The following is a 50,668-nucleotide window of genomic DNA, read 5'->3' on the forward strand; positions in this document are numbered from 1 at the left end:
AACCTGCTCGATGTGGGGCTGTTCCTCGACCAGTCGCGCAACCACCCGCAGGCACTGGTGTGCGGTTACCCCCAGTACGATGCCAGTGTGCCCAAGGGCAGGCTGTATGCCCGCTACCTCACCCACGTGTGGGTGTGGATCAACAGCTTGTCGCTGCAGATCCCCGACTCCATGTGCGGTTTTCGCGTGTATCCCCTGCCTGCCACCCTGGCGATGATCGACAGCGTCAAACTGGGCAAGCGCATGGACTTCGACCCTGAAATCCTGGTGCGCCTGGCCTGGCGCAACCAGCCGATGCGCTGGCTGCCCACCCGGGTGCACTACCCCCAGGACGGCCTGTCCCATTTCCGGCTGTTCCATGACAACGCGCTGATCTCGAAAATGCACGCCAAGCTGTTCTTCGGCATGCTGCTGCGGGCACCGGCAATACTCTGGCGCAGGTGGCGGGCATGAGCGAACCGTCGCAGCACTGGGCCGAACATCAGGAACGCGGCAGCTTCTGGCTGATGAAACTCACAGCCACCCTGGTGCGCCTGCTGGGCCGGCGCATGCTCAGCCCGTTGATCCACCTCATCGTCGCCTACTTCTTCCTGTTTGGCCGCCGCGCCCGGTGCAGCGCCTGGCAGTACCAGCAGCGGCTGCGCCAGTGGAGCGGCGGGCAGACCACCGCCCCCAGCCAATGGCAGGTGTTCCGCCAGTTCATGGCCTTCGCGGAGGCCCTGCTGGACAAGCTGGACGTGTGGAACGGCAAGCTGCGTATCGAAGACATCGAGATCCACGACCCGGCCCAACTGCGCCGGCAACTGCGCGGCAGCCGTGGGCAAATGCTGGTAGGGGCGCACCTGGGCAACCTTGAAGTGTGCCGCGCCCTGGCCGAAATCGGCGAGCAGGTCACCATGAACGTGCTGGTGCACACCCGCCATGCCGAGCGCTTCAACCGCCTGTTGGGTGAAGCGGGGGCTACCAACCTGAGGCTGATCCAGGTCAGCGAACTGGACCCAGCTGTCATGCTGCAATTGTCCGAACGGCTGGAGCGTGGCGAATGGCTGGCGATTGCCGGTGACCGTGTGCCCCTGCACGGCGGGCGCACGGTAGAAGTGGATTTCCTCGGCCACCGGGCAGCCTTTCCGCAAGGCCCGTGGCTGCTGGCGGGCATGCTCGAATGCCCGCTCAACCTGCTGTTCTGCCTCAAGCACCAGGGGCGCTACCACGTTACCCTCGAACCCTTTGCCGAGCGCCTGCAATGGCGACGCGGCCAGCGCGATCAGGTAATCGCCGAGTGGGCCACACGCTACGCCGACCGCCTGGGCCACTACTGCACCCAGGCGCCCCTGCAGTGGTTCAATTTCTACCCTTTCTGGAAGACCGATGACGATGCATCCGCATGAAGCTGTCACGTTCGGCGAAGCGCCGCTGGCAATCGAACAGGTGGTGGCCCTGGCAGAACGCCGTGCCCAGGTGCACCTGCAGGACGACGCCACCTACCGAGCGCGTATCGCCCGGGGTGCAAGGTTTCTCGACACCCTGCTCGACAAGGAAGGGGTGATCTACGGCGTCACCACCGGCTACGGTGATTCCTGCGTGGTGGCTGTACCGCTGGAACATGTGGAGGCGCTGCCACAGCACCTGTACACCTTCCACGGCTGCGGCCTCGGCAAGCTGCTGGATGCCCCTGCCACCCGCGCGGTGCTGGCCGCACGCCTGCGCTCGCTCAGCCATGGTGTTTCCGGCGTGCGCCTTGAGCTGCTGGAGCGCCTGCGCGACTTCCTCGCCCACGACATCCTGCCGCTGATCCCCGAAGAAGGCTCGGTGGGCGCCAGCGGTGACCTTACGCCGCTGTCTTATGTGGCCGCGACGCTGTCGGGCGAGCGCGATGTGATGTACCAGGGCATGCGCCGCAGCAGCGCCGACGTGCACCGGGAGCTGGGCTGGCAACCGCTGGTGCTCCGGCCCAAGGAAGCCCTGGCGCTGATGAACGGCACTGCGGTGATGACCGGGTTGGCGTGCCTGGCCTACAGCCGCGCCGACTACCTGCTGCAGTTGGCCACCCGCATCACCGCCCTGAACGTGATCGCCCTGCAGGGCAACCCGGAACACTTCGATGAACGGCTGTTCGCCGCCAAGCCGCACCCCGGCCAGGCGCAAGTCGCCGCCTGGCTGCGCCAGGACCTTGCCATCGACGCCCCGCTGCCGACCCTGCACCGCCTGCAGGACCGCTACTCGCTGCGCTGCGCGCCGCACGTGCTGGGGGTGCTGGCCGACAGCCTGGGCTGGCTGCGCGGTTTCATCGAAACCGAACTGAACAGTGCCAACGACAACCCGATCATCGACGGTGACGCTGAACGTGTGCTGCACGGCGGGCATTTCTACGGCGGGCATATCGCCTTTGCCATGGACAGCCTGAAAACCCTGGTGGCCAACGTCGCCGACCTGCTCGACCGGCAGCTCGCTCTGCTGGTGGACGTGCGCTACAACCATGGCCTGCCGAGCAACCTGTCCGGCGCGCCGGCCGACCGGGCGATGATCAACCACGGCTTCAAGGCCGTGCAGATTGGCACCAGCGCCTGGACCGCCGAAGCCCTCAAGCAGACCATGCCCGCCAGCGTGTTCTCGCGCTCCACCGAGTGCCACAACCAGGACAAGGTGAGCATGGGCACAATCGCTGCCCGCGATGCCCTGCGCGTGCTGGAACTGACCGAACAGGTGGCTGCCGCCGCGCTGCTGGCCGCCAACCAGGGTGTGTGGCTGCGCAGCCGCCATGCCGATGCACGCCCATTGCCGCCTGCGCTGGCGCACATGCACGAAGCGCTGCTGGGTGAGTTTGCCCCGGTGATCGAAGATAGGGCCCTGGAGCAAGACCTGCGCCACTGCCTGCAGCGGATCGGCCAGCGCCACTGGAGGCTGCATGCGTAGCGCCGGGGTATTTCACATCGACAGCGAGGTGGTCGTGCCATTCTTCGACGTCGACAGCATGCACGTGGTGTGGCATGGCCATTACGTGAAGTACCTGGAGGTGGCCCGCTGCGCCCTGCTCGACCGCCTCTCGCACAACTACGTGCAGATGCAGGCCAGCGGCTACGCATGGCCGGTGATCGACCTGCAGTTGCGCTACATGCGCGGCGCCACCTTCGGCCAGCGCCTGAGCGTGCGGGCCAGCCTGGTGGAGTGGGAAAACCGCCTGAAAATCCATTACCTGATCAGCGATGCCGAAACCGGTGAGCGCATGACCCGGGCCAGCACCGTGCAGGTCGCCGTGCACATCGCCAGTGGCGAAATGCAGCTGGCCTCGCCCCAGGTAATGCTCGATGCCGTCCAGCAGGTGCTTGCATGAACCCCATCGATAACCGCGCCCTCCGGCGTACTGCAGGCGTCGGCTTGCCGGCAATAGCCTGCAAAGCAGGGCCGCTCGTCCTGGCTTTGCTGCTGTGGCTTATCAGCCCCCTCACCTTCGCCTTCACCCTCGACGACCTGCAAAAGCAGCTCAGCGCCCCCGCCGTGGTCAAAGGCCCGTTCGTGCAGGAAAAGCACCTGCGTGCCCTGCCCCAGCCGCTGCTGAGCCAGGGGCAGTTCGTGCTGGCCCGCGACCACGGGCTGCTGTGGCTGCTGCAAACCCCGCTGCGCCAGGACTACCGCATCGATGCCCATGGCATCGCCCGGCGCGACCCGAGCGGCTGGCAGGCTTTGCCCAACCGTAGCGCCGGTGCCGAGCAGAACCGCCTGTTCTTCGCCGTGCTGCAAGGCGACAGCACCGGTCTGCAACGTGACTTCGAGCTGGCCCTCACCGGGGACGCCGCCCACTGGCAGTTGCAGCTCACCCCCCGTTCGCTGCTGCTCAAGCAGGTGTTCAAGCGCATCGACATCACCGGTGGGCGCTATGTACAACGCATCGAATTGAGCGAAACCCAGGGCGACAGCACGGTGCTGCGCATGCCCGAAAGCAGCGGCGCTGCTGACCTGAGCGACGCGGAGCGCAGCGACTTTGCCAACTGAACGCCTGCTGCCGCGCCTGTTCGTCTGCCTGCTGCTGGCCATGCTTGCCGTGGCCGGCTGGCAGTGGCACCGGGGCGCGCCGCTGTCCGCCGACCTGATGTCGCTGGTGCCTGGCGCCACCCAGGATCCACTGGTGCAGCGTGCCGAGCAGCGCATGCAGGAGCCGCTGAACCGCGAGCTGCTGGTACTGGTAGGGCACCCGCAACGCCAGCAGGCGCTGGCCCTGGCCGAGAAGCTGGCCGGGCAGTGGCAAGCCAGCGGCTTGTTCGAAAAGGTCCAGTGGAGCCTGCAGACCGACCTGCAGGCTGTGCGCACGCAGTTGTTGCAGGGCCGGCTGGCCATGCTGGCGCCCGCAGACCGGCAACAGCTGGAAGCGCAACCCGATGCGTTCGTGGCGCAACGGGTGCAAAGCCTGTTCGACCCGTTTGCCGGGTTCAGCCTGGTGCCCAACCAGGACGACTGGCTGGGGCTCACGGGGCGTGTCCAGAACAGCCAGCCCAAGCCCGCCAATGTCGAACTGGATACCGCCAGCGGCGCACTGATCGCCCAGGCTGATGACCACTATTGGGTGCTGCTGCGTGCCCGTACCCTGGGCAACGCATTCGACATGCAGCTGCCATTGCAGGTGGCCGACCTTCTGGCCAACGCCCGCCAGCAGGCCGAACCGCTCGGTGCCCAGCTGCTGGCGGCCAGCGGCCTGCTGCACGCTGCTGCCGGCCAGCAGCAGGCCAGCCGCGAAATCAGCTGGGTAGGCGGTGGCGCCACGCTGGGTATTCTGCTGCTGCTGTGGCTGGCCTTCCGTAACTGGCGGGCACTCCTGGCGTTCGTACCAGTGCTGGTGGGCATGCTGTTCGGCTCGGTGGTGTGCGTGGCCCTGTTCGGCCAGATGCACGTCATGACCCTGGTGCTCGGCTCCAGCCTGATCGGTGTGGCGGTGGACTACCCACTGCACTACCTGTCCAAGAGCTGGAGCCTGAAACCCTGGCAAAGCTGGCCGGCGGTGCGCCTAACCCTGCCGGGCATGAGCCTGAGCCTGGCGACCAGCTGCATTGGCTACCTGGCCCTGGCCTTCACACCCTTCCCGGCCCTGACCCAGATCGCCGCGTTTTCCGCCGCCGGCCTGCTGGGCGCCTACCTGAGCGCGGTGTGCCTGCTGCCCGCGTTGCTGGCGTCGGCGCAGCTCAGGCCGGCGCTATGGCCGCTGCGCATCACCCAGGCCCTCACACAGTGGCGTGAAGCGCTGCTGCGCAGGGTGCCCAGTGGTGCCTTGCTGGCCTTGGTGCTGCTGTTCTGCGCCGGCGGCCTCTGGCACCTGCAGACGCGCAACGACATTCGCCAGTGGGTCGGTACGCCGCCGCAACTGTTGCAGCAAGCCCAGGCCGTGGCACGCATCACCGGCTACCAACCTACCAGCCAGTTCTACCTGGTGCGCGCCGCCGACCAGCAACAACTGCTGGCGCGCACCCAGGCGCTGGGGGCCAAACTCACGGAACTGGTGGAACTGGGCAAGCTCAAGGGCTTCATGAGCCTCAGCCAGCTGGTTGCCAGCCCCGCCGAGCAACAGCAGGCGCGCAAGGCGCTGGAGGTGCTGCCCGAGCACTGGCAGCCGCTGGTGGCGCTTGGCGTACCCGAAGCGGCCTTGCAGGCCGAGATCCAGCAGTTGCAGGCATTACCTGTGCAGGCCATCGAACACGTGTTGGCAGGCCCCCTGGGCGAAGCATGGCGGCCCTTGTGGCTAGGCGCCGATGCACAGGGCGTAGCTGCCATCGTCAGCCTTCAGGGGTTGTCGGATGCAGCGTTGCTGCAGTTGCAGACCCAGGACCTGGACGGCGTGCAACTGGTAGACCGCTTGGGGGAACTCAACCAGCTGTTTGCGGCGACCCAGGTGAGCGCAGCGGAACTCAAGCTGCTGTCCTGCGTGCTGATCCTGGTGCTGCTGGTGATGCCCTTCGGCCTGCGTGGTTCGCTGCGCATCGTTGCACTGCCGCTGCTGGCCGCGCTGTGCAGCCTGGCGAGCCTGGGCTGGCTGGGCCAACCCCTGACGCTGTTCAGCCTGTTCGGGCTGTTGCTGGTGACTGCCATCAGCGTCGACTACGCCATCCTCATGCATGAGCGCATAGGCGGGGCGGCCGTGAGCCTGCTGGGTACCCTGCTGGCCGCGCTCACCACCTGGCTGTCGTTCGGGCTGCTGGCCCTGTCCAGCACCCCGGCGGTGAGCAACTTCGGCGCAGCGGTAAGCCTGGGCCTGGTCTTCAGCTTCCTGCTGGCGCCCTGGGCCGCCCCTCGCGACGGAGCGCCAACGCCACCATGACGATCATTCTGTTCTGGGGCCTGGCGTTGGCAGCATTTGCCCTCGCCAGCCAGCTGGGCAAACGACTGGGCCTGATCCCCATCGTCAGCCAGCTGCTGCTGGCCACCCTGGCGCTGCCTGCGGTGATGGGGCTGTGGATAACCCCGCACTGGCAGCTGGACGGCCCCGCACTGATCGCACCGGCCTGGGTCAAGACCCTGTACGGCGCCAGCTTTGCCCTGCTGCTCGGGCACATCCTCACCGATGTGCTGGCCCTGCGGCCAGACCGCCAGGCTGTGAAACTGGCGGTACCCAGCTTTCTGCTGCCGTTTGCCTGCGGTCTGGCCTGCGCAACAGGGCTGATGGGTTTGAGCGGCGTCGCTGCCTTGGCCTTGGGCCTGGTCTTCGCCATTACCGCAATTCCTGTGTTGTACCTGTACCTGCGGGCTATCGATTACCCCGCTGCCGCCAGCCGGCGGTTGCTGCAAGCGGCCATCCTGATCGACGTGGCCTGCTGGCTGCTGCTGGGCCTGGGCCAAGGCAGCCTGCACCCGGGCGCACTGGCGTTGCCGTTGCTGGCAGCCTTGCTGCCGCTGCCGCTTCACGCACTGGGCCAGCGCGCACCCAAGGTTTATGGGGCGCTGTTTCTGGTGCTGCTATTCGTTGCCGAGCACTACAAGCTCAATGCCCTGGTCTTCGGCATGGGCTACCTGGCCTGCCTTGCCTGGCGCAGGATACCGGCCACGCTGCCATTGCCCGATACCTGCAACCGGCGAGTGCAACACAGCCTCGCCGTGCCGTTGATACTGACCTACGGCGTGATACAGATCGATGCACACCACGCCCTCGACAGCCTGGACGGCTGGCAACTGTGCGCGCTGGTCGCGCTGCCGATCGCCAGCAAGCTGCTGGGTAACTGGCTTGGCCTGTGCTGGGCCGCCCCGTCATTCCCCGGGGCCAGCAGATGGCGCGAGAGCCTGCTGCTGAACATTCGCGGCCTCAGCGAAATCGTTTTCCTCAACCTGTTGCTGTCGCAGCAGCTGATCAGCCCTGCCGTGTATTTCGCGCTGATGCTGATGAGCCTGGTTGCCACCCTGATGCCGGCGCTGGCCGGCCTGCACCGTCTTCCACTCAACGCCCCATCCATGGCAAGGAGCCCGCATGCCAAACGCTGACCTACAACAACGCCAAGTGCTGGTGATCGGTGCCGGGCCTTCCGGCGCCATCGCATCGGCCCTGCTCAAGCGCCAGGGGCACGATGTGCTGGTCATCGAACGCCAGCGTTTTCCGCGTTTTTCAATCGGTGAAAGCCTGCTGTCCCACTGCCTGGATTTCGTCGAAGAGGCCGGCATGCTCGAGGCCCTGCAAGCCGCAGGCTTCCAGCACAAGAATGGCGCCGCCTTCGCCTGGGGCGACGAATACACGGCGTTCGACTTCGGCCAGACCTTCACCCAGGGTAAACCCAGCACCTTCCAGGTGCAGCGGGCCCGCTTCGACCAGTTGCTGGCCGACCAGGCCGAAGCCCAGGGCGTGGAGATACGCTACGAGCACGAGATCGTCAGCGCCGACATGAATGGCGAGCAGCCTCAGGTGCGGGTGCGCCGCCCGGACGGCAGCGAGTACACCGTGCAGGCCGGCTTCGTGCTGGACGCCAGCGGTTACGGCCGGGTACTGCCAAGAATGCTGGACCTCGAAGCACCGTCGGCCTTCCCGGTGCGCCGGGCCGTGTTCACGCACATCGAAGACCGTATCGACCACCCAGGCTTCGACCGCGACAAGATCCTCATCACCACCCACCCCGAGCACCGTGACATCTGGTTCTGGACCATCCCCTTCAGCGACGGCCGCACCTCACTGGGCGTGGTGGCGGCCGCAGAACACTATGCCAACGCCCCCGAGGACCTCGACGCCTGCCTCAAGCACTTCGTGGCACAGGCGCCGAGCCTGGCCAAGGTGCTGGCCAATGCAGTGTGGGATACCCCGGCGCGCACCATCGGGGGCTATTCGGCCAACGTCAAGGCGCTGCACGGCAAGGGCTATGCCCTGCTCGGCAACGCCGCCGAATTCCTCGACCCGGTGTTCTCCTCCGGCGTCACCATCGCCATGCGCTCGGCGAGCATGGCCGCCGGCCTGCTGCACCGCCAACTGCAAGGTGAAACGGTGAACTGGCAGACCGAGTTTGCCGAACCCCTTCAGCAGGGCGTCGACACCTTCCGTGTCTATGTCGAAGGCTGGTACGACGGCAGTTTCCAGGACGTGATCTACCACCCAGGCAGCTCGCCGGAAATCCGCGCCATGATCAGCTCCATCCTGGCTGGCTATGCCTGGGACACGCGCAACCCGTTCGTGGCCGAACCCCGGCGCCGCCTGCGCACCCTGGCCGAACTGTGCGCGAGGGCGCCGGCATGAGTGAGCGCCCGTTCCTGAGCGACACCTATGTCGAGGAAACGCGCATAGGCTTTCGTTTTCTCGCCAGTCACACCTGGCAGCACCACGTGCTGCGGGTGGCCATCGAAGACCTGCGCCGGCTGTTCGACGGTGCACCGCCCCAGGGCGCAGTGCTGCTGGATGCTGGCTGCGGGCAGGGCAGGTCGTTCAAGCACCTGCAGCGGGTATTTGCGCCCGCTCGCCTGCTGGGCACCGATGCCGACCCGCACAGCCTCGACCTGAGCGCAGCCGAAGCCCAGCGCCTGGGCATCGATGTGGAGCTGTGCGGCAGCGACTGTGCCAAGCTGCCCTACCCTGACGCCAGCATCGACCTGCTGTTCTGTCACCAGACCTTTCACCACCTGGTGGAACAGGAAAAAGCCCTGGCCGAGTTTTACCGAGTACTCAAGCCGGGTGGCTACCTGCTGTTCGCCGAGTCCACCGAGGCGTACATCGATACCTGGGTGATCCGCTGGTTCTTCCGCCACCCCATGCACGTGCAGAAGAGTGCCGAGGGCTACCTGCAGATGCTGCGCAGCCAGGGCTTCGAGTTTGGCCCTGCCAATGTCTCCTACCCCTACCTGTGGTGGAGCCGGGCCAAGGACTTCGGCCTGCTCGAGCGCCTGGGCCTGCGCAAGCCGCCACCGGTGGGCGAACGCGAGGAAACGCTGGTCAACGTGGTTGCGCGCAAGCCGCTGGAGCCCGCATGAAAGCCTTCCTGGCATGCGCGCTGTGCCTGCTGCTGAGCGCCTGCGCGGCGCGCCCGCCCCTGCCTGAGCGGCTGCCGGGGCTGACCCTGCCGCAGCAGTTGCATGTGCAGCGCGAACAGGCCGGCCAGCGCCAGGACTGGTTGCTGGTGATCCAGGACGAGCACCAGCGCTTGCGCTGGTCGCTGCTCGACCTGCTGGGCATCCCCCAGGCCCGGCAGCTGCTGGACGGCCAGCAATGGCAGGCCGATGGGCTGCTGCCGCCCAACCCGGCAGCCCGGGAGCTGTTCGCTGCCGTATTGTTCGCCCTTACCCCGCCCGCGCAGCTGGCCCAGCTTTATCCACAGGCCCGCGAGCAAGCGGGGCAGCGTTGGCTGGGTGACCGCTGGCACGTCACCTATCGGGGCGAGGATGCCTTCGACTTGAACCTCGGTGAAGGCCTGCGTTATGTAATCGACCCCCTGCCTCACGAGAACCGACCATGACCGCCTACCTCAATGCCCTAGGCCTGATCTGCGCCCTTGGCCAGGGCCAGGCCGAAGTGGCGGCCGGCCTGTTCGCCGGCGATTGTTCCGGCATGCAGCCCGCGTCAGGCTGGATCCCCGACCGCTGCCCGCCCGTGGGTGCGGTCGCCGCGGCATTGCCCGCAGTACCGCTGCCCGAGCAGCACAGCCGCAACAACCAGCTGCTGTACGCGGCCGCCCTGCAGATCGAGCCGGCCATCCGCCAGGCGATCGCCCAGTATGGTGGGCATCGTGTTGCCGTCATTCTCGGGACCAGTACGTCCGGCATTGCCGAAGGCAGTGCCGCCATCGGCCAGTTCATCAACAGCGGGCAGTTCCCTGCCGACTATCACTACGCACAGCAGGCACTGAGCGCGCCGGCCGACTTCCTCGCCGACTGGCTGCAACTCAGCGGCCCGGCCTACGTCATCTCCACGGCCTGCACCTCCAGTGCCCGCGCCTTGCTCAGCGCCCGGCGCCTGCTGCAGCTGGGCGTGTGCGACGCCGTGCTGTGCGGCGGCGTCGACAGCCTGTGCAGCCTCACCCTCAATGGCTTCAGCGCCCTGGAAGCGGTCAGTGAGCAGCGCTGCAACCCGTTCTCGGCCAACCGCGATGGCATCAACATTGGCGAGGCGGCGGCCCTGTTCCTGATGACGCGCCAGCGCAACGCGCAAGGCCGCACCCTGGCACTGCTGGGTGCCGGTGCCAGCTCGGACGCCCACCACATATCCGCGCCCGACCCGACCGGTGCCGGCGCCTTGCGGTGCATGGGCAAAGCACTGGACAATGCCGGCCTCGCGCCCGCGCAAATCGACTACCTGAACCTGCATGGCACCGCCACTGCGCACAATGACGCCATGGAAAGCCTGGCCGTGCATGCCCTGTTCGGTGCCACGGTGCCGTGTTCGTCGAGCAAGCCCATGACCGGCCACACGTTGGGTGCGGCCGGCGCGCTGGAAGCAGCGTTCTGCTGGCTGAGCCTGAGCGAGCACAACCCGTTGGGCCTGCTGCCACCGCATGTGTGGGACCAGCAGCGCGACCCTGCGCTACCGTGCCTGGCCCTGGTGGATGGCCGCCAGCGCCTGGGTACTGATGGCCCACGCCGTTTGATGAGCAACTCGTTCGCCTTCGGCGGCAATAATGTCAGCCTGATTCTCGGAGACACCGCATGAACCCCTGGCCACTGGCCGAGCTGCTGCCCCACGCCGGCGACATGATCCTGATCGACCAGATCGAGCGCTGCGATGAGGAGCAGATCTTCACCCGCACCACCGTGCAGCCTGGCGGCCTGTTCAACCGCGCCGACGGCAGCCTGCCGGCGTGGCTGGGCATCGAGCTGATGGCCCAGAGCGTCGCGGCCTATGCCGGCTGCCGCGCCCGGCGCAACGGCCAGGCAGTCGAACTGGGTTTCCTGCTGGGTGCGCGCAAATACGAATGCGATGTCGAGCACTTCCCCGCCGGCGCCGAACTGCACATCCACGCCCAGCGTTCGCTCGAAGACGACAACGGCATGGGCGTGTTCGAATGCCACCTGCGCGGCCCCGGCATCCATGCCAGTGCCCGCCTGAACGTGTACCGCCCGCCGCAAGCGGCCAGCTACCTGGCCGAAGCGGGCCCTGAGGAGTCCCCCCATGACTGACACCATTCTGGTCACCGGTTCGAGCCGCGGCATTGGCCGCGCCATCGCCCTGCGCCTGGCCCGGTCCGGTTACGACCTGGTCCTGCATTGCCGCAGTGGCCGTGCCGAGGCCGACGCCGTGGCCGAGAACGTGCGGGCCCTGGGCCAACAGGCACGGGTGCTGCAGTTCGACATTGCCGACCGTGCCGCCTGCCGCGCCGCCCTGGAGAGCGATGTGGAGCAGCATGGGGCGTATTACGGCGTGGTGTGCAACGCCGGGCTGACCCGCGATGGCGCCTTCCCGGCGCTTACCGACGAAGACTGGGACCAGGTGCTGCGTACCAACCTGGACGGTTTCTACAACGTTCTGCAGCCACTGACCATGCCAATGATCCGCCGTCGGGCACCCGGGCGCATCGTCTGCATCACCTCGGTGTCGGGGTTGATCGGTAACCGTGGCCAGGTCAACTACAGCGCCTCCAAGGCGGGGCTGATCGGCGCGGCAAAGGCGCTGGCGATCGAGCTGGGCAAACGCCGCATCACCGTCAATTGCGTGGCCCCTGGGCTGATCGACACGGCCATGCTCGACGAGCACGTGCCTGTGGACGAGCTGATGAAGATGATCCCTGCCGGGCGCATGGGCACCGCTGAAGAAGTGGCCGGTGCAGTCAACTTCCTGATGTCGGCGGAGGCTGCCTACATCACCCGCCAGGTGCTGGCCGTGAACGGGGGGTTGTGCTGATGCGCCGGGTTGTCGTCACCGGCATGGCCGGCATCACCTCGCTGGGCAGCGACTGGGCGACCATCGCCGGGCATTTCGCCAGCCAGCGCAGTGGCATCCGGCGCATGGTCGAATGGGACCGCTTCGAAGAAATGAACACGCGGCTGGCCGGCCCCGTCGATGATTTCAAGGTGCCCGCCCACTGGACCCGCAAGCAACTGCGCAGCATGGGCCGGGTATCACGCCTGGCGGTGGCCGCGGCCGAGCGGGCACTGGCCGATGCAGGCCTGCTGGATGACCCGAGCATCCGCGATGGGCGCATGGGGGTGGCCTGCGGCTCGTCCACCGGCAGCACGGACGAGATCAAGGCGTTCGGCAACATGCTGCTCAACTCGGTGGCCGACGGCCTCAATGCCAATTCCTACGTGCGCATGATGCCGCACACCACCGCCGCCAATATCAGCATCTTCTTCGGCCTCACCGGGCGCCTTATCCCCACCTCCAGTGCCTGCACCAGCGGCAGCCAGGGCATCGGCTACGCCTATGAGGCGATCAAGTACGGGCGCCTGCCGATGATGCTGGCCGGGGGCGCCGAAGAGCTGTGCCCCACCGAGGCGATGGTGTTCGATGCGCTGTACGCCACCAGCCTGATGAACGACACCCCGCACCTTAGCCCGCGCCCCTACGACTGCCGCCGTGATGGCCTGGTGATTGGCGAGGGCGGCGGCATGCTGGTGCTTGAAGAACTTGAGCACGCCCGCGCCCGCGGGGCCAGGATACACGCCGAAATCGTCGGCTTTGGCAGCAACGCCGACGGCCAGCACACCACCCGCCCCGAGCAGACGACCATGCGCCGCGCCATGGAGCTGGCGCTGGAGGATGCCGGCCTGGCACCCGCAGCAATCGGCTATGTGAATGGCCACGGTACCGCCACCGAGCAGGGCGACATCGCCGAGACCCTGGCGACCAGCAGCCTGTTCGGCACCCACATGCCCATCAGTTCGCAGAAGAGCTTTCTCGGCCACACGCTCGGGGCGTGCGGGGCACTGGAGTCGTGGTTCAGCATCGAAATGATGAACAGTGACCGCTACGTGCACACCTTGAACCTGGACGAAGTAGACCCGCGCTGTGGCGAACTGGACTACCTGCGTGGCGAGTTCCGCACCATGAACCACCAGTTCGTGATGAACAACAACTTTGCTTTCGGTGGGGTCAACACGTCGTTGATCTTCCGCCGCTGGCCGTAATCCCCAACCTGGAGAGTATGGAATGTCCCCTCTGATCCGCGCAGCGGCCCTGGGCCTTGTACTCACCGGCCTGGCCGGCTGTACGTCGAAGCCGGTGCTGAACCCGGCTGAACAGCTGGCCTCCGCGACACCCTACACCCAACAGCAGGTGCAACAGGCCATTCTGAAGGCCATTGCCGACCGCGGCTGGACGGCACGCTCGGTAAACCCGAGCGTGATCCAGGCCGACATCACCGTGCGCAACACCTTCTTCGCTGCCGTGGATATCCACTACAGCGCCAGCCAGTTCCGCATCGCCTATCGCGACAGCCGCGAACTGGGGTACAAGGACGGCAAGATCCACCGCAACTACAACCGCTGGGTCTACAACCTGGACCGCAGCATCGTGCGTGAGCTCAACACAGTGAGCAGCCAGAGCCTGTTGCAACAAAGCAGCGTTACCCCCTAACCACCGACCAAGGAAGAACCGATGCGCTTGAAGACCCTTACCGCCGCCACTGCCCTGCTGCTGGCTGCACTGCCAGGCCTGAGCCAGGCCCGTGATACCGCGCTGTTCCTGCCCTTCGACAAGGTAGTGCAGCAAATGCTTGCCGAGAAGAAGCTCGATGGCTCGGTCAAGTTCTACCTGGCGGGCGTACAGCCACGCGGCAAGGTCAAGGTGGTCAGCCCCAACGCCGTGACCAACAAGAAGACCAACGCCTTCAACAAGAGTGACGAAGTGGCCTGCGAATGGGCCCTGCAGTCGGCCCTGCTGACCATGCAGGACGCTGCGCGCAAGGCCAACGCCAATGCCGTGACCAACATCGTCAGCTACTACAAGCGCAACGAGCGCAAAGACCCGGCCACCTACGAGTGCCATGCCGGCGCGGTCATCGCCGGTGTTGCCATCAAGGGCGACCTGGCCCGCGTAGACTGATACCCAGGCGCAACCGGGGCAGGCTGGTGTCAGGCCTGAACCTGCCCGGTCAGCAGTTCGGCGAAGGCTGTGGCCATCGCCGACTGCTGGCACTGGCGCTGTACCAGCCACACGGCAGACGTGGCTTCGGTATCCAGTAACGTGCGGTACACCACGCCCTCGATGCGCATACGCTGGTAAGAAGCCGGCAGCACCGACACCCCAAGCCCCGCCGACACCAGCCCGATGATCGTCATCGCCTCCCCTGCCTCCTGGGCAAAGTGCGGGCTGAAGCCTGCCTGACGCGCCAGGCTGAGCAGCTGGGCATACAAACCACTGCCATAGCTGCGCGGGAAGAACACAAAAGGTTCCTGGGCCAGCGCTGCCAGATGCACGCCTTGCTCCGTGGCCTGAGCCAGCGCATGCGAGGCATTGATCACCGCCACCAGTGGCTCGCGGAACAGCTCCGTGGCAACCAACCCTTGGGGCAGCGGCATCGGCCGCATCAGGCCCACTTCGATGGACTCATCGAACACCCCTTCGGCGACTTCGCGGCTGCTCATTTCCTTGAGGTTCAGGTGCACTGCCGGAAAGCGCTGGCGGAAGGCATGGATCGCCTGGGGGATCTTCGACGTGAACGGCGCAGAGGACGTAAAGCCGATCTTCATCTCGCCCAGCTCCCCCAACTGGGCACGCCTGGCCACATCGGCCGCCTTCTCGACCTGGGCCAGTACCAGCCGGGCCTCCTCCAGAAACAGCCGCCCGGCCTCGCTGAGTTCCACCCGACGGTTGGTACGCTCGAACAACCTGGCGCCCAGCTCGTGCTCCAGCGCCTGGATCTGCTGGCTCAGGGGCGGCTGTGAAATGCCCAGCTGCTGGGCGGCGCGGCCAAAGTGCAATTCTTCGGCAACGGCAACGAAATAGCGCAGGTGACGCAGCTCCATGGGCAGGCTCCAACAGGTCGTGAAACGTCTTAAATAGGTCGAACAATATATTGGATCTAATCATTAGGCAGCTATATGCTTTTTCCATCGCGCCTGAGGTACCCACCAGTGAAAACCGCCGCTGTTCCCTTGCCTGCTGAACCTGAGACTGCCTCCATCAACGACCTGTGGATCGAGAAAGGCACGCCAGCCTTCATGAAAACCGTGCTGGCGCTGTTCAGTGGCGGCTTTGCCACCTTTGCCCTGCTGTACTGCGTGCAGCCGATGATGCCGCTGCTGTCGAAGGAATTTGCCATCAATGCCGCGCAGAGCAGCCTGGTGCTGTCGGTCGCAACCGGCATGCTGGCGTTCGGGTTGTTGATAACCGGCCCCGTCTCCGACCGTATTGGACGCAAGCCGGTGATGGTGTTCGCGCTGGTGTGCGCGGCGCTGTGCACCATCGCCAGCGCCGTGATGCCGAGCTGGGAGCTGGTGCTGGCCACCCGCGCACTGGTCGGGCTGTCCCTGAGCGGCCTGGCAGCGGTGGCAATGACCTACCTGAGCGAGGAGATTCACCCGCAGCACATCGGCCTGGCCATGGGCCTGTACATCGGCGGCAATGCCATTGGTGGCATGAGCGGCCGGCTGATTACCGGCGTGCTGATCGACTTCGTCAGCTGGCACACGGCGATGCTCACGGTGGGTGGCCTGGCATTGCTGGCGGCGGTGGTGTTCTGGAAAGTGCTGCCCGAGTCGCGCAACTTCCGCCCCCAGGCCATGAACCCGCGCAGCCTGCTGGACGGCTTCGTGGTGCATTTCAAGGATGCCGGGCTGCCTTGGCTGTTCCTCGAAGCGTTCCTGCTGATGGGCGCCTTCGTCACCCTGTTCAACTACATTGGCTATCGCCTGCTGGCGGAGCCTTACCACATGAACCAGGCGCTGGTGGGGCTGCTGTCGGTGGTGTACCTGTCGGGTATCTACAGCTCGGCGCAGGTGGGCGCACTGGCCGACAAGCTGGGCCGGCGCAAGGTGTTCTGGGCGAGTATCGTGGTCATGGCGGGGGGCATGCTGATAACCCTGGCCAGCCCATTGTTCATGGTGATCATGGGCATGCTGGTGTTCACCTTCGGCTTCTTCGGGGCACACTCGGTGGCCAGCAGCTGGATCGGCCGCCGCGCCTTGCGGGCCAAGGGGCAGGCGTCATCGCTGTATCTGTTCTGCTACTACGCGGGGTCGAGCGTGGCCGGGACGGCAGGCGGGGTGTTCTGGCACCAGTGGGGGTGGAACGGCATCGGGTTGTTCATCGGCAGCCTGCTGGCGGTAGCGCTGCTGGTGGCGTTGCACCTGAGCAAGCTACCGCCAAAGGCGGCGTAGGGGCTCGCGGGCATGCCCGCGAGCTGGCCTTTACTGATGGTACTGCGCTGACAGTTCGTGCACGGCGTTGATGAACACACCGGCATGCTCCGGGTCGACTTCCGGGGTAATGCCATGGCCCAGGTTGAACACGTGCCCACTGCCCTGGCCGTAGCTGGCCAGAATACGCGCCACTTCTTTGCGGATGGCTTCGGGCCGGGCGTACAGCACGGTCGGATCCATGTTGCCTTGCAGGGCCACCTGGTTACCCACACGGCGGCGGGCATCGCCGATATCGCAGGTCCAGTCCAGGCCCAGTGCATCGGCACCCGCTTCGGCAATGCTTTCGAGCCACAGGCCGCCGTTCTTGGTGAACAGGATGACCGGCACCTTGCGCCCTTCGTGCTCGCGAATCAGGCCACTGACGATCTTGCGCATGTAGGCCAGGGAAAACTCCTGGTACGCCGCAGCCGACAGGTTGCCACCCCAGGTGTCGAAGATCTGCACCGCCTGTGCGCCGGCCAGGATCTGGCCATTGAGGTACGTTGTGACCGACTGGGCCAGCTTGTCCAGCAACAGGTGCAGCGCCTGGGGGTTGTCGTAGGCCATGGCCTTGGTCTTGCGGAAGTCCTTGGACGAGCCGCCTTCGACCATGTACGTGGCCAGCGTCCACGGGCTGCCTGAGAAGCCGATCAGCGGTACCCGGCCATTGAGCTCGCGGCGGATGGTGCTGACGGCGTCCATCACGTAGCCCAAGTCTTTCTGGGCATCGGGCACGGGCAGTGCTTCGATGTCGGCCGGGGTGCTGACCACCTTTCTGAAACGCGGGCCTTCGCCGGTTTCGAAGTACAGGCCAAGGCCCATGGCATCAGGGATGGTGAGGATGTCCGAGAACAGGATCGCGGCGTCCAGCGGGTAGCGGTCCAGTGGCTGCAGGGTGACCTCGCAGGCGAACTGCGGGTTTTTGCACAGGCTCATGAAGTCACCGGCCTTGGCACGGCTGGCGCGATATTCCGGGAGGTAGCGGCCGGCCTGGCGCATCATCCACACCGGGGTGACGTCTACGGGTTGCTTGAGCAGTGCACGCAGGAAACGATCGTTCTTCAGGGCAGTCATGTCGGCATCCGGAAAAAAAGTGGGGGCATTTTCTCAGACGCCAGCACAAAAGGCACGGCTGAGACCATGCGTTTTGTCTATTGGATGCGTTGGGTCAAGCTGTGTCGCGTACAAAGCCGGCCCCTGCAGATAACGCGTACCTTGCAGGAGCCGGCAGCCGACCTCACACTTCCAGGAAGTCCAGGATGCCTTCGGCAGCGGTGCGCCCTTCGAAAATGGCGGTCACTACCAGGTCGGACCCGCGCACCATGTCGCCGCCGGCAAACACCTTCGGGTTGCTGGTCTGGTGCTTGAACTTGCCCTGCTCCGGCGCTACCACACGGCCCTGGCTGTCCAGTTGGATGCCGTGCTGCTCGAACCAGGGGGCGGGGCTTGGGCGGAAGCCGAAGGCGATGACCACCGCATCGGCCGGCAGGATCTCTTCAGAACCCGGGATTGGCTCCGGGCTGCGGCGGCCACGGGCGTCGGGCTCACCCAGGCGGGTTTCCACCACTTTCACGCCCTCGACCTTGTCCTCACCCACGATCGCAATGGGCTGGCGGTTGTACAGGAACTTCACGCCCTCTTCCTTGGCGTTCTTAACTTCCTTGCGCGAACCGGGCATGTTGGCTTCGTCACGGCGATAGGCACACGTCACGGCCTTGGCGCCCTGGCGAATGGAGGTGCGGTTGCAGTCCATGGCGGTGTCACCACCACCGAGCACCACCACCCGCTTGCCCTGCATGTCGACGAAATCTTCCGGCGACTTCTCGAAGCCCAGGTTGCGGTTGACGTTGGCGATCAGGAAGTCCAGGGCATCGTGCACCCCTGGCAGGTCCTCGCCGGGGAAGCCCCCCTTCATGTAGGTGTAGGTGCCCATGCCCATGAACACTGCATCGTACTCGGCCAGCAGTTGCTCAAGGGTTACATCCTTGCCCACCTCGGTGTTCAGGCGGAACTCGATGCCCATGCCGGTGAACACTTCACGGCGGTTGCTGAGCACGGTTTTTTCCAGCTTGAATTCGGGGATGCCGAAGGTCAGCAGGCCGCCGATTTCCGGGTTGCGATCGAACACCACCGGGGTTACCCCGGCGCGCACCAGTACATCGGCACAGCCCAAGCCCGCCGGGCCAGCACCGATGATGGCCACGCGCTTGCCGGTGGGCTTGACCTTGGACATGTCCGGGCGCCAGCCCATGGCGAAGGCGGTATCGGTGATGTACTTCTCCACCGAACCGATGGTCACCGCGCCAAAGCCGTCGTTCAGCGTGCAGGCACCTTCACACAGGCGGTCCTGTGGGCACACCCGCCCGCATACTTCCGGCAGGGTGTTGGTCTGGTGCGACAATTCCGCCGCCGCCAGGATGTTGCCTTCGGACACCAGCTTCAACCAGTTGGGGATGAAGTTGTGCACCGGGCACTTCCATTCGCAGTACGGGTTACCACAGCCCAGGCAGCGGTGCGCCTGTTCCACAGACTGCTGCGGCTTGAACGGTTCGTAGATTTCCACGAACTCCTTCTTGCGCTGGCGCAGCAGCTTTTTCTTCGGGTCCTTGCGGCCCACCTCGATGAACTGGAAGTCGTTATTCAGACGTTCAGCCATTTTTCAAAACCTCTTAACAGCAGCTGCAAGCGTTTAGCTGCAAGCCACAAGACGATCACGTAAGCCTGGCAAACCCCGTACTGCTTCTATCTGCAGCGTGGGGCTTGCCTGCTTGCAGCTGTATTACTGCGGGTTGGCACGGGTGCTGGACAGCAACTGCTTCAGGTTGGCGGCCTTGGGCTTGACCAGCCAGAAGCGCCGCACGTAGTCGTCCAGGTTCTCGGAAAGCTCGCGCCCCCACTCACTGTCGGTTTCATCCACATACTCGGCAAGGACCCGCGCCAGGTGGGTGCGGTAAGCCTCCATCGCTTCACCACTGATGCGCTGGATTTCCACCAGCTCGTGGTTGAGCTTGTCGACGAAGCTGTTGTCCATGTCGAGCACGTAGGCGAAGCCGCCCGTCATGCCAGAACCGAAGTTGTAACCGGTCTTGCCCAGCACGCAGACAAAGCCACCGGTCATGTATTCACAGCAGTGATCGCCGGTGCCCTCGACAACGGCATGGGCGCCGGAGTTACGTACAGCGAAGCGCTCGCCTGCAGTACCGGCAGCGAACAACTTGCCGCCAGTGGCACCGTACAGGCAGGTGTTGCCAACGATGGCGCTGTGCTGGGTTTTGAACGGGCTGCCCGCTGGCGGCACGATGGTCAACTTGCCACCCGTCATGCCCTTGCCCACATAGTCGTTGGCGTCGCCCTGCAGGTACAGGTTCAGGCCACCGGCGTTCCATACGCCGAAGCTCTGGCCGGCGGTACCGTTGAAGCGGAACGTGATCGGCGCGCTGGCCATGCCCTGGTTGCCATGCAGCCGGGCAATCTCGCCCGATACCCGCGCACCGATGGAGCGGTCGCAGTTGCAGATGTCCAGGCTGAATTCGCCGCCGGCCTGGTCGCGGATGGCCGGCATGGCCATCTCGACCATCTTCTCGGCCAGCTCGCCCTGGTCGAAGGGTGGGTTGCGGTCGACTTCACAGAACTGCGGCTTGTCTGCCGGGATGTGCGAGCTGCCCAGCAGCGGCGTCAGGTCGAGGTACTGCTGGCGCTCGGTGTCGCCCGGCAGCACATCTAGCAGGTCGGTGCGGCCGATCAGCTCACCCAGGCTTCGTACGCCCAGCTTGGCCAGCCACTCACGGGTCTCTTCAGCGACGAAGGTGAAGAAGTTGACCACCATGTCGACGGTGCCGATGTAATGGTCCTTGCGCAGCTTGTCGTTCTGGGTGGCCACGCCGGTGGCGCAGTTGTTCAGGTGGCAGATGCGCAGGTACTTGCAACCCAAGGCAATCATCGGGGCGGTGCCGAAGCCGAAGCTCTCGGCCCCCAGGATTGCCGCCTTGATCACGTCCAGGCCGGTCTTGAGGCCGCCGTCGGTCTGCACCCGCACCTTGCCGCGCAGGTCGTTGCCGCGCAGGGTCTGGTGGGTTTCGGCAAGGCCCAGCTCCCACGGGGCGCCAGCATACTTGATCGACGTCAGCGGCGAGGCGCCGGTGCCACCGTCATAACCGGAAATGGTAATGAGGTCGGCATAGGCCTTGGCCACGCCGGCAGCAATGGTGCCTACGCCTGCTTCAGCCACCAGCTTCACCGACACCAGCGCCTGCGGGTTGACCTGCTTGAGGTCATAGATCAGCTGGGCCAGGTCTTCGATGGAGTAGATATCGTGGTGCGGCGGTGGCGAGATCAGCGTCACCCCCGGCACCGCGTAACGCAGGCGGGCGATCAGGCCATTGACCTTGCCACCGGGCAACTGGCCACCCTCGCCGGGCTTGGCGCCCTGGGCAACCTTGATTTGCAGCACTTCGGCGTTGACCAGGTATTCGGGCGTAACGCCGAAACGGCCGGTCGCCACCTGCTTGATCTTGGAACTGCGGATGGTGCCGTAGCGTGATGGGTCTTCGCCGCCCTCACCGGAGTTGGAACGCGCACCCAGGCGGTTCATGGCTTCAGCCAGTGCTTCGTGGGCCTCAGGCGACAGTGCACCCAGCGAGATACCCGCCGAGTCGAAGCGCTTGAGGATGGCGTCCAGCGGTTCGACCTGGTCCAGCGCCAGTGGCTGCTCGGCCACCTTCACTTTCAACAGGTCGCGGATCATCGACACCGGGCGCTGGTCGACCAGCGAGGTGTATTCCTTGAACTTGGCGTAATCGCCCTGCTGCACGGCGGCTTGCAGGGTGTTGACCACGTCCGGGTTGTAGGCGTGGTACTCGCCGCCGTGGACGAACTTCAGCAAGCCGCCTTGCTGGATCGGCTTGCGCGCACTCCAGGCTTCGGCGGCCAGCAGTTTCTGGTCGCTTTCCAGGTCCTGGAAGCGCGCACCCTTGATGCGGCTGGAAACGCCCTTGAAGCTCAGGCCGACCACTTCTTCGGACAGGCCGATGGCTTCGAACAGCTGCGCACCCCGGTAGGAGGCGATGGTGGAGATCCCCATCTTCGACAGGATCTTCAGCAGGCCCTTGGAGATGCCCTTGCGGTAGTACTTGAACACTTCGTCCAGGTCACCCAGCACTTCGCCGGTGCGGATCAGGTCGGCCAGCACTTCGTAAGCCAGGTATGGGTACACCGCCGAGGCGCCGAAGCCCAGCAGCACTGCAAAGTGGTGGGGGTCACGGGCAGTGGCGGTTTCTACCAGGATGTTGCTGTCGCAACGCAGGCCCTTGTCGGTCAGGCGGTGGTGCACAGCGCCCACGGCCAGCGACGCATGCACCGGCAGCTTGCCGGGTGCGATGTGGCGGTCGCTCAGTACCAGCTGGGTCTTGCCAGCCCGCACGGCCTCTTCAGCCTGGTCGGCGATGTTGCGAATGGCCGCTTCCAGGCCGACGCTTTCTTCATAGTTCAGGTCGATCAGCTGGCGCTCGAAGCCTTCACGCTCCAGGCTCATCAGCGAGCGCCATTTGGCAGGCGAGACCACCGGCGAGCTGAGAATCACCCGCGAGGCATGCTCGGGGGATTCCTGGAAGATGTTGCGCTCGGCACCCAGGCAGATTTCCAGCGACATCACGATCGCTTCGCGCAGCGGGTCGATCGGCGGGTTGGTGACCTGGGCAAACTGCTGGCGGAAGAAGTCGTACGGCGAACGCACCCGTTGCGACAGCACCGCCATGGGGGTGTCATCCCCCATCGAACCGACCGCTTCCTGGCCCTGTTCACCCAGCGGGCGCAGTACCTGGTCGCGCTCCTCGAAGGTAACCTGGAACATCTTCATGAACTGCTTGAGCTGGTCAGCGTCGTAGCTGGCCACGCCCTGGTCGTCGGTCAGCGTCGCCTGGATACGCGTGGCATGCTGACGCAGCCAGCGCTTGTAGGGGTGACGGGACTTGAGGCGGTCATCGATGGCGTCGGTGTCGAGAATCTGACCGGTTTCGGTGTCCACGGCCAAGATCTGGCCCGGGCCCACACGGCCTTTTGCCAGCACTTCATCCGGCTGATAGCCCCATACGCCGATTTCAGAGGCGATGGTGATGTAGCCGTTGGTGGTGGTGACCCAACGCGCCGGGCGCAGGCCGTTGCGGTCGAGCAGGCACACCGCGTGGCGGCCTTCGGTCATGACGATACCGGCCGGGCCATCCCACGGCTCCATGTGCATGGAATTGTATTCGTAGAAGGCGCGCAGGTCGGCGTCCATGGTCTCGACGTTCTGCCAGGCTGGCGGTACCAGCATGCGCACGCCACGGAACAGGTCGATACCGCCGGTCACCATCAGTTCGAGCATGTTGTCCATGCTGGACGAGTCGGAGCCCACGCGGTTGACCAGCGGGCCGAGCTCATCGAGGTCGGGGATCTGGTCATTGGCGAACTTGGTACGGCGTGCCATCGCCCAGTTGCGGTTACCGGTGATGGTGTTGATTTCACCGTTGTGGGCAAGGAAGCGGAACGGCTGCGCCAGCGGCCACTTGGGCAAGGTGTTGGTGGAGAAGCGCTGGTGGAACACGCAAATGGCGGTCTGCAGGCGCTCATCACCGAGGTCCGGGTAGAAGGCCGCCAGATCGCGCGGCATCATCAGGCCCTTGTAGATGATGGTCTTGTGCGAAAAGCTGCAGATGTAGTGGTCGGCGTCGTGGGCGTTGGCCACCGACGAACGGCGACGTGCGCTGAACAGCTTGATGGCGAATTCCTGGTCACTCAGGCCTTCGCCGCCGATGAACACCTGCTCGATCTGCGGCAGACGCTCCAGGGCCAGGCGGCCGAGCACGCTGGTATCGATCGGCACCTTGCGCCAGCCGACCAGGTTGAGGCCAGCCGCGACGATTTCGCGGTCCATGTTGGCGCGGGCGGCTTCGGCTTTGACCGGGTCCTGGTTGAAGAACACCATGCCCACGGCGTACTGCCTTGGCAGCTCGGCGGCAAAATGCTCCTGGGCCACGGCGCGCAGGAACTGGTCGGGCTTCTGCATCAGCAGACCACAACCGTCACCGGTCTTGCCGTCGGCGTTGATACCGCCACGGTGGGTCATGCACGTGAGCGCCTGCATGGCGGTTTGCAGAAGGTGGTGGCTGGGTTCGCCCGTCATATGGGCGATCAGGCCAAAACCACAGTTGTCCTTGAATTCTTCGGGATGGTACAGACCTGTTTTCATAGACACTTTCTCACCAGGTTCACCCCTCAACGGAGGCAAATCTCTTTTTTAACAACCACTTACCATCCACGCCGATCAAATGCCAGCTTTTTGCGGTGGCCATGGAAAACCATTGTTGCACAGCGACAGTCGCGCCCACAAATTTTCATGTCTCACCATTGAAAATTTATGTCGCAATTTTGAATGTTTTTGCGCCAACTGCCGTGGTAGCGACGTGACTTGAGTCTGAAGCGTTTCAGCCATGACTGCAACGTAGGCTTGTGGCCGGCAGTCCGGGACAGAAAAGCCTGCCGCGCTTGGGCGCAGCAGGCTAGTCGAACGCTAGAATTCGCTTGGCTACTGGGCGGCGGGGTGATGCCGCCCGGAAGGTATCAGCGGGCCGAGGCCAGCTCTTGTTGGACGCTGGCGACGGTACGTGGCCAAGGTTTACCAGCCTGGACCTTCGCTGGCAAGTTCTTGATGGCCGCAACGGCCGCATCACGGTTGGCAAAGCTGCCATAAGTGACCACGTAGAGCGGCTTGCCCTGCAAGGTTTTCTTGAAGTAGCGGTACTCGCCACCCTGCGCCTTGACGAAGGCCTGGGCAGACGCCTCGGAGCTGGTGCCCAGGATTTGCACCACGTAGTTACCCGGCTTCTGCCCGGTGTACCAGCCACCATTGCCACTGCCCCCGGCAGCCGGCTTCTCGACCGCCTTGGGCGCTGGCTTGGCAACAGCAACCTGGGTAGGTGCAGGCTCGGCCTTGGCCTGTGCAGCAGGCTTGGCCTGCTGGGTGGCGGCTGGCTTGGGCGCCGCCGCCTGCTGCACGGGCTGGGCGGGCGTTGGCGCAGGGCCTGCTGCCACGCCCTGGGGCGGCGCGATGGTGGTCACGGTAGGCGGTGGGTTGCCTGGCTGCAGTGCGGTTTCACCGGCAGGGCTGCCCTCTTCACCCTCACCCATGCCAGCGGCCTGGGCCAGGGGTTCGCGCATCACCGGTTGCGACTGCCCTACCAGCGGCAATGGCGTGGGCTGCGAGGAGCCCGAGAATTCGATGGCCGCACCCTTGCCATCGCCCAGCGGCAGCTGCGCCTGGGCCGCTGGCGCTTCGGCTGGGGCCTTGTCGCCCTTTCTGGGCATCAACACGGCAGCCGCGACGGCGACAACGACCACAGCAGACAGCGCGAGCACATGTTTCTTCGGCATTTTGAACCCCATGGATGGTCGCTTGACCGTCGAACGGCTGGCGATCATGGCTTCGATCAACGTGTCACGGGCGACCTGGTTGATGTTGCCAGGCCAACCGTCGGAATTTTCATGGATGTCGGCAATCTGTTCACGGCTGAACACCTCGATGCCCCGGCCAGCACCGTCCAGGCGCTGCTCCAGGTATTCGCGGGTTTCCTCTTCGCTATAGGGGGCAAGCTCGATGATGTGGAAACGTTCTTCCTCGATCTCGAGTTCGTCCAGCCCTGCAATCAGCGACGGCTCACCGAACAGGAACACATGCGGGCGGCCTTCCGGCACGCCTGCTGCCAACTCCAGCAACGCTTGGAGTGCCGACTCGCCAAGTTGTTCCGCATCGTCCACCAGCAGGTACACCTCCTGGCCGGTCAGTGCCAGCTGCACGACCTTGGACAGGATGGCCTGCACTTCGGGCTGGGCAACGCCCAGGTCCTGGGCGATGTGCGCCAGCACGCTGGCGGCATCGCCGGCACTGCGGGCAGACACCACGACGCTTTGCACCGACTGCTTGTTGGTGCTGGCCACCAAGGCCTGGCGCAGCAGTGTCTTGCCGCTGCCCAACGGCCCGCTGACCACCAGCATCAGCTGGCTGTAACGGGCCAGATGGTGCAGCTGGCCCAACACCGGCTTGCGCTGGGCAGGGAAGAATTTGAAACCGGGCACACGGGGTGCGAACGGGTCGTGGCTCAACTGGTAATGGTCGAGAAAGGCCTCATCGGCATGCAAACTGGTCATTGCGCTGTCACAACCTCAAAGCTGGGCCACGATCGCGCGGTAATCCGCGGACAAGGTGGCCTGAAGAATCTCTTTAGGATAGTCGTCGGTGACGACGGCCTCGCCCATCTGGCGCAGCAGCACCAGACGCAGACGGCCGTCCAGCACCTTCTTGTCGACCGCCATGTGCTCCATGAAATGCGCCGGGGTCATTTCCTGTGGTGGCACCACCGGCAAACCTGCATCGCGCAGCAGGCGGATGCCGCGATCACGTTCGGCCTGGGCGATCCAGCCAAGGCGCATGGACATTTCCAGGGCCATTACCGTACCCGCCGAAACCGCTTCACCATGCAGCCACACACCGTAGCCCATGTGGGTCTCGATGGCATGCCCGAAGGTGTGGCCCAGGTTCAGGGTGGCGCGCACGCCTGACTCGCGCTCATCCGCCCCCACCACCGCAGCCTTGGCTGCACAGGAGCGGCTGATGGCCTGGGTGAGCGCTGCCGAGTCAAGGCCGCGCAGCGCCTGCATATTGTCTTCGAGCCATTCCAGGAAGGGCTTGTCGCAGATCAGGCCGTACTTGATCACTTCGGCCAGGCCGGCGGACAGCTCGCGTGCCGGCAGGGTGCTCAGGCTGGTGGTATCGATCAGCACCGCATTGGGCTGGTAGAACGCGCCGACCATGTTTTTGCCCAGCGGGTGGTTGATGCCAGTCTTGCCGCCAACCGAGGAATCCACCTGGGACAGCAGGGTGGTGGGGACCTGGATGAAATCAACGCCGCGCTGGTAGCACGCAGCGGCAAAGCCGGCCATGTCGCCGATCACGCCGCCGCCCAGGGCGATCACGGTGGTGCGGCGGTCGTGCCGTGCCGTCAGCAGGCCGTCGAAGATCAGTTGCAGGGTTTGCCAGTTCTTGTGCGCCTCGCCATCGGGCAGCACCACTGGCAGCACAGCGTAGGCACCCAGGGTACGGGTGAGGCGTTCGAGGTACAGAGGGGCAACCGTCTCGTTGGAGACAATGGCCACCTGCCGCCCGGCGATGTGCGGCGCCAGCAGCTCGGGCTGGTCCAGCAGGCCTTCGCCAATGTAGATCGGGTAGCTACGCTCGCCCAGGTCGACCTTCAGTGTCTGCATGTATCCCCACAATGATCTTGGGCGCGGCGCCGTTCGGGCAAGCCACGCGGTAACGTTTGACCTCGCTCGACGCAGGAGGCCGAGAATAGTCCCGGGTTAACGGGGGGGCAACTGCTGCAGGCGTTCGAGAATGTCGATTACCACCATGCGCGGCGGCCGTTCGTCGGTTTCCACCACAAGGTCCGCGATCTCCCGGTAGAGCGGGTCACGGGTTTCGAGCAAGGTGCGCAGGGTGGCTTCGGGGTTCGCGGTGCGCAGCAGGGGGCGGTTGCGGTCGCGGGCGGTGCGCCCGACCTGCTGCTCGACCGAGGCGTGCAGGTAGATGACCCGCCCGCCCTGGTGCAGGGCAAGGCGGTTGGCTTCACGCATCACCGCGCCGCCACCGGTGGCAACCACCACGCCGTCGAGTTCGCACAGCTCGGCGAGCATGGCCTGCTCGCGGTCACGGAAGCCCGGCTCCCCTTCCTTGTCGAAGATCCACGGGATGTTGGCGCCGCATCGCAGTTCGATTTCCTTGTCGGAATCCTTGAACAGCAGGCGCAGCTCTTTGGCCAATAGGCGCCCGATGGTGCTTTTGCCAGCACCCATGGGCCCCACAAGTATCAAATTTCGCACAGAATCAACGACTCACAGCAATCGCCTGGTCACTCATGATACGCGGAGTCAGGAAGACCAGCAGCTCGGATTTTTTCTCTTGTAATACATCGCGTCGAAACAGCCGCCCAACATACGGCAGATCGCCCAAAAATGGCACCTTGTCGACCATATTGTTTTGCGAGGTGGAGTACACACCGCCGATCACGATGGTGTCCCCATCTGCCACGCGCACCTTGGCATTGACCTCGTTTTTACGAATGGGCGGAATGTCGTTCAAGGCATTGACGTAATCCGGCTCGTCCTTGGTCACCTTCACCGTCATGATGACCTGGTTGTCCGGGGTGATCTGCGGGGTCACTTCCAGCGACAGGGACGCCTCGCGAAACGCAACCGAGGTGGCGCCGCTTTTGCTGGATTGCTGGTAGGGCACCTCGGTGCCCTTGAGGATGCGGGCAGTTTCCTTGTCGGCGGTAACCACCTTGGGCTGCGAAATGATCTCGCCCTTGCCGCTCTTCTCCATGGCGCTTAGTTCGAGGTCAAGCAACACCCCGCCGCGCAGCAGGCCCAGCCCCAGGCTGCTGCCGGCCCGTTCCACGCCAAGGTCGACGAACAACTCCTTGCCCAGCCGCGGTGCCTCGCTGTACAGGCGCCCGCCCCACCGCACCCCCAGGCCTTTCTCATAACCGACATTGGCCTCGACGATGCGTGCTTCGATGGCCACCTGACGCACCGGCACATCCAGCTGGGCCACCAACGCTCGCACCTCGGCCAGGCGATCAGCGGGTTGATGCACCACCAGCGTGTTGGTGCGGGCATCGACACTCAGGCTGCCTCGGCCACTGAGAATGCCGTCGTCGGCCAGGCTGGCCAGCAGCAAATCCGCCAGGTCGGCGGCCTTGGCATGATGCACAGGCAACAGTTCGCGCTGCATGGGTTGCCATTGCGCCTCCAGCCCGAGGCCGCCGGGCGCCCCCTGCGGTGCCGAGCTGATTTCCGACAAGGGCGCGACCAGCAGCACATTGCCATCTTTGCGTCGCCCCAGCCCCTTGCTGCGCAGCACCAGGTCCAGCGCCTGATCCCAGGGCACATCCTGCAGCCGCAAGGTGACATTGCCCTGCACCGCATCGCTGGCCACCAGATTGATACCGGCGTAATCAGCCAGCACCTGCAAAACGGCCCGCACTTCCACATCCTGAAAGTTCAGCGACAAGGCCTCACCCTGATAGGTCGACGCTGCCGCTTGGAGCGGCAGCAGTAACGTCAGCAGCCATTTGCTCAATGTTTTCATCCTGAACCGGGGCCTCCTTGCCCGTAAGTCGCTGCAGAGAAAGGAAGGCAGTGCGCGGGTGCCACACCCCCGTCATGAAAAGCCGTTCTTGCACTTCGACCTGGCCTGGGGTGACCTGCACCACCACGCCATTGTCGCGCCCCACCCGGTCACCTGTGCGCAGGCGATACAGGGTGCCGGCAACCACGACCAACGCCTCGTGCGCATCGCCGCGTGACAGGTGGCCAACCATCTGCACCTGTTTCAGCGGCACGCCGGTCAGCCTGTTCCCTCGCCAGGGCGCGAGCCTGGGTGCAAAGGGATCAGCGCTAGGCCCTGCGGCCATTTGCCTGACAGGCAAGCGCGCCAGAAACTCTGCCGAGGGCGGCGGCGCTTTTGTCTGGTAGGTGTCTACGTGCAATCGCAGGCGCACGAGCGCTGGCTGGCCATCGACACCTGCAATCGCCAGGTCACCGCTGCGAAATACCGCCGGCTGCGCAAACCACTCGTTCAGCCACACACGCACAGCCCTGTAGGGCCCTGTGACCTGCAACTCCAGCGGTACCCGTTGCAACCCCGCCTGCTGCTCGGCATCACGCACCTGCAACTGCTCGATCAACACGCCGTGGCTACCCGCCGAGGCTGACAGCCGCTCCAGCAGGTCACTCATCCCCTGCCCTGCATCGAGGTACCACAGCGCCTCCTGGATATGCCGTTCGGCAGTTGCCACCTTCGCCTTCAAAGCCTTCAGCTTCGCCAGTTGCTGCACCGCCGCAGTGTTTTGCGCCTCTAATTCAGCAGACCGGGCATGCTCACCCCTTTGCTGCTGCATCGCCGTGGGCAGGCGAACCAGGCAGCCAAGGGTGAACAAGCCAGATGCCAGCAACCATGGCGCCAGCCGCCTGAACCATGGCGTACGGCCGATGATGGCCAGGCTGCCCAATAACGCCGTGGTGTTCATGACCAGAATGCCGTCACTCGAGCCGTCAGCACGAACTCGTCTGCGCCTGGCAGGCTCTTGATGGACTTGAGCTCAAGGCCGGCCAGCACGCCTGAACGCTGCAGGTCACGCATGAACTGGGCAATCACCGCACCGGAGGGTGCCACGCCGGCCAAGCGCAGGTGCCCAGCCTGCATGTGCAGGCCCAGCAGTTGCATCTCGCCGGGCAACGCACCCTCCAGGTCGGCAAACAAGCCTGCCAGCACATCAGGGTGACCGCGCAGGCCTTCCAGTTCAGCCAACCTGGCCGCCAGCACAGCATACTGGTCACGCAGCTCAGCCAAGGCCTGGGCCTGCTGGTGCCGTGACGAGATTGCAGCCTCGCGCTGCAGGTTGTTTAGCCGTTGCTGCTCCCCGCGCTGGCGGGCCAGTTGGTCCACGACCATGACCGCACACAGGGCCAGCACGGCACTTGCCAGAAGCTGGCCATAAAAACGCCGCGACGCTGCTTGGCGCTGCCGCTCGCGCCAAGGCAGCAAGTTGAGCCGGATCACCTGTACACCCCCCCAATGGCCAGTGCGCCAGCCAGGAGCATGGCGCCATTGAACGGAACGAGGCCGGCCAACCCGGGCACTGGGCTGCAGTGTACGTCGAGCCTGGCTTGCAGCTCAGCCAGCCAGGCTTGGTGGTAAGGCTCGGCGCTGACGACCCACAGGTGAGCGGGCAGGCACTCGTCGCTCAGCTTCCGCTGAATGCTCTCGGGCGTAGGGCCTGCATCCAGCAACAGTTCACGCCGCAGGCAGCCGCCACCAGGCTTGAGGCGGTGCAAAGTGGCATCGTGCGGGCTCAGTCGCAGCAGGGCCACGTCCTGATCACTGGCCGCGGGCACGAGCCGCCGCAGGGCGAGCGTGTCCACTTCAACAGCCTCCAGCTGCAGCCCCGCTTCCGCCACCAGCGCCTCGAGCGAGGCCAGGGTGCTCTGCCTGCAGGCGGCCACCATCACTTGCGCTAAACCTGGTTGCGCCGCACAAGCGTGGAGCACCTGGAAGTCCAGTGCCAGGTCATCGAGCGGAAAAGGGAACAGCCGCTCGGCATCGGCCAGCAACTGCGCCTCCATCTGCCCCTCATCCAACCCCAGGGGGAGTTGGCAATACTTGCAGATGACCTGATCGGCTGGCAGCGCCATGGCCACCTTGCGCAACCCGCTGCGCCTGCGCATACGCTGCAGGGCAGCCACCACCGAGGCCGGCTGCGCCATCCAGTGGGTGCCTGCTGGCGGGTCGAACAGTTCCTCCGCCCAACTCACCACGTGGTAATGCCGCTTGCGCCGCCGTAACTGCAGGGCTCGAACGCTCCCCGCGGTAATTTCCAACCCTGAAAATGAACCGGCATCCTTGCCAAAGCGTCCTATCATCGCGGCGTTCCCGTTGCCTGCCGCCCCTTCGGTTTGCGACCGGATGCGCGCTGGCCAGAACGACGACCAGCCACCTGGGCGGTAACCCGGAGAGGGGAAAAATGCTTATAATGCCCGGCGTTTTGGTCCGCCGGACCCGCGTGCAATTCACTCACAAACTGGACACCGAAAAGCCTTGATACGTCTGCTTAAGTTCTTCTGGTGGTCTTCCGTCGCAGTCATCTGCGCGCTCGTACTCGGTGTGAGCGGTGCGTTTCTGTATCTTAGTCCCAACCTGCCTTCGGTCGATTCGCTCAGAAGCATCCAGTTGCAGATCCCCCTCAAGGTGTACAGCAGCGACGGCAAGCTGATCGCCGAGTTTGGTGAAATGCGCCGCTCGCCCATCCGTTTCGCGGAAATTCCACCACAGTTCATTCAGGCGCTTCTGTCAGCCGAGGACGACAACTTCCTCAATCACTACGGCGTAGACCCGAGCAGCCTGATGCGCGCCGCCACCCAGCTGGTCAAGACCGGCCATATCCAGACCGGCGGCAGCACCATCACCATGCAGGTGGCGAAGAACTTCTTCCTCACCAGCGAGCGCAGCTTCTCGCGCAAGACCAACGAGATCCTGCTGGCCCTGCAGATCGAGCGCGAACTGACCAAAGACGAGATCCTCGAGCTGTACGTCAACAAGATCTACCTGGGTAACCGTGCCTACGGCATCGATGCCGCCGCACAGGTGTACTACGGCAAGTCGATCCGCGACGTAAGCCTTGCGCAGATGGCGATGATCGCCGGCCTGCCGAAGGCACCCTCGCGCTTCAACCCTTTGGCCAACCCGGTGCGCGCCAAAGAGCGTCGCGACTGGATTCTCGGCCGGATGTACAAGCTGGGCAAAATCGACGAAGCGAGCTACCAGGCCGCCCTGGCCGAGCCGCTCAACGCCAGCTACCACGTGCCCACGCCCGAAGTGAATGCCCCTTACATCGCCGAAATGGCCCGTGCCGAAATGGTCGGCCGCTACGGCAGCGACGCCTACACCGAAGGGTTCCGCGTTACCACCACGGTGCCCAGCGACACCCAGGACATGGCCAACCAGGCCATCCTCAAGGGCCTGACCGACTACGACGAACGCCACGGCTACCGTGGCCCGGAGGCACGCTTCCCGGGCCGCACACAGGCTGCCTGGCTGCAAGAACTGGCCAAGCAGCGCACGCTGGGTGGCCTGGAGCCGGCCATCGTCACCCAGGTAGATAAAACCGGCCTGAAGGTGCTCACCCGCAGTGGCAAGGAGCAGTCCGTCGCCTGGGACACCATGAAGTGGGCTCGCCCGTTCATCAATACCAATGCCCAAGGCCGCGCGCCCCAGTCGCCGGCAGATGTGGCCCAAGTGGGCGACCTGGTGCGGCTGCAGCGCCTGAACGATGGGGCACTCAAGTTCAGCCAGGTGCCAGGGGCGCAGAGCGCACTGGTTACGCTGGACCCGACCAGCGGTGCGATCCGTGCGCTGGTGGGGGGGTTCTCGTTCGAACAAAGCAACTACAACCGTGCCATGCAGGCCAAGCGCCAGCCAGGCTCAAGCTTCAAGCCCTTCATCTACAGCGCCGCGCTGGACAGCGGCTACACCGCTTCAAGCCTGGTGAACGATGCCCCGATCGTGTTCGTCGACGAGTCGGTGGACAAAGTGTGGCGGCCGAAGAACGACACCAACACCTTCCTTGGCCCCATCCGCATGCGCGAAGCCTTGTACAAGTCGCGTAACCTGGTATCGATCCGCCTGCTGCAGGCCATGGGTGTCGACCGCACCATCGATTATATCGCCAAGTTCGGCTTCAACAAGCAGGACCTGCCACGCAACCTGTCGCTGGCGCTGGGCACTGCAACGCTCACCCCCATGGAAATCGCCACCGGCTGGAGCACGTTCGCCAACGGCGGCTACAAGATCACCCCCTACCTGATCGACCGCATCGAGAGCCGCAGCGGCGAGACGCTGTTCACCGCCAACCCGGCCCGCGTACCCCAAGGTGCCCAGGACCAGGCTGGCCTGGCCGCCCCCGAGCAGCCGATCACCACGCAGATGCCGGGTGAAGGCGCTACGGCGCCGGAGCAGGCTGCGCAGGTGCCAGCCGTGGCAGAAAAGATCATTGATGGCCGCACCACCTACATCCTCACCAGCATGCTGCAGGACGTGATCAAGCGCGGCACCGGGCGCCGCGCGCTGGCCCTCGGCCGCACCGACCTGGCCGGCAAGACCGGTACCACCAACGAATCCAAGGATGCCTGGTTCTCTGGCTATAACGCCGATTACGTGACCACGGTCTGGGTAGGCTTCGACCAGCCCGAAACCCTGGGCCGCCGGGAATACGGCGGCACTGCTGCCCTGCCGATCTGGATGGGCTTCATGGGCGCGGCCCTCAAGGGCATGCCGGAACACCCCCCCGCTGAGCCCGAAGGCATCCTCAGCCTGCGCGTGGACCCGGTCAGTGGCCGCGCTGCCACGCCAAGCACGCCGAATGCCTACTTCGAGCTGTTCAAGGCCGAGGACTCGCCACCGTCCAACGACGAGCTGGGCAATGGTGTGGCGCCTGGCAGCCCACTGCCAGCAGACGAAGCCGCGCCGATGGATCTGTTCTGAGGCAGGGTGGCTGATCAAGGTATTGCCCGGGCGCGTAGATCGAGCGCCGCCCAGGCGCCAAAAGATACCGTCCAACAAAAAGCCCCGGCTCACACGAGCCGGGGCTTTTAATGTCGCGACAGCGGCAATCAGCCGTTGAACACGTCATCCACGCTGGTCAGCGGGTAGTGCTTCGGATACGGCAGGGTGGCTACGCCGGACTCGATGGCTGCCTTGGCCACGGCGTCAGACACGACGGTGATCAGGCGAGCGTCCAGTGGCTTCGGAATGATGTACTCACGGCCGAATTCCAGGCCTTCCACGCCGTAGGCTTCACAGACTTCCTTGGGCACCGGCTGCTTGGCCAGGTCTTTCAGGGCGATGGCTGCGGCGATCTTCATTTCTTCGTTGATGCGCTTGGCACGTACGTCCAGGGCGCCGCGGAAGATGAACGGGAAGCCCAGTACGTTGTTGACCTGGTTCGGGTAGTCGGAGCGACCGGTGGCCATGATCACGTCGTTGCGGGTGGCGTGAGCCAGTTCCGGGGCGATTTCCGGGTCCGGGTTGGAGCAGGCGAACACGATCGGGTTGGCAGCCATCGACTTCAGGCCTTCTGCACTGAGCAGGTTCGGGCCGGACAGGCCAACGAACACGTCGGCGCCGTCGAGGGCATCGGCCAAGGTGCGCTTGTCGGTGGCGTGGGCGAACTGCGCCTTGTACTGGTTCAGGTCGTCACGGCCAGCGTGGATCACGCCGTTACGGTCGATCATGTAGATGTTCTCGACCTTGCCACCCATGCTCACCAGCAGCTTCATGCAGGAGATGGCGGCAGCACCGGCACCCAGGCACACGATCTTGGCGTCTTCGAGCTTCTTGCCGGCGATTTCCAGGGCGTTGATCATGCCAGCAGCCGTCACGATGGCGGTGCCGTGCTGGTCGTCGTGGAAGACCGGGATATCGCACTGCTCGATCAGGGTGCGCTCGATTTCAAAGCACTCGGGGGCCTTGATGTCTTCGAGGTTGATGCCACCGAAGGTGATCGAGATGCGGCGTACGGTGTCGATGAACGCTTGCGGGCTTTCCGACTCGACTTCGATGTCGAACACGTCGATGCCGGCGAAACGCTTGAACAGAACACCCTTGCCTTCCATGACCGGCTTGGAGGCCAGCGGGCCGAGGTCACCCAGACCGAGGATGGCAGTACCGTCGGAAATCACCGCAACCAGGTTGCCTTTACCGGTGTACTTGTAGGCCAGCTCTGCATCACGGCCAATTTCACGCACAGGCTCTGCTACACCTGGGCTGTAGGCCAGGGCGAGGTCACGGGCGGTGGCGGTGGGCTTGGAGAGTTCCACGCTCAGTTTCCCCGGACGAGGCTTGGCGTGGTATTCGAGAGCGGCGGTTTTCAGGTCTGACATGGTGGGCATTCCGCTATTGGCTGTTCTGACGGACCGCCGAGGATACGCAAAGAGCCGGGGAGTCACAAGACTGGTCGGTCACTAGTGTCAAGGCCTTTAGCCTAAGACTTTACGCTATAACCCACGGGGCATACGCCTTACAGTGTGTACAATCCAATAGCGAAATGTCTACATCTTTTGACCCCCAACCCGCTCCAACATGCTCGGATCGGTCAACTGCATGAACCAGCGACGGTGCCCGGGCCTGCCCGAGCTTTTACGGGCGCGGTCCCTCACCCAGCCGCGCGCCTCGACTCGCTGCCCTTTCAGGTTATCGAAGAAGCTGGCGGGCACAGTGCGTTGCAGACGAGCGGGCACCTGCAGCGTGACTGCGTCGTCCAGGTTCAGCCAGATACCGCCCCGGTGGCGCTGTACAGCCTTGATACGCCCACTCACAACCGCGAACCCGGGCTGCCTGAGTGCGCGTGCAGACACCACTGGTGACGTTTTCCAAAGGCCGGCACCCGCCTTGCGTGCAACCTGTTCAGCGCGCTGCTGGCAGGCGTTGAGGCGCACATTGGGGGCGAACGCAATGCGATAGCCCAGGCCCTCGCTGAGCAATTGTGCTTCCAGATTGTTGCCGGTACGGCTGTACAGATGCGCCAAAGTGCGGCCGTATCTGTCTTTTTTTTCCACGCCTGGTACCAGGCCGAGCCGCCCGTCACTGGCCTTGACCAAGGCCTGCAGGCGACGCCGGGCGGCCTCGGCATAAGGCTCGCTGGCCTGGCCCTTGCGGCCGATTTCCGGGGCATTGATGCCGATCATGCGCACACTGCGGCCGTCGACCAGGCGCACGGTATCGCCATCCACCACGTACCGCACCGCGACCTGCTGCGGGCGCTGGGGCAGCGGGCAGAATGCCTGTGCCGGGAGGTGCCAAGACAGGGCCATAAAAAAAGCGCCCACAAGGGGCGCCTTTTTCAGCAGCACTGCGAAACCCGAAGGGTTCGCCTTGCGCATGATTACTTCTTGGTACCGAACATGCCGAAGCGGTCGGCGAACTTCTGTACGCGGCCACCGGTGTCCAGGACTTTCTGCTTGCCAGTGTAGAACGGGTGGCACAGCGAGCACACGTCGATCGCCAGCGGCTTGGCCAGGGTCGAACGGGTCTCGAATTTGGCGCCGCAGCTGCAGGTGACTGCAACTACTTCGTAGTTTGGATGAATATCTGCTTTCATGGTCACTTCCTCGAGCTGCGTGCCGCCACCCAACACCAATTGTTGAATACCGCACGTAATTAGGCGGCGAATAATACCAGAGCGTTGCGCCAGTGCAAGTTGTCGCGTGTACCGACCGTCGTCTGCTAGGCTCGCCAGTTCTTGAAACGCCCTCCGAGACTTTCCGCGTGCCCGACGTCATCCTGCGCCTTGCCCTGCCCTCCCCGCTGCGTCGGCTGTTCGACTACAAGGCACCGGCCAGCATCGCACGCCAGGCCTTGAGCCCAGGCATGCGCATACGCGTGCCGTTCGGTCGCCGGGAAATGATCGGCGTGCTAGTAGACGTCTGCGCCGAGAGCGAGGTGCCCGCCGACAAGCTCAAGCCTGCCAGCGCCCTGCTCGACCCGGTATCGCCGATACCGCCATCGCTGTTCAAGCTGTGCCTGTGGACGGCGCACTATTACCAGCACAGCCTGGGCGACACCCTGAGCTGGGCGCTCCCTACCCTGTTGCGCCAAGGCGAGCCGGCAGAGATGCGCCAGGAGCGCTTCTGGCATGTAGCCCCCGGCGCACGCCTGGAAGACCCGCGCATTGCCCGCGCGCCGCGCCAGCGTGACGCACTCAAGACCTTGGCCCAGCACCCCCACGGCGTGCCCCACAGCCTGCTGAGCAAGCTCAACCTGAACAAGGACAGCCTTGACCTGCTGCTGGCCAAGGACCTGGTGCAGCTGGAGGTTCGCCGCCACCTGCCCCAGGAACGCCGCGAGCATTGGCTGGCCCAGTCGGAACTGCCGCTCAACGACGAACAACGCGATGCCTTCGATGCCGTACTGGAAGGCTTTGGCCACTTTGGCGCGTTTCTGCTGGCAGGCGTGACCGGCAGCGGCAAGACCGAGGTGTACCTGCAACTGATCCGCGAAACCCTGGAGGCCGGCAAGCAGGCCTTGGTGCTGATCCCCGAAATCAACCTCGGCCCGCAGACCTTGGCGCGTTTCGAACAACGCTTCAACGCCCGCATTGCGTTGCTGCACTCGGCGGTGAGCGACCGCGAGCGCCTCGACGCCTGGCTGGCTGCACGCGACGGCGAGGCAGATATCATTATCGGCACCCGTTCGGCGCTGTTCACACCCATGAAAAACCCTGGGCTGATCATCATCGACGAGGAGCACGACGGCTCCTATAAACAGCAGGAAGGCCTGCGCTACCACGCCCGCGACCTTGCTCTGGTTCGCGCCCACCAGGACAACGTGCCCATTGTGCTCGGCTCGGCCACGCCTTCGCTGGAAACCCTGCACAATGCCCTGACCGGGCGCTATCGCCTGCTGCGCATGAACCAGCGTGCCGGTGGTGCCCGCCCGCCGCGCATGCTGCGCCTGGATGTGAAGAGCCTGCCGCTGGACAGCGGTATCAGCGGCCCGTTGCAGCAGGCCATTCGCCAGACACTGGAAGCCGGCCAGCAGGTACTGGTGTTTCTCAACCGCCGCGGGTTCGCGCCCACCTTGCTGTGCCACGACTGCGGGTGGTTGTCCGAGTGCCCGCGTTGCGATGCGCGCATGACGGTGCACCAGCGCTCCGGGGTGCTGCGCTGCCACCACTGCGGCTATGACGAGCGTCTGCCGCACCACTGCCCACAGTGCAACCACGTGGACCTGCGCCCGGTGGGGGCCGGTACGGAGCGTGCCGAAGAGCGCCTGAAGGTATTGTTCCCGGACTACCCGGTGCTGCGGGTAGACCGCGACAGTACATCGCGCAAGGACGCGATGCAGCAGCTGTTCAACACCATCCAGCGCGGCCAGCCGAGCATCCTGGTCGGTACCCAGATGCTGGCCAAGGGGCACCACTTTCCCCGGGTGACCCTGGTGGCCATCCTCGATGCCGACGGCGGGTTGTTCTCTGGCGATTTCCGCGCCAGCGAGCGCATGGCCCAGTTGATCGTGCAGGTGGCCGGGCGCGCAGGGCGTGCGGAGGACCCTGGCAAGGTGATCATCCAGACGCACCTGGCAGACCACCCGCTGCTGGTACAACTGACCGAACAGGGCTACTTCGCCTTCGCCGAGCAGGCGCTGGACGAGCGCCGCGCCGCCGGGCTGCCCCCCTTTTCCCACCTGGCGTTGCTGCGGGCCGAGGCGCACAAGCCCGGCCAGGCCGAAGCGTTTCTCGATGAGGCGTGCGCAGCCGCCGAGCGCCTGGTGGCAGAGCAGGGCCTGCCGGGCATCGAACTGCTCGGCCCGGTGCCCGCCCCCATGGAACGCCGCGCCGGGCGCTTCCGTGCACAGTTGCTGCTACAGGCCGCCACCCGTGCGCCCCTGCACCGGCTGATCAGCGCCTGGTTGCTGGTGCTGGAGCAGATGCCGAGCGGCCGCCAGGTACGCTGGTCCCTGGACGTCGACCCCCTCGACCTGTACTGAGCGTCAAGCTGCAAGCTGTAAGCTGCAAGAAAGAGCAGTGCGCGTGTGGCATGGCTTCTTCTTACAGCTTGTAGCTTGTGGCTTGTAGCTTGTGGCTTGTGGCTTGTGGCTTGTGGCTCAAAGCAAACCACGAGCTACAAGCTGCAAGAAAAAGCAGCGCCGACGCGATATTGCTTTTTCTTGCAGCTTGCAGCTTGCCGCTTGCAGCTCAAAGGTTGGCAACCTGCTCCCAGCCACGGATAATGCCCAGTTTTTCCACCTGCGCATCCAGGCGCTCACCGCGCTTGCGGTCGAAAAGAGATTTCCATGAAAGACACCATTCGCCAGCTGATCCAGCAAGCCCTCACCCAACTCGTCAACGACGGTGTGCTGCCTGACGGCCTGTCGCCGGCGATTCAGGTGGAAAACGCCCGGGACAAGACCCACGGTGACTTCGCCAGCAACATCGCCATGATGCTGGCCAAGCCTGCCGGCATGAAGCCGCGCGACCTGGCCGAGAAGCTGATCGATGCCCTGCCGGCCAGTGCCGACATCACCAAGGTCGAAATCGCCGGCCCGGGCTTTCTGAATTTCTTCCAGAACACCGCAGCCCTGGCCAGCCGCCTGGATGCCGCCCTGGGCGATGCCCGCCTGGGCGCACGCAAGGCCGGCCCTGCGCAGAAAGTGGTCGTCGACCTATCGGCGCCGAACCTCGCCAAGGAAATGCACGTCGGCCACCTGCGCTCCACCATCATTGGTGACAGCGTGGCGCGTGTGCTGGAGTTTCTCGGCGACCAGGTGATCCGCCAGAACCACGTGGGCGACTGGGGCACCCAGTTCGGCATGCTGCTGGCGTACCTTGAAGAAAACCCGATCACCAGCGACGAGCTGTCGGACCTGGAGAACTTCTACCGCGCCGCCAAAAAGCGCTTCGACGAATCCGAGGCCTTCGCTACCCGCGCCCGGGGCCTGGTGGTGAAGCTGCAGGCGGGTGACCCGGAGTGCATGGCCCTGTGGACGCGCTTCAAGGACATCTCCCTGTCGCACTGCCAGAAAACCTACGAGCTGCTGAACGTCAAGCTGACCATGGCCGACGTCATGGGCGAGAGTGCCTACAACGACGACCTGGCCAATGTCGTCCGCGAGCTGAAGGCCAAAGGCCTGCTGGTCGAGGACCAGGGCGCCCAGTGCGTGTTCCTCGAAGCATTCAAGAACAGTGAAGGCGAGCCACTGCCAGTGATCGTGCAGAAGGCCGATGGCGGTTACCTGTACGCCACCACCGACCTGGCTGCCGTGCGCTACCGCAGCAACGTGCTGAAGGCTGACCGCGCTCTGTACTTTGTCGACCAGCGCCAGGCCCTGCACTTCAACCAGGTGTTCGAGGTAGCGCGTCGTGCCGGCTTCGTCGGCCACCCGATGCAAATGGAGCACATGGGCTTCGGCACCATGAACGGCGCCGACGGCCGCCCGTTCAAGACCCGCGACGGTGGCACCGTCAAGCTGATCGACCTGCTGACCGAAGCCAAGGACCGCGCCTACGCGCTGGTGAAGGAAAAGAACCCGACCCTGGCCGACGACGACCTGCGCCACATCGGCGAAGTGGTGGGCATTGGTGCGGTGAAGTACGCGGACCTGTCCAAGCACCGCACCAGCGACTACAGCTTCAACTTCGAACAGATGCTCAACTTCGAAGGCAACACTGCGCCGTACCTGCTGTACGCCTATACCCGCGTGGCCGGCGTGTTCCGCAAGCTGGGCAAGGGCTTCGAGGAAGTCGAAGGCAGCATCGTGCTAGAAGCCGCCCATGAGCAGGACCTGGCCGCACGCCTGGCGCAGTTCGGGGAAATCCTCAACAACGTGGCCGAGAAAGGCACGCCGCACGTGCTGTGCAGCTACCTGTACGACCTGGCCGGCCTGTTCTCCAGCTTCTACGAGAACTGCCCGATTCTGGCCGCCGAAACCCCGCAGCAGCAGCAAAGCCGCCTGCGCCTGGCAGCCCTGACCGGCCGCACCCTCAAACAAGGTCTGGAACTGCTCGGCCTGGAAACCCTGGAGCGCATGTAAGTTGGCTGCCAAGAAGAAACCTGCCCCCAAGCGCGGCGCCAGCCGCCAGACAGCGCCGGCCAAAAAACCTATCCCAGGTTGGGTATGGCTGGCGGTCGGCCTTACCGTGGGCGCGTTCATCGTGTTTCTGATGAAGCTCGAACCCGGCGGTGCGGATATCAAGCGCACCAAGCCCGAGCAGCAGAAAACCGAGAAAGCGGCCGAAGCCGGCAAGTCGACCCAGGCCCCCACCGTGCAGCAGCCGGTGAAGCCGAAGTATGACTTCTATACCCTGCTGCCCGAATCGGAAGTGATCGTGCCGCCCGAAGCGGTGCCGGAGAAGACGCCACCCGTACCGGCCCAGCCGGTCACCCCGGTGACACCGGCCGAAGCCGCGAAGATCGACACCGCCCGTGCCCAGGCTGCACTGCTTGGGCAAACGCCGCCACCGGCCCCGCCCGTAATCAAGCCGGCAGCGACCACGCAGTTCTTCCTGCAGGCGGGTTCATTCCGCAAGCAGGCTGATGCCGACAAGGTGCGCGCGCAGATCATTCTGCTGGGCCAAGCGGTGAAGGTTGAGTCGGGCACGGTCAAGGAAGAAACCTGGTACCGGGTACTGGTCGGTCCCTTCAGCAACCGCGAACAACTGACCGTCGCGCAGAAGCAACTGGCCGGCGCGGGCTTCAGCAACCTGCTGCTGCAACAGCGCCAAACCCGACAGTAAGCAGCCTTTCAGGCCCAGGTGGGAGCTACCTTGCACAGGTGCTCCCACCTGGGCCGCGCCTCAACCCCGCCCCGCATTGCGCTCGGACACCTGGGTGTTCAGGGTCCAGAAGTCGTACAGCACACCCAACAGGAACAGGCCACCGGTCAGGAAGTAGATGATCGCGGTGACCCATTTGCCCTGGTAAAGGCGGTGCAGGCCAAACACGCCGAGGAAGGTCAGCAGGATCCAGGCGATGTTGTAATCGATACGCCCGGACTCGAAACGCAGGTCCGCCTCACGGTCCATGGACGGAATCAGGAACAGGTCGATCAGCCAACCGATGCCGAACAAGCCGAAGGTGAAGAACCAGAGGGTGCCGGTGATGGGTTTGCCGTAGTAGAAGCGATGGGACCCGGTAAAGCCCAGGATCCACAGCAGGTAGCCGATCACCTTGCTGTGGGTGTCGTGCAGGGGTGCGCCCTGTTGATAACTGTTCATGCATAAACCTCGTGCGCTGCGGATGAAATTTTTCTAAAAAAAGTTGTGACTTTTTTCGCCCGGGCCGACATACGGTACGTGAAGAATCGACCAACGGATCAAAGATTGATCAAAAAGCTGTTATAAAGTTGCGCGCCCAACACACAACTATTCATAAGAGCTTCATCTATGCCGCCTTTGATCAAGACATGGCTGACCCTCTGCCTATTATTGCCCCTGGCCGCCCACGCCACCAACCGTGAGCAACGTCTTCCCAACGGTTTCACCGGCTATACCACCAATGCCGCAGTGAAGCGTGCCCCTGTCAAACAGGCCACCCTGCATGCTCGCCCTGGCAATGCAGCCCGCAGCAAACACGGCAGGCCCGCTGTCGCCATGTCTGCCAAGCAGAGCAGCGACGTGCTCAGCCGGGCCGTCAACGTGCTGGGTACACCTTATGTTTGGGGCGGCAGCAACCCTAAAAAAGGTTTCGATTGCAGCGGGCTGGTGCAATACGCCTTCAACGACGTTGCCGACGTCAACCTGCCGCGCACCTCCAGCGCCATGGCCCAGGGCCACGGCACCAAGGTGGCCAAGGGTGACCTGAAGCCGGGCGACCTGATTTTCTTCAACATCAAGAGCCGCCGGGTGAACCACGTTGCGATCTACCTGGGCAACGACCGCTTCATCCATGCGCCTCGCCGGGGCAAGCGGGTTAGCATCGACAACCTGAGCAAGCCTTACTGGCAAAAGCATTACGTTGTTGCCAAGCGCGTACTGCCCAAAGAGCAGCAACAGTTGAACCTGGCCAAGCGCTGAAACCACGGCACGTGCGTGCTGCCTGCCTGGGGTGATCCCTACGCAACGGGCAGCACGGGCTTCACCCCGCCTCGACTAATCCGCCTCAACCACCCCCCTGTCCCGCAGCCTGCGCATTGCCCCCTCCATCGTCTGCATCCCATCTGCCGCACCGGCTTGCATCACCGAATGCAATTGCGCCATGCGCCCCTCGCGGATCAGGTTGCGCACAGCCGGGGTGGCCACCAGCACTTCCCGTGCAGCCACCCTGCCCCCGCCTGCCCGCCTGACCAGCCGCTGCACCACCACTACCTGCAACGATTGCGCGAGCATGGCGCGTACGAGGGGTTTTTCTTCGGCAGCAAACACCTCCACCAACCTGTCGATACTGTTCACTGCCGAGCGCGTGTGCACCGTGGCCAGTACCAGGTGACCGGTCTCGGCCGCACGCAACGCCAGGCGGATGGTGGTCAGGTCGCGCAACTCGCCGATCATGATCACGTCCGGGTCCTGGCGCAGGGCACTGCGCAAACCTTGGGCGAAGCCGGTGCAGTGCCGGCCAACTTCACGCTGGTTCACCAGGCTGCGCTGGCTGCTGTGGATAACTTCCACCGGGTCTTCGAGGGTGATGATGTGCAAGGCCCGTTCGCGGTTCAACTGATCCACCAGCGTGGCCAGGGTGCTGGATTTGCCGCAGCCGGTAGGGCCGCCGACCAGCACCAGGCCATCGTCGCAGCCTGCGATGGTGTTGAAAATGCCTGCCAGGTCGAGCTCGTCCACCCCGGCAATACGCCCGGGTATAAGGCGGAACGTGAGTGCAAGGCCGTTCAATTGCCTGAACAGGTTCAACCGGAAACGCCCCAGCGACGGTAGTGCCAATGCCATGTCCAGTTCATCGCCGTGTTGCCACTGGTGCAGCTGGGCCTCGCTCAGCATGCAGGCCATACCCTCAGCCAGCTCGGGCCCCTGCAAGGCGGGGCCCGGCAAGCGCTGCAATAGGCCGTCCTTGCGCAGCATGGGTACCTGGCCCGCAGCCAGATGCACGTCGCACGCCCCCGCTGCCACGGCCCTGCCCAGCAGGTCAGTCACGTCCATGAGACTCCCCTTCGGCGTTCAACCAGGTAAAATGCGGCAACCTCTCAGCTGCCGGCATCGATCAATGTCCACCCTAGCAGACAACCTTTCCACGATTTGCGCCCGCATCACCAAGGGTGCCCAGGCTGCCGGGCGCGACCCCGCCAGCGTGCATCTGCTGGCCGTGAGCAAAACCAAGCCGGCCAGCGCGATCCGCGAGGTTCACGCTGCAGGTGTGCGCGACTTTGGGGAAAACTACCTACAAGAGGCGCTGACAAAGCAGCAGCAACTGGGCGACCTGCCCTTGATCTGGCACTTCATCGGCCCCACTCAGTCGAACAAGACCAAAGCCATCGCCGAGCACTTCGACTGGGTACATTCCGTGGATCGCCTGAAAATTGGCCAACGCCTGTCGGAGCAACGCCCCGCCGGGCTGGCGCCACTCAATATCTGTCTGCAGGTGAACGTGAGTGGCGAAGACAGCAAGGCCGGCTGTGCCCCCACCGACCTGCCAGCGTTGGCCGAAGCGATTGCGGCACTGCCCAACTTGAAGCTACGCGGACTGATGGCAATCCCCGAGCCCACCGAAGACCGCACCGCCCAAGAGGCCGCCTTTGCAAGGTTGCGCCAGTTGCAGGAAGGCCTGGGGCTTGGTCTGGACACCTTGTCCATGGGCATGAGCCACGACCTGGAAGCCGCCATTGCCCAGGGAGCGACCTGGGTGCGCATTGGCACCGCCCTGTTCGGTGCACGCGATTACGGCAACGCCTGATTCCATGCTTTACTCACTCTTCCCCACAAGGACCTGACATGAGCCAGACACGTATTGCCTTTATTGGCGCCGGCAACATGGCCGCCAGCCTGATCGGTGGTCTGCGTGCCCAGGGCCTGGAGGCTTCGCAGATCCGCGCCAGCGACCCTGGCGCCGACACCCGCACCCGCATCCAGGCCGATCACGGCATCGAAACCTTCGAAGACAACGCCCAGGCCATCGCTGACGCCGACGTGATCGTGCTGGCGGTCAAGCCACAAGTGATGAAAGCCGTGTGCCAGGCCCTGCAACCCCACCTGCAGGGCGACCAGCTGATCGTGTCCATTGCTGCAGGCATTACCTGCGCAAGCCTGCAAAGCTGGCTCGGTGCCCGGCCGGTGGTGCGCTGCATGCCCAACACCCCGGCCCTGCTGCGCCAGGGCGTCAGCGGCCTGTATGCCACCCACGAGGTCTCTGCCGAACAGCGTCAGCAGGCCGAACAACTGCTGTCGGCAGTGGGTACCGCGCTGTGGCTTGAACAGGAGCAGCAACTGGACGCAGTGACGGCTGTTTCCGGCAGTGGCCCGGCGTACTTCTTCCTGCTGATCGAGGCCATGACGGCCGCAGGCGAGAAACTCGGCCTGCCCCGTGAAACCGCTTCTCAGCTGACCCTGCACACCGCGCTGGGTGCCGCCCGCATGGCGGTGGCCAGCGAGGTGGATGCAGCCGAGCTGCGCCGTCGCGTCACCTCGCCCGCGGGCACCACCGAAGCCGCCATCACGTCGTTCCAGGCCAGCGGTTTCGAAGCCATCGTCGAGCAGGCACTGCAGGCCGCCGCCAAGCGTTCCGCAGAGCTGGCCGAACAACTGGGCCAATAAGGAGTTTTAGATGAATGCACTGTCCGGCGCCGCGATCTTCGTGGTGCAAACCCTGGTCAGCCTGTATCTGGTGATCGTGCTGCTGCGTTTCGTGCTGCAACTGGTAAAGGCCAATTTCTACAACCCGTTGTCCCAGTTCACCGTGCGCGCCACCCAGCCACTGCTCAAACCCATTCGCCGGGTCATCCCCAGCATTGCCGGGCTGGATACCTCGTCGCTGCTACTGGCGGTGGTCATCCAGGCGCTGCTGATGGGCTTTGTGCTGATGGTCACCTACGGCACCTTCGGTGACGTGGTGCACCTGTTGATGTGGGCCATCATCGGCATCACCTCGCTGTTCCTGAAAATCTTCTGGGTAGCGATGATCGTGATGGTGATCGTGTCGTGGGTGGCCCCCAACTCGAACAACCCGGCGGCAGAGCTTGCCTACCAGATCAGCGAGCCGGTACTGGCGCCCTTCCGCCGCATCGTGCCCAACCTGGGCGGCATGGATATTTCGCCGATCTTCGCCTTCCTGGCGATCCAGGTGATCCAGTCGTTCGTCATGCCACCGCTGGCCGCCTATGCCGGCATGCCGCAAGAGCTGTGGCGCATGATCTGACCCGGCCCACCCCCGGCAGCAAGCCTTTGCTTGCCGCTGGGGGTAGCGCTCTTTAGACTTACGCCTCCGTCAAGCGTGAGCAGGGTCGATGTCCACTGTCTTTCCCGAAGATTCCGTCGGTCTGGTAGTACCGCAAACCGCCAGGTTCGATGAACCGCTGGCCCTGGCCTGCGGCCGCTCCCTGATCAGCTACGAGCTGGTCTACGAAACCTACGGCACCCTGAACGCCAGCGCGAGCAACGCTGTGCTCATCTGCCATGCCTTGTCCGGCCATCATCACGCTGCCGGCTACCATGACGCCAGCGACCGCAAGCCGGGTTGGTGGGACAGCTGCATCGGCCCAGGCAAGCCAATCGACACCAATCGCTTCTTCGTGGTCAGCCTGAACAACCTGGGCGGCTGCAACGGCAGCACCGGGCCCAGCAGCCTCAACCCCACCACCGGCAAGCCCTACGGTGCCGATTTCCCGGTGCTCACGGTGGAAGACTGGGTGCACAGCCAGGTGCGCCTGGCCCAGCGCCTGGGCATCGAGCAGTGGGCCGCAGTGGTCGGTGGCAGCCTGGGCGGCATGCAGGCACTGCAGTGGACCATCACCTACCCCGAGCGCGTGCGCCACTGCGTCGACATCGCATCGGCGCCCAAGCTGTCGGCGCAGAACATTGCCTTCAACGAAGTGGCGCGCCAGGCGATTCTGACCGACCCCGAGTTCCATGGCGGTTCGTTTCAGGACCAGGGGGTGATCCCCAAACGCGGCCTGATGCTGGCGCGCATGGTCGGCCATATCACCTACCTGTCCGACGACTCGATGGGTGAGAAATTCGGCCGTGAGCTGAAAAGCGACAAACTCAACTACGACTTCCACAGTGTCGAGTTCCAGGTAGAAAGCTACCTGCGCTATCAGGGCGAAGAGTTTTCCGGTCGCTTCGATGCCAATACCTACCTGCTGATGACCAAGGCGCTGGATTATTTCGACCCGGCAGCCACCCACGGCGGCGACCTGGCGGCAACCCTGGCCGACGTCAAGGCCAACTATTGCATCATGTCGTTCACCACCGACTGGCGTTTTTCCCCCGCCCGCTCGCGGGAAATCGTCGACGCGCTGATGGCCGCCCGCAAGAACGTCTGCTACCTGGAAATCGACTCGCCCTATGGGCACGATGCTTTCCTGATCCCCACACCTCGCTACATGCAGGGTTTCTCGAACTACATGAACCGCATTGCCATCTGAGGACAGCATGAGAGCCGATCTGGAAATCATCCACGACTGGATCCCCGCCGGTAGCCGGGTCCTCGACCTGGGCTGCGGTAGCGGCGAACTGCTGGCTTCGCTGCGCGATCGCAAGCAGGTCACCGGTTACGGCCTGGAAATCGACGCCGATAATATCGCTGCGTGCGTCGCCAAGGGCGTGAATGTCATCGAGCAAGACCTGGACAAAGGCCTGGGCAACTTCGCCAGCAACAGTTTCGACGTGGTGATCATGACCCAGGCCCTGCAGGCCGTGGAATACCCTGACCGTATCCTGGACGAGATGCTGCGCGTGGGCCGCCAGTGCATCATCACCTTCCCCAACTTCGGCCATTGGCGCTGCCGCTGGTACCTGGCGACCAAAGGCCGCATGCCGGTGTCGGACTTCATGCCGTATACCTGGTACAACACGCCGAACATCCACTTCTGCACCTTCGCCGACTTCGAAGAGCTGGTGCACGAGCGCAAGGCCAAGGTGCTGGACCGCCTGGCTGTCGATAACCTGCACCGCAATGGGTGGGGTGGCCGGCTTTGGCCTAATCTTCTGGGTGAAATCGGCATCTACCGGGTCAGCAGCCCCGGCCTGCAGGAACACCAGCTCGCAGTCTGATTTTTCGGAGGGATCGCACCATGCGTCGCCTTGCACTGTTTCTCGTCAGTTTGTGTCTGGCCTTGCCGGCGGTGGCCGCCGATACTGCCCGCGCCGATCGCAAAGAGGTATTCGGCAACGTGACGGTGCACTACAGCGCCTTCACCTCGAGCATGCTCACACCCCAGGTAGCTGCGGCCACGGGCCTGGTACGCAGCAAGAACCTGGGGGTACTCACCCTGACTGCGCTCAAGGCCGGCAAACCGGCAACGGCAGTGGTCAGCGGTACGGTCAAGGACCTCACCGGGCGCAGCAGCCCCCTGTCGTTCAGGCAGGTTACCGACCAGGGCACGGTGTCGTACGTAGCCCAGTTCAAGATCGAACAGCCCGAAACCGTCACGTTCGACCTGAATGTCGAAACCGGCGGCATCGGCAACTCCTTCAGTTTCAACCAGGAAGTGTTCCCAGGCGAATGATGAATTTCCAGCAACTGGTATTGGCCAGCCACAACGCCGGCAAACTCAAGGAACTGCAAGCCATGCTCGGCCAGAGCGTGCAACTGCGGTCCATTGGCGAGTTCAGCCAGGTCGAACCGGAAGAAACCGGCCTGTCGTTCGTTGAAAACGCCATCCTCAAGGCCCGCAATGCAGCGCGCATCTCCGGCTTGCCGGCGCTGGCCGATGACTCGGGCCTGGCCGTGGACTTCCTGGGCGGGGCTCCGGGGATTTATTCGGCGCGTTATGCCAATGGCCAGGGTGACGCGGCGAACAACGCCAAGCTGCTCGAAGCGCTGAAAGACGTGCCTGAGGCCGAGCGCGGCGCCCAGTTCGTCTGCGTGCTGGCGCTGGTGCGCCACGCAGACGACCCACTGCCGATCCTGTGCGAAGGGTTGTGGCACGGCCGTATTCTGTTCCAGGCCAGCGGTGACCATGGTTTTGGCTACGATCCGCTGTTCTGGGTGCCCGAACGTGACTGCTCCAGCGCCGACCTGGCGCCCGCAGACAAGAACCAGCTCAGCCACCGCGCACGCGCCATGGCCCTGTTGCGTCAACGTCTGGGCCTGGCATGATCCCACCGCAGTTTTCCCCCGCTGCGGCAGGCTTCCAGCAACTGCCGCCGCTGTCGCTGTACATCCACATCCCCTGGTGCGTGCGCAAATGCCCGTACTGCGACTTCAATTCCCACGCGGCCGGGCCTGAGCTGCCGGAGGATGCCTATGTCGCGGCACTGCTCACCGACCTTGACCAGGAGCTGGCCGCCGTACAGGGCCGCCCCATCAGCTCGATCTTCTTCGGGGGCGGCACGCCCAGCCTGTTCAGCGCCGCCGCGTTGGGCCGGCTGCTGCGCGGTGTGGAGCAACGCATCGCGTTTGCACCGGACATCGAAATAACCCTGGAGGCCAACCCGGGTACGTTCGAACAGGACAAGTTCAAGGCCTACCGGCAAACGGGCATCAACCGTCTGTCCATCGGCGTGCAGAGCTTCCAGCCCGGCAAACTGGAGGCGCTGGGGCGTATCCACAACGGCGACGAAGCGGTACGCGCAGCAGGTATGGCACGCGCCGCCGGCTTCGACAACTTCAATATGGACCTGATGCACGGCCTCCCCGACCAGTCGCTGGATGATGCGCTCGGCGACCTGCGCCAGGCCATCGACCTGGGCCCGACGCACCTGTCGTGGTACCAGCTGACGGTGGAACCGAACACCGTGTTCTGGAACCAGCCGCCCGAGCTGCCCGAGGACGATATCCTCTGGGATATTCAGGAAGCCGGCCAGCACCTCATGGCCGCCAACGGCTTTGCCCAGTACGAAGTGTCCGCCTATGCCCAACCTGGCCGCGCTGCCCGGCATAACCTGAACTACTGGCGTTTTGGCGACTTCATCGGCATCGGCGCCGGCGCCCATGGCAAGCTCACCTTTGTCGATGGCCGCATTCTGCGCACCTGGAAGACGCGCCTGCCCAAGGACTACTTGAACCTGGCCAAACCGTTCAAGGCGGGGGAAAAGCTGCTGCCGGCCGCAGAACTGCCGTTCGAGTTCCTGATGAACGCCCTGCGGCTCACTGATGGCGTTGAAGCCCGGCTGTTCACCGAACGCACCGGCCTGCCCCTTGCGCAACTGGCCGAGGCCCGCCGCAGTGCCGAACAAAAGGGCCTTTTGCAGGTCGAACCGGATCGGCTGGCCGCAACGCCCCGGGGGCAGTTGTTCCTCAATGACCTGCTGCAGTATTTCTTGACCTAAGGATGACCCATGGATCTGGTACTTGATCTGCTCGCGACGGTTTCCCGCTGGAGCCGCAGCAACCTGTCAGAAATTTCGCTCGCCTTGGTGGGCTGCCTGCTGGTGCTGTTCGGCACCGACATCAAGACCTGGGTGGAGCAACGCCTGGGCAGCCTGGCAGGCGCCCTGCGGGTACCCCTGATGGCCTTGCTGGTGATGATCGGCAGCGGCGCGGCACTGATCTATGCCACGCCGTGGGTGCTGAAAGGGTTGGGCCAGTTCAACAACTATGCGCTGGCGCCGGTGTTGCTGGTGGTGCTGGTGCTGATTGGGGTGGTGGCTGATCGGCGCGGGTGATTGATCAGTCAGGCGCGGTCTGCAGTTGGTCGGCACGCGAAGCTGATGCTCACGCAAGTGCACATAATCTTGTGATTCAGCACCAACCCGTGGGAGCAACTGTC

47 protein-coding genes (1 of these 47 running past the window's edge) are annotated in these 50,668 nt (G+C 64.3%); 31 read left to right on the forward strand and 16 right to left on the reverse strand.

The window, feature by feature from the left end:
* The 16 genes in view from PPA02S_RS15795 to PPA02S_RS15870 are tightly spaced (at most 22 nt apart) and all read left to right on the forward strand, a layout consistent with a single transcriptional unit that may run on beyond the window.
* Nucleotides 1–453, forward strand: the 3' portion of a protein-coding gene (locus PPA02S_RS15795; protein ID WP_028632005.1) for a glycosyltransferase family 2 protein. Its footprint begins 282 nt before the window's first position; the window shows 453 of its 735 coding nt (coding positions 283–735); its start codon lies off the left edge, out of view; it ends in the stop codon at nucleotides 451–453.
* A complete protein-coding gene (locus tag PPA02S_RS15800; protein ID WP_028632006.1) occupies nucleotides 450–1,388 on the forward strand; it encodes a lysophospholipid acyltransferase family protein in 939 nt (312 codons plus the stop codon). Before PPA02S_RS15795 ends, PPA02S_RS15800 begins: the two co-directional genes overlap by 4 nt.
* Nucleotides 1,369–2,913 carry an HAL/PAL/TAL family ammonia-lyase gene (locus PPA02S_RS15805; protein ID WP_028632007.1) on the forward strand — a complete coding sequence of 515 codons (1,545 nt, stop codon included), beginning with the start codon at nucleotides 1,369–1,371 and terminating at the stop codon, nucleotides 2,911–2,913. The genes PPA02S_RS15800 and PPA02S_RS15805 overlap by 20 nt, the downstream gene beginning before the upstream one ends.
* On the forward strand, nucleotides 2,906–3,331 hold the full coding sequence (locus tag PPA02S_RS15810) for an acyl-CoA thioesterase (protein ID WP_028632008.1): 426 nt from the start codon (nucleotides 2,906–2,908) through the stop codon (nucleotides 3,329–3,331). The genes PPA02S_RS15805 and PPA02S_RS15810 overlap by 8 nt, the downstream gene beginning before the upstream one ends.
* Complete coding sequence (locus PPA02S_RS15815) at nucleotides 3,328–3,990, forward strand: outer membrane lipoprotein carrier protein LolA (RefSeq protein WP_080667805.1); 663 nt, start codon at nucleotides 3,328–3,330, stop codon at nucleotides 3,988–3,990. Before PPA02S_RS15810 ends, PPA02S_RS15815 begins: the two co-directional genes overlap by 4 nt.
* Nucleotides 3,980–6,301, forward strand: coding sequence for an MMPL family transporter (locus tag PPA02S_RS15820; RefSeq protein WP_028632010.1), 2,322 nt, complete (start codon nucleotides 3,980–3,982; stop codon nucleotides 6,299–6,301). The genes PPA02S_RS15815 and PPA02S_RS15820 overlap by 11 nt, the downstream gene beginning before the upstream one ends.
* On the forward strand, nucleotides 6,298–7,455 hold the full coding sequence (locus PPA02S_RS15825) for a cation:proton antiporter (protein ID WP_028632011.1): 1,158 nt from the start codon (nucleotides 6,298–6,300) through the stop codon (nucleotides 7,453–7,455). The genes PPA02S_RS15820 and PPA02S_RS15825 overlap by 4 nt, the downstream gene beginning before the upstream one ends.
* Nucleotides 7,442–8,689, forward strand: coding sequence for an NAD(P)/FAD-dependent oxidoreductase (locus tag PPA02S_RS15830; RefSeq protein WP_028632012.1), 1,248 nt, complete (start codon nucleotides 7,442–7,444; stop codon nucleotides 8,687–8,689). The genes PPA02S_RS15825 and PPA02S_RS15830 overlap by 14 nt, the downstream gene beginning before the upstream one ends.
* Nucleotides 8,686–9,417: a class I SAM-dependent methyltransferase gene (locus PPA02S_RS15835; protein ID WP_028632013.1), complete on the forward strand. Its 732-nt coding sequence runs from the start codon at nucleotides 8,686–8,688 to the stop codon at nucleotides 9,415–9,417. The genes PPA02S_RS15830 and PPA02S_RS15835 overlap by 4 nt, the downstream gene beginning before the upstream one ends.
* On the forward strand, nucleotides 9,414–9,899 hold the full coding sequence (locus PPA02S_RS15840) for a hypothetical protein (RefSeq protein WP_028632014.1): 486 nt from the start codon (nucleotides 9,414–9,416) through the stop codon (nucleotides 9,897–9,899). Before PPA02S_RS15835 ends, PPA02S_RS15840 begins: the two co-directional genes overlap by 4 nt.
* Nucleotides 9,896–11,089, forward strand: coding sequence for a beta-ketoacyl-[acyl-carrier-protein] synthase family protein (locus PPA02S_RS15845; protein ID WP_028632015.1), 1,194 nt, complete (start codon nucleotides 9,896–9,898; stop codon nucleotides 11,087–11,089). Before PPA02S_RS15840 ends, PPA02S_RS15845 begins: the two co-directional genes overlap by 4 nt.
* On the forward strand, nucleotides 11,086–11,556 hold the full coding sequence (locus tag PPA02S_RS15850) for a hotdog family protein (RefSeq protein ID WP_028632016.1): 471 nt from the start codon (nucleotides 11,086–11,088) through the stop codon (nucleotides 11,554–11,556). The genes PPA02S_RS15845 and PPA02S_RS15850 overlap by 4 nt, the downstream gene beginning before the upstream one ends.
* The gene (fabG, locus tag PPA02S_RS15855) at nucleotides 11,549–12,277 is read left to right on the forward strand and encodes a 3-oxoacyl-ACP reductase FabG (RefSeq protein ID WP_028632017.1); all 729 of its coding nucleotides are present in this window, start codon (nucleotides 11,549–11,551) and stop codon (nucleotides 12,275–12,277) included. The genes PPA02S_RS15850 and fabG overlap by 8 nt, the downstream gene beginning before the upstream one ends.
* A complete protein-coding gene (locus PPA02S_RS15860; RefSeq protein ID WP_028632018.1) occupies nucleotides 12,277–13,503 on the forward strand; it encodes a beta-ketoacyl-ACP synthase in 1,227 nt (408 codons plus the stop codon). The genes fabG and PPA02S_RS15860 overlap by 1 nt, the downstream gene beginning before the upstream one ends.
* Nucleotides 13,504–13,525: 22 nt before the next feature.
* Nucleotides 13,526–13,951, forward strand: a complete 426-nt coding sequence (locus tag PPA02S_RS15865; RefSeq protein ID WP_028632019.1) for a hypothetical protein — start codon at nucleotides 13,526–13,528, stop codon at nucleotides 13,949–13,951.
* Between the two features lie 21 nt (nucleotides 13,952–13,972).
* Nucleotides 13,973–14,419, forward strand: a complete 447-nt coding sequence (locus PPA02S_RS15870; RefSeq protein WP_028632020.1) for a hypothetical protein — start codon at nucleotides 13,973–13,975, stop codon at nucleotides 14,417–14,419.
* A 29-nt stretch (nucleotides 14,420–14,448) separates the two neighbouring features.
* Here PPA02S_RS15870 and PPA02S_RS15875 read toward each other — a convergent pair whose 3' ends face one another.
* Nucleotides 14,449–15,342 carry a LysR family transcriptional regulator gene (locus tag PPA02S_RS15875; RefSeq protein WP_028632021.1) on the reverse strand — a complete coding sequence of 298 codons (894 nt, stop codon included), beginning with the start codon at nucleotides 15,340–15,342 and terminating at the stop codon, nucleotides 14,449–14,451.
* A 108-nt stretch (nucleotides 15,343–15,450) separates the two neighbouring features.
* Here PPA02S_RS15875 and PPA02S_RS15880 point away from each other — a divergent pair, with 108 nt between their 5' ends.
* Nucleotides 15,451–16,695 (forward strand): MFS transporter, encoded by a 1,245-nt coding sequence (locus PPA02S_RS15880; protein WP_028632022.1) that lies wholly within the window; start codon nucleotides 15,451–15,453, stop codon nucleotides 16,693–16,695.
* A gap of 30 nt (nucleotides 16,696–16,725) precedes the next feature.
* Here the strand turns inward: PPA02S_RS15880 and hemE are convergent, their stop codons facing one another.
* The 10 genes from hemE to pilM all read right to left on the reverse strand — a co-directional run bounded on the left by hemE (nucleotide 16,726) and on the right by pilM (nucleotide 31,227).
* Complete coding sequence (gene hemE, locus PPA02S_RS15885; protein ID WP_028632023.1) at nucleotides 16,726–17,790, reverse strand: uroporphyrinogen decarboxylase; 1,065 nt, start codon at nucleotides 17,788–17,790, stop codon at nucleotides 16,726–16,728.
* Nucleotides 17,791–17,953: 163 nt separating this feature from the next.
* Nucleotides 17,954–19,372: an FAD-dependent oxidoreductase gene (locus PPA02S_RS15890; RefSeq protein WP_028632024.1), complete on the reverse strand. Its 1,419-nt coding sequence runs from the start codon at nucleotides 19,370–19,372 to the stop codon at nucleotides 17,954–17,956.
* A gap of 123 nt (nucleotides 19,373–19,495) precedes the next feature.
* Nucleotides 19,496–23,941 (reverse strand): glutamate synthase large subunit, encoded by a 4,446-nt coding sequence (gltB, locus tag PPA02S_RS15895; protein ID WP_028632025.1) that lies wholly within the window; start codon nucleotides 23,939–23,941, stop codon nucleotides 19,496–19,498.
* A 371-nt stretch (nucleotides 23,942–24,312) separates the two neighbouring features.
* On the reverse strand, nucleotides 24,313–25,896 hold the full coding sequence (locus PPA02S_RS15900; protein ID WP_028632026.1) for an SPOR domain-containing protein: 1,584 nt from the start codon (nucleotides 25,894–25,896) through the stop codon (nucleotides 24,313–24,315).
* 15 nt (nucleotides 25,897–25,911) lie between these two features.
* Complete coding sequence (gene aroB / locus PPA02S_RS15905) at nucleotides 25,912–27,009, reverse strand: 3-dehydroquinate synthase (protein WP_028632027.1); 1,098 nt, start codon at nucleotides 27,007–27,009, stop codon at nucleotides 25,912–25,914.
* A gap of 96 nt (nucleotides 27,010–27,105) precedes the next feature.
* Nucleotides 27,106–27,624, reverse strand: coding sequence for a shikimate kinase AroK (gene aroK, locus PPA02S_RS15910; RefSeq protein WP_028632028.1), 519 nt, complete (start codon nucleotides 27,622–27,624; stop codon nucleotides 27,106–27,108).
* Nucleotides 27,625–27,628: 4 nt separating this feature from the next.
* Entirely contained in the window at nucleotides 27,629–28,894 is a 1,266-nt protein-coding gene (locus PPA02S_RS15915; RefSeq protein WP_042141829.1) for a type IV pilus secretin PilQ, read from the reverse strand.
* Nucleotides 28,821–29,834: a pilus assembly protein PilP gene (locus PPA02S_RS15920; protein ID WP_028632030.1), complete on the reverse strand. Its 1,014-nt coding sequence runs from the start codon at nucleotides 29,832–29,834 to the stop codon at nucleotides 28,821–28,823. Before PPA02S_RS15920 ends, PPA02S_RS15915 begins: the two co-directional genes overlap by 74 nt.
* A complete protein-coding gene (locus tag PPA02S_RS15925) occupies nucleotides 29,831–30,367 on the reverse strand; it encodes a PilN domain-containing protein (protein ID WP_028632031.1) in 537 nt (178 codons plus the stop codon). The genes PPA02S_RS15920 and PPA02S_RS15925 overlap by 4 nt, the downstream gene beginning before the upstream one ends.
* Nucleotides 30,364–31,227: a type IV pilus biogenesis protein PilM gene (pilM, locus tag PPA02S_RS15930; protein ID WP_028632032.1), complete on the reverse strand. Its 864-nt coding sequence runs from the start codon at nucleotides 31,225–31,227 to the stop codon at nucleotides 30,364–30,366. The genes PPA02S_RS15925 and pilM overlap by 4 nt, the downstream gene beginning before the upstream one ends.
* Nucleotides 31,228–31,402: 175 nt before the next feature.
* Here pilM and PPA02S_RS15935 point away from each other — a divergent pair, with 175 nt between their 5' ends.
* Nucleotides 31,403–33,844, forward strand: a complete 2,442-nt coding sequence (locus PPA02S_RS15935) for a penicillin-binding protein 1A (protein WP_028632033.1) — start codon at nucleotides 31,403–31,405, stop codon at nucleotides 33,842–33,844.
* Between the two features lie 128 nt (nucleotides 33,845–33,972).
* Here PPA02S_RS15935 and PPA02S_RS15940 read toward each other — a convergent pair whose 3' ends face one another.
* The 3 genes from PPA02S_RS15940 to rpmE all read right to left on the reverse strand — a co-directional run bounded on the left by PPA02S_RS15940 (nucleotide 33,973) and on the right by rpmE (nucleotide 36,458).
* On the reverse strand, nucleotides 33,973–35,241 hold the full coding sequence (locus tag PPA02S_RS15940; protein ID WP_028632034.1) for a malic enzyme-like NAD(P)-binding protein: 1,269 nt from the start codon (nucleotides 35,239–35,241) through the stop codon (nucleotides 33,973–33,975).
* 168 nt (nucleotides 35,242–35,409) lie between these two features.
* Nucleotides 35,410–36,240 (reverse strand): thermonuclease family protein, encoded by an 831-nt coding sequence (locus PPA02S_RS15945; protein WP_028632035.1) that lies wholly within the window; start codon nucleotides 36,238–36,240, stop codon nucleotides 35,410–35,412.
* Nucleotides 36,241–36,242: 2 nt separating this feature from the next.
* Entirely contained in the window at nucleotides 36,243–36,458 is a 216-nt protein-coding gene (gene rpmE, locus PPA02S_RS15950) for a 50S ribosomal protein L31 (RefSeq protein WP_028632036.1), read from the reverse strand.
* A 167-nt stretch (nucleotides 36,459–36,625) separates the two neighbouring features.
* Here rpmE and PPA02S_RS15955 point away from each other — a divergent pair, with 167 nt between their 5' ends.
* The 3 genes from PPA02S_RS15955 (at nucleotide 36,626) to PPA02S_RS15965 (ending at nucleotide 41,591) form a co-directional block, all read left to right on the forward strand.
* Entirely contained in the window at nucleotides 36,626–38,845 is a 2,220-nt protein-coding gene (locus PPA02S_RS15955) for a primosomal protein N' (RefSeq protein ID WP_028632037.1), read from the forward strand.
* A 306-nt stretch (nucleotides 38,846–39,151) separates the two neighbouring features.
* Complete coding sequence (gene argS, locus PPA02S_RS15960) at nucleotides 39,152–40,888, forward strand: arginine--tRNA ligase (protein WP_028632038.1); 1,737 nt, start codon at nucleotides 39,152–39,154, stop codon at nucleotides 40,886–40,888.
* A gap of 1 nt (nucleotide 40,889) precedes the next feature.
* On the forward strand, nucleotides 40,890–41,591 hold the full coding sequence (locus tag PPA02S_RS15965; RefSeq protein WP_028632039.1) for an SPOR domain-containing protein: 702 nt from the start codon (nucleotides 40,890–40,892) through the stop codon (nucleotides 41,589–41,591).
* Between the two features lie 60 nt (nucleotides 41,592–41,651).
* Here the strand turns inward: PPA02S_RS15965 and PPA02S_RS15970 are convergent, their stop codons facing one another.
* Nucleotides 41,652–42,071, reverse strand: a complete 420-nt coding sequence (locus PPA02S_RS15970) for an NINE protein (protein ID WP_028632040.1) — start codon at nucleotides 42,069–42,071, stop codon at nucleotides 41,652–41,654.
* Between the two features lie 168 nt (nucleotides 42,072–42,239).
* Here PPA02S_RS15970 and PPA02S_RS15975 point away from each other — a divergent pair, with 168 nt between their 5' ends.
* Entirely contained in the window at nucleotides 42,240–42,869 is a 630-nt protein-coding gene (locus PPA02S_RS15975; protein ID WP_028632041.1) for a C40 family peptidase, read from the forward strand.
* A gap of 75 nt (nucleotides 42,870–42,944) precedes the next feature.
* Here the strand turns inward: PPA02S_RS15975 and PPA02S_RS15980 are convergent, their stop codons facing one another.
* Complete coding sequence (locus PPA02S_RS15980) at nucleotides 42,945–43,943, reverse strand: type IV pilus twitching motility protein PilT (RefSeq protein WP_028632042.1); 999 nt, start codon at nucleotides 43,941–43,943, stop codon at nucleotides 42,945–42,947.
* Between the two features lie 64 nt (nucleotides 43,944–44,007).
* On the opposite strand from PPA02S_RS15980, the gene PPA02S_RS15985 reads away from it, so the two are divergent.
* From PPA02S_RS15985 to PPA02S_RS16025, 9 genes are all read left to right on the forward strand, one after another.
* Nucleotides 44,008–44,694, forward strand: a complete 687-nt coding sequence (locus PPA02S_RS15985; RefSeq protein ID WP_028632043.1) for a YggS family pyridoxal phosphate-dependent enzyme — start codon at nucleotides 44,008–44,010, stop codon at nucleotides 44,692–44,694.
* Between the two features lie 38 nt (nucleotides 44,695–44,732).
* Nucleotides 44,733–45,551, forward strand: a complete 819-nt coding sequence (gene proC, locus PPA02S_RS15990) for a pyrroline-5-carboxylate reductase (protein WP_028632044.1) — start codon at nucleotides 44,733–44,735, stop codon at nucleotides 45,549–45,551.
* A gap of 10 nt (nucleotides 45,552–45,561) precedes the next feature.
* Entirely contained in the window at nucleotides 45,562–46,152 is a 591-nt protein-coding gene (locus PPA02S_RS15995) for a YggT family protein (RefSeq protein ID WP_028632045.1), read from the forward strand.
* 88 nt (nucleotides 46,153–46,240) lie between these two features.
* The gene (gene metX, locus PPA02S_RS16000) at nucleotides 46,241–47,380 is read left to right on the forward strand and encodes a homoserine O-succinyltransferase MetX (RefSeq protein ID WP_028632046.1); all 1,140 of its coding nucleotides are present in this window, start codon (nucleotides 46,241–46,243) and stop codon (nucleotides 47,378–47,380) included.
* A 7-nt stretch (nucleotides 47,381–47,387) separates the two neighbouring features.
* Nucleotides 47,388–48,008: a methionine biosynthesis protein MetW gene (gene metW, locus PPA02S_RS16005; protein WP_028632047.1), complete on the forward strand. Its 621-nt coding sequence runs from the start codon at nucleotides 47,388–47,390 to the stop codon at nucleotides 48,006–48,008.
* A 20-nt stretch (nucleotides 48,009–48,028) separates the two neighbouring features.
* Nucleotides 48,029–48,463 (forward strand): DUF4426 domain-containing protein, encoded by a 435-nt coding sequence (locus tag PPA02S_RS16010; RefSeq protein ID WP_028632048.1) that lies wholly within the window; start codon nucleotides 48,029–48,031, stop codon nucleotides 48,461–48,463.
* A complete protein-coding gene (rdgB, locus tag PPA02S_RS16015) occupies nucleotides 48,460–49,056 on the forward strand; it encodes an RdgB/HAM1 family non-canonical purine NTP pyrophosphatase (protein WP_028632049.1) in 597 nt (198 codons plus the stop codon). Before PPA02S_RS16010 ends, rdgB begins: the two co-directional genes overlap by 4 nt.
* The gene (gene hemW, locus PPA02S_RS16020) at nucleotides 49,053–50,228 is read left to right on the forward strand and encodes a radical SAM family heme chaperone HemW (protein ID WP_028632050.1); all 1,176 of its coding nucleotides are present in this window, start codon (nucleotides 49,053–49,055) and stop codon (nucleotides 50,226–50,228) included. The genes rdgB and hemW overlap by 4 nt, the downstream gene beginning before the upstream one ends.
* 9 nt (nucleotides 50,229–50,237) lie before the next feature.
* Entirely contained in the window at nucleotides 50,238–50,564 is a 327-nt protein-coding gene (locus PPA02S_RS16025; protein WP_028632051.1) for a DUF3392 family protein, read from the forward strand.
* Nucleotides 50,565–50,668: the final 104 nt, after the last annotated feature.

The organism is Pseudomonas parafulva NBRC 16636 = DSM 17004 (assembly GCF_000730645.1).
Lineage (GTDB): Bacteria > Pseudomonadota > Gammaproteobacteria > Pseudomonadales > Pseudomonadaceae > Aquipseudomonas > Aquipseudomonas parafulva.

Coding starts and splice junctions, on each gene's coding strand:
- PPA02S_RS15800 (WP_028632006.1), top strand. CDS start 450: ATGAGCGAACCGTCGCAGCACTGGGCCGAACATCAGGAACGCGGCAGC.
- PPA02S_RS15805 (WP_028632007.1), top strand. CDS start 1,369: ATGACGATGCATCCGCATGAAGCTGTCACGTTCGGCGAAGCGCCGCTG.
- PPA02S_RS15810 (WP_028632008.1), top strand. CDS start 2,906: ATGCGTAGCGCCGGGGTATTTCACATCGACAGCGAGGTGGTCGTGCCA.
- PPA02S_RS15815 (WP_080667805.1), top strand. CDS start 3,328: ATGAACCCCATCGATAACCGCGCCCTCCGGCGTACTGCAGGCGTCGGC.
- PPA02S_RS15825 (WP_028632011.1), top strand. CDS start 6,298: ATGACGATCATTCTGTTCTGGGGCCTGGCGTTGGCAGCATTTGCCCTC.
- PPA02S_RS15830 (WP_028632012.1), top strand. CDS start 7,442: ATGCCAAACGCTGACCTACAACAACGCCAAGTGCTGGTGATCGGTGCC.
- PPA02S_RS15835 (WP_028632013.1), top strand. CDS start 8,686: ATGAGTGAGCGCCCGTTCCTGAGCGACACCTATGTCGAGGAAACGCGC.
- PPA02S_RS15840 (WP_028632014.1), top strand. CDS start 9,414: ATGAAAGCCTTCCTGGCATGCGCGCTGTGCCTGCTGCTGAGCGCCTGC.
- PPA02S_RS15845 (WP_028632015.1), top strand. CDS start 9,896: ATGACCGCCTACCTCAATGCCCTAGGCCTGATCTGCGCCCTTGGCCAG.
- PPA02S_RS15850 (WP_028632016.1), top strand. CDS start 11,086: ATGAACCCCTGGCCACTGGCCGAGCTGCTGCCCCACGCCGGCGACATG.
- fabG (WP_028632017.1), top strand. CDS start 11,549: ATGACTGACACCATTCTGGTCACCGGTTCGAGCCGCGGCATTGGCCGC.
- PPA02S_RS15860 (WP_028632018.1), top strand. CDS start 12,277: ATGCGCCGGGTTGTCGTCACCGGCATGGCCGGCATCACCTCGCTGGGC.
- PPA02S_RS15865 (WP_028632019.1), top strand. CDS start 13,526: ATGTCCCCTCTGATCCGCGCAGCGGCCCTGGGCCTTGTACTCACCGGC.
- PPA02S_RS15870 (WP_028632020.1), top strand. CDS start 13,973: ATGCGCTTGAAGACCCTTACCGCCGCCACTGCCCTGCTGCTGGCTGCA.
- PPA02S_RS15875 (WP_028632021.1), bottom strand. CDS start 15,342: ATGGAGCTGCGTCACCTGCGCTATTTCGTTGCCGTTGCCGAAGAATTG.
- hemE (WP_028632023.1), bottom strand. CDS start 17,790: ATGACTGCCCTGAAGAACGATCGTTTCCTGCGTGCACTGCTCAAGCAA.
- PPA02S_RS15890 (WP_028632024.1), bottom strand. CDS start 19,372: ATGGCTGAACGTCTGAATAACGACTTCCAGTTCATCGAGGTGGGCCGC.
- gltB (WP_028632025.1), bottom strand. CDS start 23,941: ATGAAAACAGGTCTGTACCATCCCGAAGAATTCAAGGACAACTGTGGT.
- PPA02S_RS15900 (WP_028632026.1), bottom strand. CDS start 25,896: ATGACCAGTTTGCATGCCGATGAGGCCTTTCTCGACCATTACCAGTTG.
- aroB (WP_028632027.1), bottom strand. CDS start 27,009: ATGCAGACACTGAAGGTCGACCTGGGCGAGCGTAGCTACCCGATCTAC.
- PPA02S_RS15915 (WP_042141829.1), bottom strand. CDS start 28,894: ATGAAAACATTGAGCAAATGGCTGCTGACGTTACTGCTGCCGCTCCAA.
- PPA02S_RS15920 (WP_028632030.1), bottom strand. CDS start 29,834: ATGAACACCACGGCGTTATTGGGCAGCCTGGCCATCATCGGCCGTACG.
- pilM (WP_028632032.1), bottom strand. CDS start 31,227: ATGATAGGACGCTTTGGCAAGGATGCCGGTTCATTTTCAGGGTTGGAA.
- PPA02S_RS15940 (WP_028632034.1), bottom strand. CDS start 35,241: ATGTCAGACCTGAAAACCGCCGCTCTCGAATACCACGCCAAGCCTCGT.
- PPA02S_RS15945 (WP_028632035.1), bottom strand. CDS start 36,240: ATGCGCAAGGCGAACCCTTCGGGTTTCGCAGTGCTGCTGAAAAAGGCG.
- rpmE (WP_028632036.1), bottom strand. CDS start 36,458: ATGAAAGCAGATATTCATCCAAACTACGAAGTAGTTGCAGTCACCTGC.
- argS (WP_028632038.1), top strand. CDS start 39,152: ATGAAAGACACCATTCGCCAGCTGATCCAGCAAGCCCTCACCCAACTC.
- PPA02S_RS15970 (WP_028632040.1), bottom strand. CDS start 42,071: ATGAACAGTTATCAACAGGGCGCACCCCTGCACGACACCCACAGCAAG.
- PPA02S_RS15975 (WP_028632041.1), top strand. CDS start 42,240: ATGCCGCCTTTGATCAAGACATGGCTGACCCTCTGCCTATTATTGCCC.
- PPA02S_RS15980 (WP_028632042.1), bottom strand. CDS start 43,943: ATGGACGTGACTGACCTGCTGGGCAGGGCCGTGGCAGCGGGGGCGTGC.
- PPA02S_RS15985 (WP_028632043.1), top strand. CDS start 44,008: ATGTCCACCCTAGCAGACAACCTTTCCACGATTTGCGCCCGCATCACC.
- proC (WP_028632044.1), top strand. CDS start 44,733: ATGAGCCAGACACGTATTGCCTTTATTGGCGCCGGCAACATGGCCGCC.
- PPA02S_RS15995 (WP_028632045.1), top strand. CDS start 45,562: ATGAATGCACTGTCCGGCGCCGCGATCTTCGTGGTGCAAACCCTGGTC.
- metX (WP_028632046.1), top strand. CDS start 46,241: ATGTCCACTGTCTTTCCCGAAGATTCCGTCGGTCTGGTAGTACCGCAA.
- metW (WP_028632047.1), top strand. CDS start 47,388: ATGAGAGCCGATCTGGAAATCATCCACGACTGGATCCCCGCCGGTAGC.
- PPA02S_RS16010 (WP_028632048.1), top strand. CDS start 48,029: ATGCGTCGCCTTGCACTGTTTCTCGTCAGTTTGTGTCTGGCCTTGCCG.
- rdgB (WP_028632049.1), top strand. CDS start 48,460: ATGATGAATTTCCAGCAACTGGTATTGGCCAGCCACAACGCCGGCAAA.
- hemW (WP_028632050.1), top strand. CDS start 49,053: ATGATCCCACCGCAGTTTTCCCCCGCTGCGGCAGGCTTCCAGCAACTG.
- PPA02S_RS16025 (WP_028632051.1), top strand. CDS start 50,238: ATGGATCTGGTACTTGATCTGCTCGCGACGGTTTCCCGCTGGAGCCGC.